Source organism: Modestobacter sp. SYSU DS0511 (assembly GCF_054050755.1).
In genome coordinates, this window is the sequence record NZ_JBJGZY010000031.1 from 1 (window position 1) to 46,478 (window position 46,478).

Here is a 46,478-nt window from a genome sequence, read left to right on the forward strand (position 1 = left end):
CCCCCCCCCCCCCCCCCCCCCCCCCCCCCCCGCCCCCCCCCCCCCCCCCCCCCCCCCCCCCCCCCCCCCCCCCCCCCCCCCCCCCCCCCCCCCCCCCCCCACGATCAGGTCACCTGATCCCGAGGCTCAGCGCACCGCGCCCCAGGGGAGGACGGCGTGCACGCCGACCACCTGGTTCACCACCTGGGTGACCCGCAGGTCGACCACCACGCTGGCCAGCGCGAGGGCGTCGGAGCGGCCGATGCCGTGCACCGCTGCCATGACGTCGAGCATCGCGTCCAGCGCCACCGCCATCGCCTCGTCCAGGTCGTCGGCGACGCCCATGGTCACCCAGCCCGCGGGGGTCCGCGCGACCGGCGTGGTGAGGGCCCGGCCGAACAGGTCCGGCAGCACGTCGAGGGTCAGGTCGATGCGCTCCAGCGGGCACTCGATCGCCGTCCCGGCGACCTCACCGTCGCCTTGCGCGGCGTGCCCGTCACCGACCGAGAGCAGCCCGCCGGGCACGGTCACCGGCAGGTACAGCGTGGAGCCGGCGACCAGCTCGCGGCAGTCCAGGTTCCCGCCGTGCCAGTACGGCGGGATCGTCGAGTGCTCGCCCGGCTCGGCCGGGGGCACGCCGACCACCCCGGGGAACGGCCGCAGCGCGACCGAGTGCCCGGCCTGGTTGCGCCCCACCCCGGCGGTGGCGTCGAGGGTCCACCGGTGGACGGCGGGGGCCGCGGTCACGCCGAGCCACTCGTTGAGCGCGGTGGACCGCAGCCCGACGTAGGTGGTGCCGAACGGCCCGGGGACGACGTCGTCGATGCGGATGCCGAGCACCTGCCCGGGTTCGGCGCCGCGCACGGCGACCGGACCGGTGAGCGCGTGCCCGGACGCCGGGTCGTGCGCGGGGTGCCGGGGGCGCGCGGCGAGGCCCGCCGTGACGTCCGGGCCGGTGGCCGGGCCGGCGTAGGGGCCGGTCGACCAGCCGGAGTCCAGGGTGCCCAGCCGCACGGAGGAACCCGGGTCGACGGTCAGCGCCGGGGCCCGGGCCGGATCCCAGGAGCCGTGCAGCGTGCGCTCGTCGGGCAGCAGGACGTGGTTCGGCGCCATGCCCCCATCCTGGCCGGGCACGCCTGCGCCCCCGTCCGCGGGAGCGGAACGGGGGCGCAGATCGGCCTGGCTGCAGGGTCCCGCGGCGCGCGGAGCGCGTCGTGGGGCCAGTCAGGGCCTCACTCGACCGGGACGGCGGCGGCGGCCTTCTTCAGGTTCGAGCCGGCGGTCACCTTGACGGTGTTGGCAGCGGCGATCTCGATGGACTCGCCGGTCTGCGGGTTGCGCCCGGTGCGCGCGGAGCGCTGCGCGCGCTCGACGGTCAGCAGGCCGGGGACGGCCACCTTGTCGCCGCGGGTGATGGCGTCGACGAGCTCCTCCTGGAGACCGTTGATCACGGAGTCGACGGTGCTGGCGGGGACGTCGGCGCGCTTGGCGATGGCGGAGACGAGTTCGGCCTTGTTCATGCGGGTTCCTCTCGGTGTCGTGATCGGCGGCCCGGCCCTCGGGCGGGCCGCCGTGGTCGTCGCGCCCGGTCGGACCGGGTGCGGCCCCCGGGCGTCCTGGCGGACGCCGGGGCCTCCACCGGGCTCGCCGTCGGTGTGACGGGTGCCCGGTGGGCGGATCTGGCCGACCCCGTCGTCGACCAGCAACGGGCGGCACGTTGCCATGCCGACCTGGGTGTTGGCGAGCGATGAGCCCGGATCCTCGGGCTTTTCTACCCGCAGGTCACTTTCGTCACGCAGTTGATCACGCCGAGTCCAGCGCGGCACCATCGGCTCTCCTGCAGGGGCCCGGTGCGAGCCTGCGAGCGACGGGGGGCAGGAGAGCCCTTCAACTAGCGTGGACGCCATGCCACAGCTCCCCGGGACCGACCTGACCGTCAGCGACCTCTGCCTGGGCGGCAATGTCTTCGGGTGGACCGCCGACGAGCCGACGTCCTTCGCCCTGCTCGACCGGTTCACCGACGCCGTCCCCAGCACCCAGTCGCCGTTCGTCGACACCGCGGAGATGTACGGCAACGGCGTCTCCGAGACCATCCTGGGCAACTGGATGGCCGAGCGCGGCATGCGCGACCGGATGGTGGTGGCCACCAAGGCCAGCCCGGGGGAGAAGGAGCACCCGCTGTCGGCGGGGGAGATCCGGGCGGCCTGCGACCGGTCGCTGCAGCACCTGCAGACCGACCGCATCGACCTCTACTACGCCCACTACGACGACGAGAGCACCCCGCTGGAAGAGACGCTGCGCGCCTTCGACGAGCTGGTGCAGGCCGGCAAGGTGCGGTACGTCGCGGCGTCGAACTACTCCGCGGCCCGGCTCACCGAGGCCCTGAAGACCTCCGACGAGCTCGGCGTCACCCGGTACGTGGCGCTCCAGCCGCACTACAACCTCATGGAGCGCGCGGTCTACGAGGACGAGCTGCAGGCCGTCGCCGCCGAGCACCGGCTCGGCGTCCTGCCCTACTTCGGGCTGGCCCGCGGGTTCCTCACCGGCAAGTACCGGGCGGGGGAGACCATCGACTCCCCGCGCGCCAAGGGCGCGGCGCAGTACGTGGGCGAGAAGGGCGACCGGGTGCTCGCCGCCCTCCAGCAGGTCGCCGACGCCTACGGCGTGACCAGCGCCGCGGTCGCGCTGCGCTGGCTCGCCGACCAGCCCACGGTGACCGCGCCGATCGCCAGCGGCCGCAGCGTCGAGCAGCTGGCCGACCTGCTCCCGATGCTGGACCTGGTGCTCACCGACGAGCAGCGGCAGCTGCTCACCGACGCCAGCGCCTGAAGAAGGACCCCGTCCTCCTCACCCCTCGCGAGCTCGGGGCGAGCCTCTGGACGGGGGGCCGTCGGCTGGGCGCGTGGCGTCAGCACCTGCCGTTGCTAGGTCGCGACGATGTGCGCGCGGACCTGGGCGACCAGCTCGGGCGGCACGCTGCCCAGGCCGTGGTCGGCGGTCGCGTGCGCGGCGACCTGGGAGAGGACGGCGTCCTCGTCCGGGGCGGTGAAGCGGGCGGTGCAGCCGGGGACGACGTCCCCGCAGGCGAAGGCCTTCACGGATCTCTCTCCTCGGGACTCGGTGGACCGGTCGTCGGGTGACGGCCGGGGGTCAGCGGCTGGCCGATGCGGAGGCCAGGTCCTCCATCCGCAGCAGGCCCAGCACGGTGCCGGTGCGGTCGGTGCAGACGACGGGGTCGAACCGGTGCACCGGCGGCCGGGTCAGCGCCCGCTGCAGCGTCTCGGCCACCCCGGCCGAGGGCAGCACGCGCAGCGAGACGGGGGCGCGGTAGGCGGCGCCGGTGCGCGGGTCGGCGAGCACCAGCTCCACCGGCACCTCGTCGGCGTCCAGCACCACGTAGGGCGGTGGGGCGTCGTCGTCGCCGGGGCCGTGCTGCCGGACCGGGCGCAACAGGCTCGCCACGCTCTCGCTGAGCTGGGCGCGGGCGATGCTGGCGCGCACCAGCTGCTCGGCCTCGGCGGACAGCGGGGCGAAGGAGGGCGCGGGCCGCCCGAGCAGCCAACCCTGGGCGAGCGGGACGCCGAGCCGGGCGAAGGCGGCCAGTTCGCCGGGGGTCTCGATGCCCTCGGCCAGCAGCCAGGCGTCGATCCGGTTGGTGAAGGCGCCGACCATCTCGGCCAGCGCGGCCTTCACCGGGTCGGTGTCGGCGCCGGAGACGAGGGCGCGGTCGAGCTTGACCAGCTGAGGGCGGACCTCCGCGATCTGCTGCAGCCCCGACCAGCCGGAGCCGGCGTCGTCGATGGCGATCAGCGCACCGCGCCCGCGCAGCGCCGCGGTCTGCCCGCGCAGCGCGGCCAGGTCCGGGGTGGGCAGGTGCTCGGTCAGCTCGATGACCACCCGCCGCAGCGTCGCGGGCTCGGCCAGCGCGGCCGCCACGGGGCCGCTGTCGAGCAGGTGGGGGCTGACGTTGACGGTGAGGAAGGTGTTCGGCGGCAGGTCCGGCAGGGCGGCCAGCGCCCGGCGGAGCGCGAGCGCCTCGAGCTGGGCCCCCAGCCCGCCCTCGGCCGCCGCGGCGAACCAGACGTCAGGAGAGGCGGTGCCGGGGAACCGGGCCAGCGCCTCGTAGCCGGCGACCGTCGCGGTGGCGAGGTCGACGATCGGCTGGAACACGATGCTCAGGTCGTCGGCTCCGGCCAGCAGCGGGCGGCAGTCCTCGTGCTGGGGGCGCAGGGTCGAGGTCACCTCTCCCAGATCGGCGCCGCCGCGCCGCTCCTTGAGCGCCCTGAGCAGCACGGTGCCGCCGTCGATCACCCGTTCCGCGCCGGTGACGTGCCAGCATGGTGCGCCGCGCACACGCGTCCGGGCCCGCCGGACGCCGCCGCGCAGGGGGACCAGGGGAGGCCGGCCGGCGTGTCCGAGCTGCGTCCGTCCCCCGATCCGCTGACCGATCCGCAGCGGGTCGAGGCCGCCCGCCGGCTCGCCGCCGAGCTGACCGGCACCGCCCCGTTCGATCGGCTGACGAGGATCGCCACCCGGCTGGTGGGCGTCCCGTCGGCGCAGGTGGTGCTGCTCACCGATGTCGCCGTCGCCCTGGGCGGCGCCGGCCGGCCGATCGCGGTGGGCGAGGCCACCCCGTTGACCGAGGTGCCCGGTGCGGTCGCCGTCCGCGCCGGCGCGGTGCTGGTCGTGCCCGACGCCGCCACCGACCCGCGCGTCGCCGACCTGCCCGCGGTCGCCGCCGGGACGCTCGGCGCCTGCCTGTCGGTGCCGCTGCAGCTGGCCTCCGGTCACCGGGTCGGCGCGCTCAGCCTGCTCTCGCCCACCCCGCGGGAGTGGACCGAGCGGGACGAGCTGGTCGCGCGGGAGGTCGCGGCGACCGTCGTCACCGAGCTGGAGCTGGTCGCCGCCTCGGCCGCCGCCCGCTCCTCGCTGACCCGGCTGGAGCTGGCGCTGGAGGCCGGCTCCGTCGGCATCTGGGAACGGGACCTCCGCACCGGCCGGGTGTTCTGGGACGAGCGCAACGCGGCGATCTTCGGCGTCCCCGGCCCGGTGGAGCTCGACTCCCACGAGGCCGTGCTGCCCAGGCTGCACCCCGACGACCGCGCCACGGTCGCCGACGCGATGCGGGCCGCGGTCACCGGCAGCGGGGAGTTCACGGCCGAGATGCGCGTGCTCCGCGCGGACGGCGCGGAGCGGTGGACGGTGGCCCGGGGCCGGGTGCTGCGGGATGCGCTGGGCGCGCCGCTGCGGCTGGTCGGCACCACGGTCGACGTCACCGACGCGCGGGAGGAGACGCAGCGCCGGCTGGCCGCCGTGCAGCGCGCGGCGGCGATCGCCGAGGTCGCCGTCGAGCTGGCCAACGTGGCCGGGATGACCGACCTGGCCGAGGTCGCGCTGCGTGGCTGCCGCGCCGTGCTGGGCGCCTCCGGCACCGCCCTGGCGGTCTTCGACCCGGCCAGCGGCGAGCTGCTGCTGCACCTCACCCGCGGGCTGATCGACGCCGTGGAGTCCGGGGCGGACGTCGAGCTGCCGCCCGGTGGCGTTCCGCTCGCCCTCGACGACGAGCTGCCCACCCAGTACGTGGCGCGGCACGGCGAGCCGGTGCTGCTGGCCGACCGGGCCGCGGCGGTGGCCCGCTTCCCGCGGATGGCGGAGATCGGTGACCTGGTCGGCGTGGGCGCGGTGGCCGCCCTGCCGCTGCGGGTGGAGGGCCGGCTGCAGGGCAGCTTCGTCGTGGTCTGGCCGGGCGGCCGGGCGTTCAGCGGCGACGACGTGGCGATGCTGGAGGCGCTGACCGCGCAGATCGGGCTGACCGTCTCGCGGTTGCACGCCGACGCCCAGCGGGACGCCGCGGTGGCCGCGCTGACCATGGCCAACACGCGGCTGCAGCTGCTGGCCGAGGTGGGGCGGGTACTCGCCGGCACCCTCGACATCGACCAGCAGCTGGACCGGCTGGCCGAGCTGGTGGTGCCGGCCCTGGGCGACTGGTGCTGGGTGGTGGTCACCGACGAGCAGGGCCGGATGCGCCGGGTGGCCTCGGCCCACTCCGACCGCGGGCGCCGCGAGGAGCTGGAGCGCTACGTGCGGGCCATGGTCACCGAGATGAGCGACGACGCGGCGGCGCGCGTGGTCGCCCGCACCGGCCGCCCCGTCGTGCTGTCCCAGCTGGACCAGGCCTACCTGGAGCGGGCGCTGCCGGACTCCGGTGCCCGCGCGTTGCTCGCCGCGCTGGCCCCGCGAGCCGGCGTCGTCGTACCGCTGGTGGCCCGCGGGGAGACCCTCGGCGCCCTCGGCATCTACACCGGTGCGGAACGGGAGGTGCGAACCGAGGCGGAGCTGGACACCGCGGTGGAGGTGGGCCGACGGGCAGGCGCAGCCCTGCAGCAGGCCCGGCTGTTCGGTCAGCAGCGGCAGCTGGCCGAGACGCTGCAGCGGAGCATGCTCACCGCCCCGCCCGCGCCGGACCACTGCGAGATCGTCGTCCGTTACGTCCCGGCCGCCGCGGGGGCCGAGATCGGCGGTGACTGGTACGACGCGTTCGTGCAGCCCGACGGGGCGACCGTGCTGGTCATCGGCGACGTGGTCGGCCACGACAGTCGGGCGGCGGCCGCGATGGGGCAGCTGCGCGGGCTGCTGCGCGGCATCGGCCACCACACCGGCGGCACCCCGGCGGAGCTGCTCAGCGGGCTGGACCGGGCGGCCGCGGGGCTCGACCTGGACACCATGGCGACCGCGGTGGTCGCGCGCCTGGAGCAGGACGACCCGGAGCTGCAGCGCGGGCAGACCCGGGTGCGCTGGTCGTCGGCAGGGCACCCGCCGCCGGTGCTGATCGGGGCCGACGGCTCGGTCACGCTGCTCGACGACCAGGACCCGGACCTGCTGCTGGGCGTCGACCCGGGCACCCCGCGCAGCGACCGGGGCGCCACGATCGGCCGCGGCGGCACGCTGCTGCTCTACACCGACGGCCTGGTCGAGCGCCGCGACCGCGACCTGGACGCCGGTCTCGCGGAGCTGCGCCGGGTGCTCACCGACCTCACCGACCTGCCGCTGGACGGGCTCTGCGACCAGTTGCTGGCGCGGATGTACCTGCCCGACACGGAGGACGACGTGGCGCTGCTCGCCGTCCGGGTGCACCCCCAGGACCGGCCCCGCCCACCGGAGGCAGGTCCGCAGCGGGTGCCACCGGGGATCGAGCCGGCACCGCCGGTCACCCCGCAGGCCGCCGGCGACTGACGGTCACCGCCGCTTTCGCCCCCGGCGTGGCCGGGGCAGCCGCCGGCCCAACCGGCTGCGCGCCCGTTGCGGCAGGTCGACGGCGACCGGCGCCTCCCAGCCGCGCCACACCGAGAGCACCCGCAGGGCGGCCACCAGGGTGATGACGATCGCGGCGACGGGCAGCGGCGGCAGGTCCAGCGGCCCGGCCAGGACGGTGAGCACGGCGGCCCCGAGCAGCGCGGCGACGGCGTTGTACGGGCCGGGTCCGACGATGTCCGCCCGCTGCGCCAGCAGCATGTCGCGGATGAGGGTGCCGCCGACCGCGGTGAGCGTGCCGATGAAGACCACCGAGGCGTTGGGCAGGTCGGCCAGCTGGGCCTTCTGCGCGCCGATGACGGTGAAGAAGCCCAGCGTGAGGGCGTCCAGCACCACCAGCAGCCGGGTGAGCCGGGACAGCCACCCGGAGAAGTAGAAGGTGACCGCGGCGGTGACCGCCACGGTGGGCAGGTAGGCCGGGTCGGTCAGCGCGACCGGCGGGTCGGAGGCGAGCAGGACGTCGCGGATCAGCCCGCCGCCGAGGCCGCCGCTGATCGCCAGCAGCAGCACACCGGAGACGGCGAACCCCTCCCGGGCGGCCAGCAGCCCACCGGTGAGCGCGCCGATGACGATCGCCGCGAGGTCGACCACCTGCGGGATGCGCAGCGTCTCGACCGTCGCCGCCAGGACCTCCACGGCCGCACATCATCCCTGGTGACGTGCTGGAGCGGCCCTGCTGCAGGGGCCCGGCGCGAGCCTGCGGGTGTCGGGGGGGCAGCAGGGTCCTTCTACTGGGCGGGGGTCAGCTCCAGGTCGGTGGCGGTCGCCGGTGCCTCCGGCTCGGTGCCGTGCGACCGCAGCGCGGCGTCATGGGCCGCCATCGTCTCCTGGCGCTCGGGCTCCTCGGCCAGGATCGCGCAGTTCAGCCACGCCTCGGGGATCGCGAAGGCGTCGACCAGGGTGCGCATGTGCGGGCGCAGCTCGGCGAGCAGCTCGTTGACCGCGCCGGTCAGCGCCTTGGCCCGCTGCGGGGTGATCCGGGAGTGCTCGAGGAGCCAGCCCTTGTCCGCCTCGATGGTGACGAGCGCGAACAGGTCGCACACCCGGGACAGCAGCGCCCGGGCCGCCGGGTCCGCCGTCCGTTCGATGCCGGCGACGAACGCCTCCAGCACGACCCGCTCCATGTGCGCCTCGGCGGCCTTGAGCGCGTGGTCCTGCACGTCGTTGAAGACGTCGAACTGCCGGCCGTCCCGGTGCGTGGCGGCGTTCTTGCGCAGCCGCTTGATCACGCCCTCCAGGACGTGCTTCTCCCGGTCCTCCAGCAGCTTCAGCTGCCAGCCGCGGTCGGTGAAGGGGACGTCGTCCTCCCGGCCGGGGACGGCGTCGACCAGCCGCTGGATCAGCGCGCGGGCCGCGGTGCGCTCCAGCACGGTCTCCCGCACCTGCTCGGCGACGAACGCCGCCTTGCCCCAGCCGTCCAGCGACCCGAAGGCGTCCCGGTAGCCGGTCAGCAGGCCCTTGGCGACCAGCTGCATCAGCACCGTGTTGTCGCCCTCGAAGGTGGTGAAGACGTCGGTGTCGGCCTTGAGCCCGGGCAGCCGGTTCTCCTGCAGGTAACCCGCGCCGCCGCAGGCCTCGCGGCACAGCTGGATGGTGCGGGTGGCGTGCCAGGTCTGCAGCGCCTTGAGCCCGGCGGCCCGGGACTCCAGCTCGCGCTGGGCCCCCTCGTCGACGGACCCGGCGCCCAGCACGTCGTGCATCGTGCAGAGCAGCTCCTCCTGCGCGAAGGAGAAGGCGTAGGTGCGGGCCAGGGCGGGGAGCAGCTTGCGCTGGTGCACCAGGTAGTCGTTGACCACCACCTCGCGCTCCTCGCCGGGGGCGGAGAACTGGCGGCGGACGTCGCCGTAGCGGACGGCGATCTCCAGGGCCACCTTGGTCGCCGACGACGCCGAGCCGCCGACGCTGACCCGCCCGCGCACCAGGGTGCCCAGCATGGTGAAGAAGCGCCGGGTCTCGTTCTCGATCGACGACGAGTAGGTGCCGTCGGGCGCCACCTGGCCGTACCGGTCCAGCAGCATCTCGCGCGGGACGGTGACGTGGTCGAAGGTGAGCCGGCCGTTGTCGACGCCGAGCAGGCCGGCCTTCGGGCCGTCGTCGCCGATGGTCACCCCGGGCATCGGCTTGCCCTCGGCGTCGCGGATCGGCACCAGCCAGGCGTGCACCCCGTGCCGCTGCCCCCCGGTGACCAGCTGCGCGAAGACGACCGCCATCCGGCCGTCCTTCGCGGCGTTGCCGATGTAGTCCTTGCGGGCGGCCTCGTGCGGGGTGTGCAGGTCGAAGGTCTGCGTCGCCGGGTCGTACGTGCAGGTGGTGCGCAGCTGCTGGACGTCGGAGCCGTGGCCGGTCTCGGTCATCGCGAAGCAGCCGGGCAGGTCGAAGCTCATGATCGCGGGCAGGAACTCGTCGTGGTGGCGCTGGGTGCCCAGCGCCTGCACGGCCCCGCCGAACAGGCCCCACTGCACGCCGGCCTTGACCATCAGCGAGAGGTCGGCCTGGGCGAGCATCTCGATGGAGACCACCGAGCCGCCGCTGTCGTCGGACCCGCCGTACTGCGTCGGGTAGCCCAGGGCGACCCGGCCGGTGGCCGCCAGGTCCGCGGCCAGCCGGGTCACCCGCTCGCGGGCCTCGGTCATCGTCTCGCCGTGCACCGTCGCGTAGCGGGCGGTGCCGAGCTGCTCGCGGGCGTCGCGGCGCACGTGCGCCCAGCGCCCGTCGAGGACCTCGGTCAGCCGGGCGGGGTCGACCGGCGTCAGCGGCGTCGGTGTGCTGGTCATGCTTCCTCCATCGGACGCGCGGGGGCGGTGGTTGAGGGCCCGGGGGTGGACGGCGTCGGCGTGACGACGCCGCGCAACCCGGTCCAGGCCAGGTCGGTCAGGTGGGCGGCGAGCTGGGTGCGCGGCATCGGCCGCTCGGCGCGCAGCCACCAGTCGGCGGCGGCGCGCACCAGCCCGATGACCCCGTGTCCCCAGGGCGCGGCGGCGGCGGTGTCCTGCCCGGCCCGGTCGAGCGCGGTGGCCACCAGCGCACCGACCTCGTCGCCGATCAGGTCGGAGAGGCTGCTGATCGGGTCCCTGCCGTCGGGGACCGGGCCGACGGGCTGGTCGACCAGGGCCGAGCCGACGACGAAGCGGTACACCGCCGGGTCGGCCTCGATGAACGCCAGGTAGGTCTCCACGGCGGCCGACACCATCTGCCGGGGGTGCTCGCTGCCGCCGATCGCCTCGCGCAGCTTGCGGGTCAGCTGCTCGGCGACCCGCGCGCAGACGGCGACGTGCAGTTCGCTGCGGTCGGCGAAGTGCCGGTAGACGACGGTCTTGCTGGTGCCGGCCTCGGCGGCGATCTCGTCCATCCCGACGCCGGGCCCGTGTCGGCCGACGGCGGCCAGCGTCGCCTCGACCAGCTGCTCGCGCCGCTCCCGCCGGTGGGCGTCCCAGCGGGAGTCCCGCCGGTCCCGCGGTGCGGGCGCCGTCTCGATGTTCACGGCACCGAAAGTACCTGATACCGTCGGTACCGAACATGGGCGCTCGCCCGTCTCCGCCAAAATGGCCATTTTGGCGAGGAACCCCCCTCGTCCCGGAGGTCCCCATGGCTGCCCAGACCCGGAAGGCCGCGATCGTCGGCGGCAACCGCATCCCGTTCGCCCGCGCCAACGGCGCCTACGCCCGCGCGAGCAACTCCGACATGCTCACCGCCACCCTCGACGGGCTGGTGGCCCGCTTCGGGCTGCAGGGCGAGCAGGTCGGTGAGGTGGTCGGCGGCGCCGTCCTCAAGCACTCCCGCGACTTCAACCTGACCCGCGAGGCGGTGCTCGGCTCGCGGCTGTCGGCCGCGACCCCCGCCTACGACGTGCAGCAGGCCTGCGGCACCGGCCTCGAGGCCGCGATCCTGGTCGCCAACAAGATCGCCCTCGGCCAGGTCGAGTCGGGCATCGCCGGCGGGGTCGACACCGCCTCCGACGCCCCGGTCGCGGTGAGCGAGGACCTGCGCCGCGTGCTGATGGAGCTCAACCGGGCGAAGACCGTGCAGCAGCGGCTCAAGGCGCTCGGCCGGCTGCGCCCGGGCCAGCTCGCGCCCGAGATCCCGCGCAACGCCGAGCCGCGCACCGGCCTGGCCATGGGCGACCACGCCGCGATCACCGCGCAGGAGTGGGAGATCGGCCGCGAGGAGCAGGACGAGCTCGCCGTCCGCTCGCACCGCGCGCTGGCCGCCGCCTGGGACGCCGGCTTCTTCGACGACCTGGTGACGCCGTACCTCGGGCTGGCGCGCGACAACAACCTGCGCCCGGACACCTCGGTGGAGAAGCTGGCGAAGCTGACCCCGGTCTTCGGCCGTGGCGACGACGCCACGATGACGGCCGGTAACTCCACCCCGCTCACCGACGGCGCCTCCGCGGTGCTGCTCGCCTCCGACGAGTGGGCCGCCGCGCACGGCCTGCCGGTGCTCGCCCACCTGGTCGACGCGCAGACCGCCGCCGTCGACTACGTGCACGGCGGCGAGGGGCTGCTGATGGCCCCGGCCTACGCGGTGCCGGCGCTGCTGGCACGCAACGGCCTCACCCTGCAGGACTTCGACTTCTACGAGGTGCACGAGGCGTTCGCCTCGACCGTGCTCGCCACCCTGAAGGCGTGGGAGAGCCCGGCGTTCTGCAAGGAGAAGCTGGGCCTGGACGCGCCGCTGGGCTCGATCGACCGGTCGAAGCTGAACGTGCACGGCTCGTCGCTGGCCGCCGGGCACCCGTTCGCCGCGACCGGCGGCCGGATCGTGGCGATGCTGGCGAAGATGCTGCACGAGGCCGGCCCGGGCAAGCGCGGGCTGATCTCCATCTGCGCGGCCGGCGGCCAGGGCGTCGTCGCCATCCTCGAGTCCTGACCTGACCCGCCCGCCGGGTCAACCCGGTCCACCTGACGGTGAGCCGTGCCACGGCGCGGCTCACCGTGAGGTCAGGCGGCTCGACCCGGGCGAGCGACCACACCTCCCCCGCACCACGGAAGGACCCCACGTGAGTGACTGGTACCGCGACTTCGCCAACTCCGGCGTCGGCACGACGATCACCAAGCAGCTGGGCCTGCCCCGGCCCGCGCAGCTGCGCCGCTACGAGCCCGGGCAGCCGCTGCTCCCCGGCCCCGCGCTGGTGGGCTCCGCCGGCGTGGGCCGGCTGCGCGACCAGGTGACCGCGCTGCTGCGCGACGCCGGGGTCACCGTCGTCTCCCCGGTGGTGGCCGACGGCGACGCCGACGGTGCGAAGCTGGGCGCGGTCGTGCTGGACGCCACCGGCCTGACCGGCCCGGGCGACCTCGCCGCCGCCCACGACCTGCTCGCCCCCGCGGTGAAGCGGCTGGGCGCCAGCGGTCGGGTGCTGGTGCTGGCCGACCCGCCGGCGACGGCGGAGGGCCCGGCGCAGGCCGCGGCCCGGCAGGCGCTGGAGGGGCTGGTCCGCTCGCTGGCCAAGGAGCTGCGCAACGGCGCCACCGCCAACCTGGTGCTCGTCCCGGCCGGCGCGGAGGCCTCGCTGGGCAGCCCGCTGCGGTTCTTCCTCTCCGGCCGTGCGGCCTACGTCGACGGCCAGGTGCTCACCCTCTCCGCCGCCGACGTCCCGGCCGAGACCGACCCCGAGCGCCCGCTGGCCGGCAAGGTGGCCGTGGTGACCGGGGCCGCCCGCGGCATCGGCGCGGCGATCGCGCGGGTGCTGTCCCGGGACGGCGCGCACGTGGTGGTCGTCGACGTCCCGGCCGCCGGTGAGCAGCTGGCGCAGGTGGCCAACGAGATCGGCGGGACGGCGGTCGCGCTGGACATCACCGCCGACGACGCCGGCCCCCGGCTGGCCCGCCAGCTCGTCGCCCGGCACGGCGGGGTCGACGTCGTCGTGCACAACGCCGGCATCACCCGGGACAAGCTGCTGGTGAACATGGACGCCGCCCGCTGGAACTCGGTGATGGCGGTGAACCTGCAGGCGCAGCTGGACATCACGCAGGCGCTGCTGGCCACCGAGGGCGCGCTGAAGCCGGGCGCCCGGGTGGTCAGCGTCAGCTCCCAGTCGGGGATCGCGGGCAACCGCGGGCAGACGAACTACGCGGCGAGCAAGGCCGGGATCATCGGCATGGTGCGTGCCTGGGCGCCGGAGTTCGCCGCCCGCGGCGCCACGATCAACGCCGTCGCGCCCGGCTTCATCGTCACCGAGATGACCGCGAAGATGCCGCTGGGCACCCGCGAGGTCGGGTCCCGGCTGAACTCGCTCCAGCAGGGCGGGCTGCCGGTCGACGTCGCCGAGACGATCGCCTTCCTCGCCCAGCCGGCCAGCGCCGGGGTCAACGGCCAGGTCGTGCGGGTCTGCGGCCAGTCGCTGCTGGGGGCGTGATGGTCGCCGTGACCGGGGCGCCGAACCTCCCCGCGCTCTTCGCCCGGGCCGCGGTCACCGCGCGCGGGCGGGGTGGCGCGCTGCCCGACACCCACCTCACGCGCGCCGCGGTGGCGGTCGACCCGGCCCAGCTGGCCGACTACGCCGCCGTCTGCCGGTTCCCGCTGGCCGACGCGCTGCCGGTGACGTTCCCGCACGTGCTGACCTTCCCGCTGCAGGTCGCGCTGATGGCCGACCGCAGCTTCCCGCTGGCGCTGCCCGGGCTGGTGCACGTGCGCAACCGGATCACCGTGAACCGGCCGATCGGGGTCGACGAGAAGCTGGACCTGGAGGTCTGGGCCGACCGGTTCGCCACCCACCGGAGCGGGGCGACCGTCGACCTGGTGGCCTCGGTGCGCAGCCGCGGCGACGAGGTCTGGCGCGGGCGGTCGACCTACCTGGCCCGCGGGGCGACCGCCCCGGACGGCGCACCGGAGTCCGACGTCGAGGTGCCGGTGGGCGACGTCGAGCGGGTGGCCGCCCGCTGGCGGGTGCCCGACGACGCCGGACGCCGGTACGCGAAGGTCTCCGGCGACGTGAACCCGATCCACCTCTCCGGGCTGACGGCGAAGGCGTTCGGCTTCAAGCGGGCGATCGCGCACGGCATGTGGGTCAAGGCCCGGGCGCTGGCGGCGCTGTCGGGCCGGCTGCCCGACGCGGTCAGCGTGGACGTCGGCTTCCGCAAGCCGCTGTTCCTGCCGTCCACGGTCACCCTCGCCACGGCCCAGGTCGACGGTGGCTGGGACCTCGCGGTCCGCAACGAGAAGAGCGGCGTCGAGCACGTCGTCGGGGTGGTCCGCCCGGCCTGACCACCCCGGACGAGTGTGATCTGCCTTCCACTTACCGGGAGACGGCTACGAAGAGTGGGGTGACTTTCCGTTGTCCATGACGGACGGTTGCTCCAGACAGAGCTGTCGCTGAGGGCAGCCCCGCGGGGCTGCCGGTGAGAGGGAGAGATGAGCACGAACACACTGGCCCAGGACCACGCCGAGCAGGTCGCCCTGCCCCAGGGCAAGCACTACATCGACGGTCAGTGGCAGGACGGCACCGGCACCGAGCGCCGCGACGTCGTCGACCCGTCGACCGGTCGCGTCGTCACGACCGTCCCCGAGGGCACGGTCGAGGACGTCGACCGGGCCGTCGCCGCCGCCCGCCGGGCCTTCGACAGCGGCCCGTGGCGCACGATGAGCCCGCGCGAGCGGGGCGCGATCCTGCAGCGCGCGGCCCAGCTGATCCTGGAGAACGGCGAGGAGCTGGCCCGGCTGGAGAGCCTGGACACCGGCAAGCCGATCACCTTCGCCCGGCAGATCGACACCAACACCACCGCCGAGCACTTCTCCTACTTCGCCGGCCTGGCCGGCGCGATCGAGGGCGCGACCCGCGGCATCCGCGGCCCGGGTCTGGCCTACACGCGGCGTGAGCCGCTGGGCGTGGTCGCCGCGATCACCCCGTTCAACTTCCCGATGATCCTGTCGACGTCGAAGATCGCCCCCGCGCTGGCGGCCGGCAACACCGTCGTCCACAAGCCGGCGGAGGACACCCCGCTGACCGCGCTGCGGATCGCCGAGCTGCTCACCGAGGCCGGGCTGCCGGCCGGGGTGCTCAACGTGGTGACCGGGCACGGCGCCGTCGCCGGCGACCGGCTCAGCCGGCACCCGGACGTCGACCGGATCGCCTTCACCGGCTCCACCAAGGTCGGCAGCATGATCGCCGCCACCGCGGCCGCCAACGTCACCCCGGTGACCATGGAGCTGGGCGGCAAGTCGGCCAACATCGTCTTCGACGACGCCGACCTCGACGAGGCGATCCAGGCCGCGGTCTCCGCGTTCGTCTTCAACACCGGCCAGTTCTGCATGGGCGGCACCCGGCTGCTGGTGCAGCGCGGCGTCTACGAGCAGGTGCTCGCCGGCGTCGTCGGCGGCGCCACCCACGTGCCGGTCGGCGACCCGCTGGACGAGGGCACGATCGTCGGCCCGATGGCCGGCGAGCGGCACCTGGAGAACGTCGAGCGGTACGTCGCCCTGGCCAACGGCGAGGGCGGCAGCGGCCGGGTCGTCGCCGGCGGGCAGCGGATCGAGAAGGACGGCGGCTTCTACATGGCGCCGACCGTCGTCGCCGACGTCGCCCAGGACTCCCGCCTGGTGCAGGAGGAGATCTTCGGCCCGGTGCTCACCGTGCAGGTGTTCGACACCGAGGAGGAGGCGGTCGCGCTGGCCAACGGCACGCCCTACGGGCTGGCCGCCGGGCTGCACACCAAGGACGTCGCCCGCGCCCACCGCGTCGCCGCGCAGCTGGAGGCCGGCCTGATCTGGGTGAACACCTACGGCATCCTCGACGTCGCGCTGCCCTTCGGCGGTTACAAGGCGTCGGGCTACGGCCGGGAGAACGGCCCCGAGGCGCTCGACGAGTACCTGCAGACCAAGTCGGTCTACGTGGCCCTCTGACGCACGGCTCCACCACAGCGGCCGTCGTCCCGGGCTCCCGCGGCGGCGGCCGCTGCCGTGCGCGGCCTCAGGGCAGTGCGGTCAGCACGGCGTCCAGCAGCCGCTCGGGACCGAACCGGACGACGTCGTCGGCCACCAGCCCGGTCTCCGCGGCGGCCCGCTCGACCGCTGCCCGCGCCGCGGCGTCGTCCAGTCCGGCGGTGTTGAGCGCGACCGCGGCGACCCGGGCCGGGCGCACCCAGCCGGCGGCCTGCTCGTAGCCCCGGACGATGTCGGCGAGCGGCGGTAGCGCGGTACGCGGGTAGTCGGCGATCGCCGAGCGCCCGGCCCGGTGGCAGAGCACCAGAGCGTCGGCCGACGAGCCGTGCAGCAGCCCGAGGGTCACCCCGGAGTAGGCCGGGTGGTAGATCGACCCCTGGCCCTCCAGCCACAGCAGGTCGCCCCGGGTGGCGCCCTCGCGCACCAGCCGGTCGGCGGCCCCGGCGACGTAGTCGGAGACCACCGAGTCGACCGCGGTGCCCCAGCCGGAGATCGCCACCCCGGTCTGCCCGGTGGCGACGAACACCGACGACAGCCCCCGGGCGCGGGCGGCGCGGTCCAGTTCGAGGACGACGCTCATCTTGCCGATGGCGCAGTCCGAGCCGACGGTGTGCACGACCCGGGCGGCGACCGGTTCGCCGCGGGGGACGTCGAGGTCGGCCGGGGCCGCCCGCAGGTCGCGGATCACGGCGCCGTGCTCGGCCGCCAGCCGGGCCAGCTCCGGATCGGCGCGGAGGTCGGTGTGCAGTCCGGCTTCCACGTCCAGGCCCAGCCGCAGGGCATCGGCGAGGACCCGGTGCCAGGCCGGGGTCAGCCGCCCGCCCAGCGGGGCGACGCCGAGGAGGACGGTCGTGGCGCCCAGGGCGGCGGCCGCCGCCACGTCGGGGACCACCGGCGCCGGCGAGGCGCAGAAGGGGACCACGTCCACGGCTCGTCGCCCGGCGTGGACCTCGTCGACGACGCACACCACCTCGCGCGGGCCGTACCGCAGCACACCGTGCGCGGTCTTGGCGTAGGGCTCCGCCAGCTGACCGGCGGTGAGGACGGCGAGCCGCTCGGTCATGCCGCCGCCGGGGTCAGGCCCAGCCCGGGGGCGTCGGGCAGCACCAGCCGTCCGTCGGCCAGCCCCAGCCCGGTGAACGGCTGGTCGGAGACGAGCAGGTGGCCGTCCAGGTCTACCAGGTCGGCCAGCGGCCCGAGCTGGGCGGCCTGGGCGATCCCGAGCTGTGACTCGATCATGCAGCCCAGCATGACGCGCAGCCCCAGGGCCGCGGCGGCGTGCACCATCCGGTGCGCCTCGCGGATGCCACCGCACTTGGCCAGCTTCACCACGACGCCGTCCGCGTACCCGGCGGCGGCCGGCACGGACGCCAGGTCGGTGCAGCCCTCGTCGAGGAAGACCGGCAGCCGGTCGGGCAGTTCCCGGTACCGGGTGAAGGAGTCCAGGTCGGCCGCGGGGAAGGGCTGCTCGATCATCTCCACCCCGAGCTCCCGCAGCCGGGGCAGCAGCTCGCGGACGCCGTCGAGCGTCCACCCCTCGTTGCCGTCCACGCGCAGCCGGGCGGGGGAGACCGCCCGGATCGCCGCCAGCCGGCCCAGGTCGTCCGGCCCACCCACCTTGACCTTGTAGACCTCGAACCCCGGTGCGCGGCGGACCCGGGCGACGGTCTCCTCGACGGTGGAGATGCCGATGGTGAAACTGGTCGCCGGCTGCCGGCCGTCCAGCCCGAGCAGCCGCCAGACCGGGAGCCCGTACCGCCGCCCCACCCAGTCGTGCGCGGCGCCGTCCAGCGCCATCTTCGCGCCCTGCGGCCCGGGCCACTCCCGCAGTCGCCGGGCGATGCCCTCCAGGTCGCGGAGGTCGGCGCCGAGCAGCTCCGCGCCGTCCGCCTCCACCGCCGCGGCCATGCCGGCCACCGACTCACCCGCGTAGCCCACCGGTGCGCCCTCGCCGTGCGCGGTCACGCCGTCGGCCTCGATGCGGACGACGAGCACCTCCTCGGTGTCCACCGACGAGCGGGCGATGGTGAACGTGTCGCGCAGGTGCAGCGTCTGCGGCCGGCAGCTCACGGCCACGGTGTCGTGGGCCATCGGGCTCCCTCCAGCCGGCCGGGGTGAGCCCTCACCCTGGCCGGGGCGGGCCGCAGTTGGCAAACGCGCCATCGGGTGCGGGCGTGGCCCGCCCGGGGCATGATCACGAAGCGGCAACGATCACCCATCCCGCCCTGCAACCACCCGGGGGGCGGGGTGAGGGTCGAGAGTGCATCTCTGTCGTCGACCCCGGAGGCAAGCCCGTGCGCGCCCCACGACTCCTGTTCCTCGCCACCGCCGGTGCGCTCGCGCTGAGCGCCTGCTCCGGCGGCGAGAGCGTCGACACCGGCAACGGCGGCGGCGGTGCCAGCGGCGACGACGTGCTCGTCGCCGCGGTGAGCGCCCAGCCCGACCAGTTCGACCCGCACGTGACCAGCGCCTACCCGAGCTTCCAGGTGCTGGAGAACGTCTACGACACCCTCGTGGTCCCCAACCCCGAGGACCTCACGATGGAGCCCAGTCTCGCCACCGAGTGGGAGACCAGTGACGACGGCCTGACCTGGACGTTCACCCTGCGCGACGGGGTCACCTTCCACGACGGCAGCGAGTTCGACTCCGCCGACGTCGTCTACTCCTACAACCGGATCATCGACGAGGAGCTGAACAACGCCTACCGGTTCGCCAACGTCGAGTCGGTGACCGCCGACGGCGCGGACACGGTCGTGATCGAGGTCAGCCAGCCGACGCCCAACCTGCCGGCGCTGATCGGGGGCTTCAAGGGGATGGCGATCCTCCCCGAGGGCGCCGCCGAGGAGTACGACCTGACCACCGAGGCGGTGGGCACCGGGCCGTTCACGCTGGAGAGCTCCGACGCCAGCAGCACCCGGCTGGCCGCCTACGAGGACCACTGGGGCGGCGCGCCGAGCGTCGGGGGCGTCGAGTTCCGCTACATCACCGAGCCCGCCGCGGCGCTGACCGCGCTGCAGAACGGCGAGGTGCAGTGGACCGACAACGTCCCGCCGCAGCAGATCGAGTCGCTGCAGGGCAACGACCAGGTCGAGCTGGCCACCACCCCCAGCGTCGACTACTGGTACATGTCGATGAACTACGCCCGGGAGCCGTTCGGCAACCCGGCGGTGCGCCAGGCGATCGCCACCGCCGTCGACCGCGACGCGGTCACCGAGGCGGCCCGGTTCGGGGCCGCCCAGCCGAACCAGACGGCGATCCCCGAGGACAGCTTCTTCCACTCCGACTACGCGCCCTACGACGCCGACCCGGCGGCCGCCCAGCAGCTGATCGAGGAGGCCGGCGTGCAGACGCCGATCACGATGGGGCTGATGGTCACCGACGAGTTCCCGGAGACGGTGACCGCCGCCCAGGTGATCGCCAGCCAGCTGCAGCCCATCGGCATCGAGGTCGACGTGCAGACCGTCGACTTCGCCACCTGGCTGGACCGCCAGTCGCAGGGTGACTTCGACGCCTTCATGCTCGGCTGGCTGGGCAACATCGACCCGTTCGACTACTACCACGCCCAGCACATCACCGACGGCTCGAGCAACTACCAGGGGTACAGCAACCCGGAGGTCGACCAGCTGCTGACCGAGGCGGCCAGCGAGACCGACCAGGACGCCCGCAAGGACCTCTACGACCAGGCGGCGCAGCTGATCGTCGACGACGCGTCCTACGTCTACCTCTACAACCCCGACGTCGTGCAGGCCTGGGCGCCGGGGCTGTCCGGCTACACGATCCGCCCGGACAAGGCGATCAACTTCGAGGAAGTGCAGCTGCCCTGACCGGATACCTGCTCCGGCGCACCGGGCAGTCGCTGGTCGTGCTGGTCGGGGTGAGCATCATCGTGTTCGCCCTGGTCCACCTCGTCCCCGGCGACCCGGTGCGCCTGGCGCTGGGCACCCGGTTCTCCCAGGAGAGCTACGACGCGCTGCAGGCGCGGTCCGGCCTGGACCAGCCGCTGGTGCAGCAGTACTTCAGCTGGGCGGGCCGGGCGCTCACCGGCGACCTGGGGGTCAGCTTCCGCAGCGGTGAACCGGTGACGGCGCAGATCCTCGAGCGGCTGCCGGCGACGCTGACCCTGGCGTTCGCCGCGATCGTCGTCGCCCTGCTGATCGCCGTCCCGCTGGGCACCATCTCCGCGCTGCGTCCCCGGTCGCTGGTCGACCGGGCGGCCACGGTGCTCAGCCAGATCGGCATCTCGGTGCCCGACTTCTGGATGGGCATCGTGCTGATCCTGGTCTTCGCCGGGACGCTGGGCTGGCTGCCCTCGGGCGGCTACGTGCCGCTGACCGAGGACCCCTGGGGCTGGTTCCAGCGGCTGATCATGCCCGCGGTCGTCACCGGGGTGGTCTCCGGCTCGGTGATCACCAGGTTCGTGCGCTCCAGCGTGCTGGAGGCCCTGGGGCAGGACCACGTGCGGACGGCGCAGGCCAAGGGGCTGCCGGCCCGGCAGGTGCTCAGCTGGCACGTGCTGCGCAACGCGCTGCTGCCGCTGGTCACCGTCACCGGGGTGCAGCTGGCCTACCTGCTGTCCGGGGTGGTCGTGGTGGAGATCGTCTTCTCCTGGCCGGGACTGGGGCAGCTGGCCCTGCAGGCGGTGCAGGCCCGCGACTACCCGGTGCTGCAGGGCGCCGTGCTGCTGTTCGCGCTGGTGTTCCTGCTGGTCAACCTGGTGGTCGACCTGCTGTACAGCCGGCTGGACCCGAGGATCGCGCGCCGATGACCACCCCTGCCGACCCGGGCCCGAGCCCGGCCGCCGAGCCGCCCGACGGCGGGCCCTACGGCTCGGCCGCCGTCGGGACGCCGACCGCCGGGACGAGGACCGACCAGCCGACGGCCCAGCCGACCGCACCGCTGCGGCCGGCGCGACCGCGCTGGCGGGAGACGCTCGGCCTGCTGCTGCGCAACCCGACCGCGGCGATCGCGGCGGGCTGGATCCTGCTGATGATCGTCGTCGCCCTCTTCGACGACCAGCTGGCCCCGCAGGGCGCCAACGAGATCTCCGTGGCCGACCGGCTGCAGTCGCCGAGCGCGGAGCACCCGTTCGGCACCGACGACCTGGGCCGCGACGTCCTCTCCCGGGTGATCCTGGGGGCGGCGGTCTCGCTGCGGGTGGGGCTGGTCGCGGTCAGCATCTCGCTGGTCGTCGGCACCCTCATCGGGCTGCTCGCCGGCTTCTACGGCAAGTGGGTCGACGACGCCCTGATGCGGTTCATGGACATGCTCTTCGCCTTCCCGGCGGTACTGCTGGCGATCTCGATCGTCGCCATCCTCGGGCCGGGCCTGACGAACACGACCATCGCCATCGGCATCGTCTACATCCCGATCTTCGCGCGGGTCACCCGCTCCAGCGTGCTCAGCGTGCGGGAGGAGGTCTACGTCCGGGCGTCCCGGTCGGTGGGTTCCTCGGACGTGCGGCTGCTGTTCCGGCACGTGCTGCCCAACGCCGCTCCGCCGATCATCGTGCAGACCTCGGTCAGCCTGGCGTTCGCGGTGCTGTCGGAGGCGGCGCTGTCCTTCCTCGGGCTGGGCACCCAGCCGCCCGACCCGTCGTGGGGGCTGATGCTGTCGGAGGGCCGCGGCTACATCGAGCTCGCCTGGTGGATCGCGGTCTTCCCGGGGCTGGCCATCTTCCTGCTGGTGCTGTCGTTCAACCTGCTCGGCGACGGGCTGCGCGACGTGCTGGACCCGCGGCAGCGGACGGCGATGAGCGGAGGGCGGCAGTGAGCGAGGAGCGGAGCGCTCCGCGGGAGCGAGCAGGTGACGCAGTGAGCCAGTCGTCGGGTGGCGGACAGCCGGTGCTGGAGGTCGAGGACCTGCGGGTGCGGCTGCGCACCCCGCGCGGACCGGCCGACGTGGTCAACGGGCTCAGCTACACCGTCGGCCGCGGCGAGACGGTCGCTGTGGTGGGGGAGTCCGGCAGCGGCAAGAGCGTCTCGGTGCTCGCGCTGATGGGGCTGCTGCCCGACGGGGTCGCCACCGTCAGCGGGGCGGCCCGGCTGGACGGTGAGGACCTGCTGACCATGCCCCCGGACCGGCTGCGCCAGGTGCGCGGGCCGGGGATCGGGATGGTCTTCCAGGACCCGATGACCTCGCTGAACCCGGTGCTCACCGTCGGGCGCCAGCTCGTCGAGGGCATCCGCGCGCACGACGAGGTCGGGAAGGCCGCCGCCCGCACGCGCGCGGCCGAGCTGCTGGCGGAGGTGGGGCTGCCCGACCCGGCGAAGGCGCTGGACCGCTACCCGCACGAGCTCTCCGGCGGCATGCGGCAGCGGGTGATGATCGCGATCGCGCTGAGCAGCTCCCCGGCGCTGCTGATCGCCGACGAGGCCACCACCGCCCTCGACGTCACGGTGCAGGCGCAGATCATCGAGCTGATCGAGCGGCTGCAGCGCGAGCACGGCACCGGCGTCGTCTGGATCACCCACGACCTGGGCGTGGTCGCCGGCATCGCCGACCGGGTGCTGGTCATGTACGGCGGGCGTTGCGTGGAGGACGGCACGGTCGACGACGTGCTCGAGCACCCGGCGCACCCCTACACCCGGGGCCTGCTGGGTGCGCTGCCCGACCTGGCGGAGCCGCGCGCCGACGGCTCGGTGCCCGACCTGGCCACGGTGCCCGGCACCCCGCCGGCGCCCACCGACCTGCCGGACGGCTGCGTGTTCTGGCCGCGCTGCCCGGTGCGCGCCGACCCGCGGTGCGAGACCGAGCAGCCGCCGCTCGCCGTCGTCCCGTCCCGCCGAGATGGCCATTCTGGCGGGACCGGGGCCCGCCAAGATGGCCATTTCGGCGGAGACGGAGGCCTGCTGCACCGGGCGGCGACCTGGTGCCGGGAGGAGGCATCGTGAGCGACGACGACGTGCTGGTCTCCGCCCGCGGCCTGGAGGTGCACTTCCCGATCCGCTCCGGCGTGCTGCGCCGGACCACCGGCGCGGTCCGCGCCGTCGACGGCGTCGACCTGGAGATCCGCCGCGGGGAGACGCTGGGCCTGGTGGGCGAGTCCGGCTGCGGGAAGTCGACGCTGGGCAACGCGCTGCTGCGGCTGGTCGAGCCGACCGGGGGCACGGTCACCTTCGACGGCACCGACGTCACCTCGCTGAGCGCCCGGGACCTGCGCCGGATGCGACGGCGGGCCGGGATGGTGTTCCAGGACCCGTTCGCCTCGCTCGACCCGCGGCGCACCGTGGCGCAGACGGTCGCCGAGCCGCTGGAGGTGCACGGCCTGCACCCCGGACGCCGGGAGCGCGCGGCCCGGGTGGGGGAGCTGCTGGAGCTGGTCGGGCTGGACCCGGCGGTGGCCGGGCGGTACCCGCACGAGTTCTCCGGCGGTCAGCGGCAGCGGGTCGGCATCGCCCGGGCCCTGGCCGGGGAGCCGGACTTCCTGGTCTGCGACGAGGCGATCGCCTCCCTCGACGTGAGCGTGCAGGCCCAGGTGCTCAACCTGCTGCGGGGGCTGCAGCGGCGGCTGGGGCTGACCCTGCTGTTCATCTCCCACGACCTGTCGGCCGTGCGGCACGTCTCGGACCGGATCGCGGTCATGTACCTGGGCCGGATCGTGGAGGTCGGGCCGGCCGCGGCGGTGGGCAGCGAGCCGCAGATGCCCTACACGCAGGCGCTGCTGTCCGCCGTCCCCGTGCCGCACCCGTCGGTGGAGCGCAGCCGGGAGCGGATCGTGCTCCGCGGCGACGTCCCGTCACCGGCGGCGGTGCCCAGCGGCTGCCGGTTCCGCACCCGCTGCCCGTACGTCTTCGAGCCCTGCGACGACGTCGACCCGGCGCTGCAGCCGGCCGGCGTGCCCGGCCAGCTCGCCGCCTGCCACCTGCACGGCGTGGCCGGGACGCCGGTGGCCGAGGAGGCCGGCGCGGCGCCGGCCTGAGGGCTCACATGCGCCGGCGGGCCCGGAGCCGCAGCGGCCGGCCGTCGGGGTCGATGACGACCCGGTAGACCGGTGCGGCGAGCAGCCGCTTCCACCACGGCGGATCGGCGACGACGTGCGGGCGCAGCCGGCCGGGGGGACGCGGCCCGCGCCGTCCCCCCGCGTGCCAGGCGTCCAGGGCGGCCGCGCCGCGCCGCAGCACCGCGGCGGCCTCGTCCGGGTCGACCAGGTCGCCGTCGTCGCCGTCGGCCCGCTCCAGGTGCTCGCGCATCAGCCGCAGCCGCAGGTCCCGGGCGAAGCGGCGCGCGCCGTCGCCGCGCCCACCCGGGTCGGCCGGCTCCCGGGCGTCGCGCTCGGCGTCGACGACGGCGGCGGTGAGCTCCGAGTCGTGCGTCCAGGAGCGGCGGTTGAAGTTGTCGCTGCCGACGGTCGCCCACACGTCGTCGACGATGCAGACCTTGGCGTGCACGTAGACCGGGACCCCGCGCCGGTTCTCCACGTCGACCACCTGCACCCGGTCGCCGCCGGCCGCCCGCACCATCTCCAGCGCCCGGCGGTGCCCGTAGGTGATCGGCAGGACGCTGAGCGGGCTGTCCTTGTCCGGGTGCCGCGGCACGACGACCACGAGCTGTAGCCGGGGCTTGGCGCGGAGCGCCGCGGCGAACACCCGGGCGACGTCGGTGGACCAGAGGTACTGGTCCTCCACGTAGACCAGGCGCTCGGCCCGGGCCAGCACCTTCGCGTAACCGCGGGCCGCGCTGCGCTCGCCGTCCGGGGCGAACGGGTACCCGGGGCGGCGGTTGGGGTAGGTGCGCAGCAGCTGGACCGCGCACGTGCCCTCGGCCGGCGGTGCCGGCCGGGCCTCCGGCAGGGACGAGGGCTCGCGGTCCTGGCCGCGGAGCAGGTCGGGCAGCACGTGCCACGGCATCCGGGACAGCTCGGCGGGGTCCTGCCAGCGCTCCCGGAACACCGCCTCGACCTCCCGGACGACGGGCCCGCGGAGCTCGACCTGGACGTCGTGCCAGGCCGGGGTGTCGCCGTAGGCCGCGGCGAACGGCCGGGTCTGCGGGTCGCCGTCGTGCGCGGCGCCGTCCCGGCGGCTGTGCGCCACGTCGAGCCCGCCGACGAACGCGACGTCGTCGGCCGGGCGGTCGCGGTGCCGGACCACGACGAACTTCTGGTGGTGGCTGCCGAGCGGCCGGACCCGCTGGTCCAGCAGCACCTCCCCGCCGGTCTCGTTGACGTCCCGGGACAGGTCGCGGTTCTGCTCGGCGGAGAACTCCAGGGTGTCCAGGTGCGACCGCCAGATCAGCCCCTTCACCACGGCGCCGCGGCGGACCGCGTCGGACAGGGCCTCCCCCACCGTCGGGCCGTCGTCGGTGAGCAGCTCGTCGGTGTCCCCGCGCCAGCCGGTCAGGTACACGTGGTCGCCGCGGCCGGCGCCCGCCAGCGCCTCGGCGAGGGCAGCGAGGTAGGTGCGGCCGTCGACCAGCGGCCGCACGACGTTTCCCTCCGTCCACGGCTGCAGGCGGGTCGAGTCGTTGCCCCGCTCGGCGGCGGTGAGGAACCAGTCCGCCAGCCCGGCCGGGGCCGCGGGCGGCAGGTCCGGCGCGGCGTCCAGGCGGGCGGAGTCCCGGTGGATCCCCGGGTCGCGCCGGCCCCGCCGCCGGGCGATCCGGGCCAGTCGGCCCCGCAGACCGTTCTCCAGCCGGTGGGCTAGGCCGATCAGCCGGCTGGGCGCCTCGTCGCCGAGACCGCCGCAGTCCGGCGCGGCGTCCTCACGGCGGGTCTGGCCGGCCATCCAAGCGGCTCCGTCCGTGGTCGGTGGATCCCGGGCGTCCGGCGCAGGCCTGCGCGGATCGGGGCGGGCGAGCTCCAGTCCTACCGTGGAACCCGGCGGTCCGCTCGGGCGTGGTGCGGGGCGGTGCCGCCGACCAGGGGTGAGGACGCCGGGCCGTGGGCATGGAGGCGATGGGCTGTCGGAGCCCCCAGGAGGAGGGAACACCGTGACGTCGCGCTGCTGCCGTGCGCTGTGCCACGACGTACCAGGGCGCGGCAGCCGGTGATCGAGTGGTTGCTGCTCCTCGCGGCGGTCCTGCTGGTGGCCGCGAACGCGCTCTTCGTCGCCGCCGAGTTCTCGCTGATCGCAGCCGACCGGGCCACCCTGGAACGGGAGGCGGCGGCCGGCGACGGCCGGGCGGCCGGCGTGGTGAAGGCGATGCAGTCGCTGTCCACCCAGCTCTCCGGCGCCCAGCTGGGGATCACCGTGACCAGCCTGGTCGTCGGGTTCATCGCCGAGCCGTCCCTGGCCACCCTGCTGCGCGGCCCGCTGGGCCTGACCGGGCTCGCCGACGGGGCGGTGACCGCGATCTCGGTCGGGCTGGCGCTCGCGGTCGCGACCGGTGCGCAGATGGTCTTCGGCGAGCTGGTCCCGAAGAACTGGGCGATCGCCGAGCCGACCCGGGTCGGGAAGTTCGTGGCCGGGCCCCAGCGCGCGTTCACCGCGGCCGCCCGCCCGCTGATCTCCTTCCTCAACGGGTCGGCCAACCGCCTGCTGCGCTCGATGGGCATCACCCCCACCGAGGAGCTCGCCTCGGCCCGGGCACCCCAGGAGCTGGCGTCGCTGGTCAGCCGGTCGAGCCAGGCCGGCACGCTGGACGCCGGCACGGCCGAGCTCATCGCCCGGTCGATCCAGTTCGGTGACCGGACGGCGGCCGACGCGATGACGCCGCGGCCGCGGGTCCGCTTCCTCCGCGCCGACCAGCCGGTCGCCGACCTGCTCGCGCTGGCCGCGGAGTCCGGCCACGCCCGGTTCCCGGTCGAGGGGGAGAACGTCGACGACGTCGTCGGGGTGGTGCACTTCAAGCACGCCATGGGGGTGCCGCCGGCGCAGCGGGCCACCCGCACGGTCGGCGAGGTCATGGTGCCGGTCCGGGCCGTGCCGGAGACGGTGGAGCTCGACCCGCTGCTGGAGACCCTGCGGGAGCCCGGTCTGCAGCTGGCGGTGGTGGTCGACGAGTACGGCGGCACCGCGGGCATCGTGACCCTGGAGGACCTCATCGAGGAGATCGTCGGTGAGATCGACGACGAGCAGGACGCGCCCGTGCACCGGCAGCGCCAGGCGCCGGACGGGTCGTGGGTGCTCTCCGGGCTGCTCCGGCCCGATGAGGCCGGCGACGCGGCCGGGCTGGAGCTGCCCGAGGGCGAGGGGTCGGAGACTCTCGGTGGGCTGCTGACCGAGCGGCTGGGGAAGCTGCCCGAGGTCGGCGACCGCGTCCTCCTGCCGGCCCGGGACGTCACCCGCCCTGACGCCGACGGCGTCCCGGTGCCGACCGAGGTGGAGGTGACGGTGACCCGGTTGGACGGCCACCGCGTCGACCGGGTCCGGCTGCGGCGCACCGGGGGCGCGACCGCGGTCTCGGCGCAGCAGACCGCAGAGGGGGTCGACCGATGAGCGACACCGTGGCCGTCCTGGTGGCGCTGGCGCTGCTCGCCGGCAACGCGTTCTTCGTCGGGGCGGAGTTCGCGCTGGTCTCCGCCCGGCGGACCCAGATCGAGCCGCGCGCGGCCGAGGGGGTGCGCGGCGCCCGGACGACGCTGAAGGCGATCGAGCACGTCTCGTTGATGATGGCCGGCGCGCAGCTGGGCATCACGGTCTGCTCGCTGGGCCTGGGCGCCGTGGGCGAGCCCGCCGTCGCCCACCTGCTGGAGGGGCCGTTTGCCGCGGCCGGCGTGCCCGAGGCGCTGGTGCACCCGATCGCGTTCGCCCTCGCGCTGGCCGTGGTCGTCTTCCTGCACATGGTGCTGGGCGAGATGGTGCCCAAGAACATCTCGCTCGCCGGGCCGGAGCGGGCGGCCCTGCTGCTCGGCCCGCTGCTCTACTGGGTCGTCCGCGCGCTGCACCCGCTGATCTGGCTGCTCAACCAGGTGGCCAACCTCGTGCTCCGGCTGCTGAAGGTGACCCCGCAGGACGAGGTCACGTCCACCTTCACCCGGGACCAGGTGACCGGCCTGATCGGGGAGTCGCACCGGGAGGGGCTGCTCGACGAGCGCGAGCACCAGCTCCTCACCGGCGCCCTCCGCTTCGACGAGCAGCGCACCACGGACGTCGCCATCCCGACGGCGGACCTGGTCACCGTTCCCCGGGGGATCACCGTCGGGGAGCTGGAGAGGCTCTGCGCGACCACCGGCTACTCCCGTTTCCCCGTGGTCGGTGAAGACGGGGAGCTGGCCGGCTACGTGCACCTCAAGGACTTCCTCGCCGCCTCGGCCGCCGAGCGTGACGCCCCGGTCGATCCGGCCCGCATCCGGCGGCTGGCGATCGCCACGACCGGCCAGGGGCTGCGGGAGGTGTTGGCGACGATGCAGCGCGAGGGGGCGCACCTGGCGGTGGTCCGCGACGGCGAGGGCCGGACGGCCGGGGTCGTCGCGCTGGAGGACGTGCTGGAGGAGCTCGTCGGCGAGGTGCGCGATGCGGCCCAGACCGTGGCCGCCGGCCGCCGGTAGGAGATCGGACCGCCTCCTCCGCTCACCGGGGTGGGCGGAGGAGGCGGGGGGCGTCAGCCCCGGCCGGAGCGGGTCGGCCGCCGGCCCTGGCGCGAGCCCGAGCGGGAGCCGGGACGGCGCCCGTCGCGGGACCGGCCGCCGTCGTGCCCGCGGCCGGCGGGCCGGGAGCTGCACGGCCGGCAGGTGCTGAACCACGGGGCGATCGCCGTGCCGCACTCCGCGCACTTCCCGGACCGGCCGATGGAGATGGCGTCGGGCAGCAGCTCGCTGATGCTCTCCGCGCACTCCTCCTCGACCCAGGCGGCGTCCTCGCTGCTGAGCCCGGCGACGCCGGGGAACTGGCGGAGCAACGTCTGCGCGTCACGGGCGGCGGCAGCGGCCTGCTCGTAGTCCTCCACCGACCCGCCGCGCGGCACGTCGGGCAGCACCGTCTCGGCGGCCACCGGCAGCCCGACGGCCTGCCGCAGCGCGGCACGGGCCAGGGTGAGCCAGCGGATCCGCCGCGGCGGGTTGTAGTCGATGGCCAGGTTGACCAACCGCCAGACCGTCTCCAGGTCGCCGGCGGCGCCCAGCGGGCCGCGCAGCAGCGGCAGCAGGGCGTGCACCCGCAGGATCAGCGGGGTGACGTCGTCGGCGGTCATGCCGGTGTCGCGGGTGGCGCGGCGGGCCCAGGCCATCCAGCGGGTGAGCGCCTCCGGCAGGTCGACGGCCTCGAAGGCGCCGAGGTCGGCGAGCTCCGGCCGCAGCCGGGGCGCCCGCTTGGGCAGGTCGCTCATCTCGTCGCCGCGGGCCACGGTCGCGCCCTTCGCGACCAGCGCCGGCACCGGCTTGAGCCCGGCCACCCCGGTGAGGACGCCGACGCTGCCGTGCCCGGTGAGGCCGTAGCGGCCGGCGCGGCCGGCGATCTGCGCGGCCTCCCAGCTGCGCAGCGGGCGCACCTCGACGCCGTCGAACTTGCTGGTCTCGGCGAACAGCACCGTCGTCGCCGGGACGTTGATGCCGTGGCCGATGACGTCGGTGGTCACCAGCACGTCGAACTCGCCGTCGGTGAACTTCTCGATCACCTCGCGGCGGGTGGCCGGGGGCAGCGCGCCGTAGAGGACGCCGACCTTGCCCGGCCGGTGCTGGTCGAGCTCGGCGGCGACGGCGTAGACCGTCTTCCGGGAGAAGGCGACCACCAGCGTCTGCGGGCGCACGGTTGCGGGCTTGACCGGGGCGTGCAGCACGTCGAGCCGGGACAGCCGCTTGTGGTTGACGACCTCGATCGAGGCGGCGTCGGCGACCAGCGGCTTGAGCAGCAGGTAGGCCTCGGCGGCGGAGATCAGGTGCATCTCGCGGAACTCGCCGGTCAGCAGCAACCGGGCCCAGTGGTGGCCGCGGTCGGGGTCGGCGACCCAGTGCGACTCGTCGAGCACCAGCAGCTCGCCGCGCATCGGGGCCTTCTCCACGGTGCAGCAGACGATCGGCGCGAAGGGGTCGATCTCCTCCTCACCGGTGGAGAGTCCGACGATGCCCGCGGGCAGCTGGGCAGAGAGCTTGGCGTAGGCCTCGTGCGCGAGCTGGCGCAGCGGGGCGGCGTAGACGCCGGAGCCGGTGGCGGCCAGCGCCTGCAGCGACTCGTACGTCTTGCCGGAGTTGGTGGGGCCCAGGTGGAACACGACCGACTCGGGCCGCACCGTGCGGGTGGGCAGCTCGGGGGCGGCGCCGTCCACCCAGATCTGCTGGGCGGTCTTCTCGTCGCGGGCGGCCTTGCGGTCGGCCTCGCGGGCGGCGGCCTCGCGGCCGGAGGTGCGCTCACGACGGCGGGCAGGGGACTGCTCGCGGCGGGCGGGGGACTGCTCTGGGGCGGTCACAGACAGGGGGAGTCCTTCGATGGGGGACAGAGCCGGGGAGGTCGCCGCGCTGTCGCGGACCTGCTCGGTACAACAACGCACGCCTCCGACACATGCCCGGCACTGGGCCGGGCCCTCCCTCCCCGGCCCGAGCGCCCGCCGTGGGGGGCGGGACGGCTGGGTCGGGACGGTGGCGGGCACCGTGTACCCGGCCGGGTCGAGGTGGAGGCGATCACCGACATCCTAGGCGGTGATCGTGGGCGCTGTGGGGTCACCGGGGCGCTGAGCACCCGATCGGCGGTGCCCCGGCGAGGGGTCGTGGCGGTCGCGGCGGGCGAGGACCGGCTCGCTCGCCCGGCGTCGGTCGGCCGTGGCACCGGGGACGCTAGCCTCGGGTGCGCCAGGAGGGCTCGCCTAGTGGCCGATGGCGGCGGTCTTGAAAACCGCTAGGAGTTCACGCTCCTCGTGGGTTCGAATCCCACGCCCTCCGCTCGCCCGTCCGCGCCCGGCACCGGCCGCGCGGTGCACGGGGCTCCCCGGGTCCGGAGGTGAACGGGACCTGTTCGTATCGACGACGGCCTGCTTCCATGTCGTCACGCGCCGTTCACACGGATGAGTGACAGTCCTCGGCGTCGTACCGATCCGTCCCACCCGGGAGGCCATCCGTGCCGTTCGCCCACTCGATGACAGCGCGCAGGGTCGCCGCCGTCACCGCCGTCGCCGTGGGGGGTGCTCTGCTCGGTGCGTCCCCCGCACTGGCGCTCGAGCCGCCCGCCGGCAGCCCGTTCATCAGCGAGTTCCACTACGACAACAGCGGGGCGGACGCCAACGAGCGCGTCGAGGTCACCGCCGAGCCGGGCACCGACCTCACCGGCTGGACGCTCGTCGGCGTCAACGGAAAGGGTGGTGCCCCCTACGCGACGAAGACGCTGTCCGGCGTCGTCGGCGAGTCCGGCACGGTGGTCGTCGACTTCGCCGGCCTGCAGAACGGCAACCCGGACGGCATCGCGCTGGTGGACGCCGCCGGCACGGTCGTGCAGTTCCTCTCCTACGGTGGCGCCTTCACCGGCACCATCGACGGTGAGCCGGTCGACTCCACCGACGTCGGGGTGACCGAGGGCAGCGCCAGCCCGGCCGACGGCTCGATCCAGCTGATCGACGGCGCCTGGGTGGTCACCGACACCAACACCTTCGGCGCCGCCAACGCGGTCGTCGAGCCCGAGCCGGAGCCCGAGCCCGAGCCGGTCGACTGCGCCACCGACGGCCTGACCGCCATCACCGACGTGCAGGGCACCGGCGACGAGAGCCCGCTGGTGGGCGAGACGGTCACCGTCGCCGGCGTCGTGACGACCAGCCCCGACGGGTTCGGCAGCCTCTTCGTGCAGGACCCGGCCGCGACGCCGGGCGACGCCTCGACCGCGGTCAACGTCTTCCGCGCCACCGACGGCCTCGAGATCGGCGACGCCGTCCAGGTCACCGGCGTGGTCGCGGAGTACCAGGGCCTCACCCAGGTCGAGGCGAGCGCGGTCGCGCTCTGCAGCGAGGACGCCGCCCTGCCCGCCCCGGTCAGCATCGACTGGGCGCAGACCGACGCCGCCGCCCGCGAGTCGCTCGAGGGCATGCTCATCCAGCCGACCGGTGACTACACGGTCACCGAGGTCTACAACCTGAACCGCTTCGGCGAGGTCATGCTGGCCACCGGCACCGAGCCGCTGCGCCAGGCCACCGACGTCGTCGAGCCGGGCGCGGAGGCCATCGCGTACGAGGAGGCCAACGCCGAGCGGGTGCTCCTGCTCGACGACGGCCGCAGCACCAACCTCGCCAACGCCGGCCTCGAGCCGAGCTACGGCTCCCTCGAGGACGCCATCCGGGTCGGTGACCGGCTCACCTCCTTCGGCGACGTGCCCTACGTCCTGGACTACCGGTACGACGCCTGGCGCGCCCAGCCGGCCACCGTCGTCACCGCGGAGACCAGCGGGAAGGCCGTCTTCGACGACAGCAACCCGCGCACCGACGCCCCCGAGGAGGTCGGTGGCGACGTCCAGGTCGCCTCGTTCAACGTCCTCAACTACTTCACCACCTTCGGCGGCGAGGCGCGTGGCGCCGAGAACGCCGCGGAACTGGCGGAGCAGCAGGCCAAGATCGTCGCGGCGATCAACTCGCTGGGCGCCGAGGTGGTCTCCCTGGAGGAGATCGAGAACTCGGTGAAGTTCGGGGAGGACCGCGACGAGGCGCTGGCCGCCCTCACCGCCGCGCTGAACGCCGCGGCCGGCGAGGAGCGCTGGGCGTTCGTGCCCTCGCCGGCGGTGCTGCCGCCGGTCGAGGACCAGGACGTCATCCGCAACGCCTTCATCTACCAGCCCGCCGCCGTGGAGCTGGTGGGCGAGTCGGTGGTCGACACCGACGAGGAGTGGGTGGGCCGGGCCCGCCAGCCGCTCGCGCAGACCTTCCGCGCGGCCGGCGAGGAGTTCACGGTCGTCGTGAACCACTTCAAGTCCAAGGGCTCGGTGCCCTCGCTGGCCCGCCCGGGTGACGAGGACACCGGCGACGGCCAGGGCAACGCCAACGCCACCCGCGTCGCCGAGGCCGAGCGGCTGGTCGCCTTCGTCGAGTCGCTGGAGAGCGCGGCCGACGACGTCCTGCTCATCGGCGACTTCAACAGCTACACGATGGAGGACCCGCTCGACGTCCTCACCGAGGCCGACTACACCAACCTCGCCGCGGAGTTCGCCCCCGGGGAGAGCAGCTACGTCTACTCGGGCCGGGTCGGTTCTCTCGACCACGCGTTCGGCTCGCCGGCGCTGGTCGGGGACGTCACCGGCGTCGACGTCTGGAACATCAACTCGGTCGAGTCCTACGGCTACCAGTACGACGGCTACCCCGGCTGGTACGACGACGACCCGTTCCGGTCGTCCGACCACGACCCGATCGTCGTCGGCCTGGACCTGGGTGAGCCGGGCACCGGTGGCGGTGGCGACGGCGAGGACGACGGCACGGTCGACCTGCAGCTGCTCGGCATCAACGACTTCCACGGCCGGCTGGACGACGCGGTGGCCCTGGCGGGCACCGTCGAGGAGCAGCGGGCCCGGGACGACGTCGACGCCACCCTGCTGCTGTCGGCCGGGGACAACATCGGCGCCTCGCCGTTCGTCTCCGCCAGCCAGCAGGACGCCCCCACGCTCGAGGTGCTCAACGAGATGGGGCTGCAGGCCTCGGCCGTCGGCAACCACGAGTTCGACCGCGGCTTCGCCGACCTGACCGAGCGCGTCGGGGTCGACGGCGAGAGCGGCCTGGCCGACTTCGCCTACCTGGGCGCCAACGTCTACGGCGCCGACGGCGAGCCGGCGCTGCCGGAGTACGCGCTGCTGGAGGCCGAGGGCGTCACGGTCGGCGTCATCGGCGTCGTCACCGAGGAGACGAGCTCGCTGGTCTCCCCGGCCGGCATCGAGGGCATCACGTTCGGTGACCCGGTCGAGGCCACGAACCGGGTGGTCGACGAGCTCACCGACGGGGTCGGGGACGAGGCGGACGTGATCGTCCTGCTCGCCCACGAGGGCGCACCGGCCGGTGAGGCGACCAGCACGCTGGAGGCCGAGCTCGCCGCCGACACCGCGTTCGCCGCCCTCGTCAACGGCGCGGACGCCGACGTGGACGCGATCTTCACCGGGCACACGCACCAGACCTACGCCTGGCAGGCGCCGGTCCTCGGCACCGAGGAGACCCGTCCGGTGATCCAGACCGGCTCCTACGCCGCGGACCTCGGCCGCATCGTGCTCTCCTACGACGAGGCGACCGGTGAGGTCACCTCCTCGACGGTGGAGAACCTGACGCTCACCGAGGTGCCGGCCGACGAGCTGGTCGCCGCCTACCCGCGCCTCGCCGAGGTCGCCGAGACCGTCGCGGCCGCTCAGGCGGTGGCCGAGGAGATCGGCAGCCAGGTCGTCGGCTCGATCACCGCCGACATCACCCGGGCCTTCACCACCGGTCCGGAGGGCCAGCAGGTCGAGGACCGCGGGTCGTACTCGGCCCTCGGCGGCCTGGTGGCGGACAGCTACGTCTCCGGCGCCGCGGACAGCGCGATCGAGCCGGCCGACCTCGGCCTGGTCAACCCCGGTGGCCTGCGGGCCGACCTGCTGTACGGGGAGGACGGCGTGATCACCCTCGCCGAGGCCAACGAGGTGACCCCGTTCGCCAACGACCTGGTGGTCGTCAGCCTCACCGGCGCCCAGCTGGTGGAGGTGCTGGAGCAGCAGTGGCAGCCCGAGGGCAGCTCGCGGCCGTTCCTGGCCCTGGGCACCTCCGAGGAGCTGACCTGGTCCTACGACCCGGAGGCGCCCGCCGGTGAGCGGATCATCGTCGACAGCATCCGGATCTCGGGGGAGCCGATCGACCTGGACGCCACCTACCGGGTGGCGACCAACAGCTTCCTGGCCTCCGGCGGTGACAACTTCACCACCTTCGCCGAGGGGACCACGGAGCAGACCGGTCTGATCGACTTCGACGCCTTCCGCAGCTACCTGGAGGAGAACTCGCCGCTCAGCCCGGAGAGCTTCACCGACCGGGTGACCGTCGGGGAGGCCGAGGAGCCGCAGGCGCCGGCGACCGTCACGGTCTCGCCGACCACCTTCGCCCACGGTGACAAGGTCACCTTCTCGGTGACCGGCTTCGGTCCGGAGGAGCGGGTCGTGGTCACCGTCGGGGGGAAGCGGCTGGGCAACGTGCGCACCGACGCCGAGGGCGCCGCGTCGGCGCGGGTCACGGTGCCGAGGTCGGTGGGCGTGGGCGCCGTCGAGGTCACCGCGACCGGTGCGACCTCGGGGACGACCGCGAGCGTCGAGGTGCAGGTCACCGAGAAGCCGAAGCCGGGCAACGGCGGCGGCAACGGCGGCGGCGTCGGCGGCGGCTTCGTGGGCCAGCTCCTGGGCTGGCTGTGGCAGCTGCTGCGCGGCTGGCTGGGCTGACCGGCCGGGGCGCACCGCCCGACCGAGGTGACGCGCCGACCCGGTGCGCCACCGGGTGAGCACGACGACGGGCCCCCGACTGCGGTCGGGGGCCCGTCCTCGTCGCCGTCCCGGGCAGGCGCTGCTCCCACCCGGTCGGGTGATCGTCCTCAGGCGTCACCCGTTCCTGCCGATCTCGATCCCGTGGCCCTTCCTCCCTCCCTCCGCGCCCGGGATGCGGTCGCGGCCGCCCGGGCGTCGGTCGTGGTGCTCGCGGCGAGCGCCGTCGTCGTCGCCGGCGCCGCCGTGCTCGACCCGGTCAACCGCACCGTCCCGGGGCAGATCGCCTGCTGGACCGCGGTGGCCCTGCTGCTGTGCGGCGTGCTGGCCTGCCGGCTGGTGCCCGCCGGCCGGCTGGACGCGCACGGTGGGCTGCTGGCGATCCCGCTGGTGGGGGCGGTGCTGGTCAACGCGACCAACCTCGCCACCGGGGACACCTCCGCGGCGGCCCAGGTGTTCCTGGTCATGCCCACCCTGCTCGGCGCCGCGAAGTTCCGGGCGGTCGCCGCCTCGCTGGTCACCACGGCGGCCGTGGCCGGCAACGCGGTGGTGACGCTGCTGCTCGCCGACCCGGTCCGTGCGGTCACCGACTCGCTGTTCACCGGCACGGCGCTGATCACGCTCACCGTCGTCCTGGTCAGCGCGGAGCGACGGCGTGAGGAGCTCGTCCGGGTGCTGCAGCAGCAGGCCACCATCGACGCGCTGACCGGGCTCGTCACCCGGCGGGCCCTCGACGACGCCGTGGCCGGCGCGGTGGGCACCCCGCCCGGGACGGCCCTGGTGCTCGTGGACATCGACCGCTTCAAGGCGGTCAACGACGTGCACGGTCACCCGGTCGGTGACGCCGCCCTCGCACACGTCGCCGCCGTGCTGGCCGGCGCCGTCCGCCGGTCGGACGCCGTGCTGGGCCGGATGGGCGGTGACGAGCTGGCCCTGCTGATGCGCGGCTGCTCCGCGACGGCGGCGGTGGGCCGGGCGCGGCAGGTGCTGGAGGCGGTGCGCGCCACCCCGTTGGAGCTCCCCGACGGGTCGCTGCTGGCGCTGTCGGTGAGCCTCGGGGTCGCGCACGTCGACGCGGACGGCGACGCGAGCGGGCTCTACGCCGCCGCTGACGAAGCGCTCTACCGGGCCAAGCGGGGCGGGCGCGACCAGCTCGCCGTCGCCGGGGCCTGACCACCGGCCTCCCGGCCCGAGTTCTACAGTCTCGTCCGTGCCCGCGCCGACGAGCCGCCGGACGCAGCGCACCGATCGCCGTGCGCGCTCCCGGGGGGCCGGCGGCGACCTGCCCTCCCGCTGGCGCCGCTGGCGTCGCTGGCCGCACCTGCGGCACCCCGCGCAGGTGGTCGTCGCCGCGTTCGCGCTGGCGGTGTCGATCGGCACCCTGCTGCTCTGGCTGCCGATCGCCAGCGTGCCCGAGGGCAGCCCGTCGCTGCTCCAGGCGCTGTTCACCGCCACCTCCGCGGTCTGCGTGACCGGGCTGACGGTCGTCGACACCCCCGTCTACTGGACCGGGTTCGGCGAGGCGGTGATCCTCGGGCTGATCCAGGTGGGCGGCTTCGGGATCATGACCCTGGCCTCCGTGCTGGGCCTCGTGCTCGCCCGCCGGCTCGGTCTCCGCGCACGACTGAACGCCGCGGCGGAGACCAAGAGCATCGACGTCGGCGACATCCGCCGGGTGGTCGTCGGGGTCGCCACGATCAGCCTGCGGTTCGAGGCGGTGGTCGCCGTCCTGCTCACCGCACGGTTCGCCCTCGGCTACAACCAGGGCCTGCCCGAGGCGCTGTGGAACGGCGTCTTCCACGCGGTCTCCGCGTTCAACAACGCCGGCTTCGCGCTGTTCTCCGACAACCTCATCCCGTTCGCCACCGACCCGTGGATCTGCCTGCCGATCAACGCCGCCGTCATCGCCGGCGGGCTCGGCTTCCCGGTGCTCATGCAGCTGCGCCGTGACCTGCGGGTGCCGCGGAAGTGGGTGATGAACACCCGGCTGGTGCTGCTGGGCACCGGGGTGCTGCTCGTCGTCGGCACCGTCTTCCTCACCGCGCTGGAGTGGCGCAACCCGGCGACGCTCGGCCCGCTGTCGGTGCCCGGCAAGCTGCTGGCCGGGTTCACCACCGCCGTCATGCCGCGCACCGCCGGCTTCAACGTGCTCGACGTGGGCGCCATGGAGCCCGCCAGCTGGCTGGCCACCGACGTGCTGATGTTCATCGGCGGCGGGCCCGCCGGCACGGCCGGCGGGATCAAGGTGACCACGTTCTTCGTGCTGGTCTTCATCGTGCTCACCGAGATCCGCGGTGAGGGTGCGGTGAACGTGCTGGGCAAGCGGCTGCCGCGCTCGGTGCAGCGGCAGGCGATCACCGTGGTGCTGCTGTCGGTCATGGCCGTGGGGCTCCCGGTGCTGGCGCTGCTGGTCGCCACCCCCTTCACCCTCGACCGGGTGCTGTTCGAGGTGGTCTCGGCGTTCTCCACCGTGGGACTGTCCACCGGCATCACCGCCGACCTCCCGGCGTTCGGGCAGGTGCTGCTGGTGGCGCTGATGTTCATCGGCCGGCTCGGCCCGATCACCCTGGCCTCGGCGCTGGCCCTGCGGCAGCGCACCCAGGCCTACGAACTACCGAAGGAGCGACCCGTCATTGGCTGACTGGCTGCACTCCCGCCGCTCCGGCGGCCGGCGGGCCCCGTCGAACGCCGTCGTCGTCATCGGCCTCGGGCGGTTCGGCTCGGCGCTGGCGCTCGAGCTGATGGCCGCCGGCACCGAGGTGCTGGGCATCGACGCCGACCCGGACATCGTGCAGGAGCTCAACGGCCGGCTCACCCAGGTGGTGCGGGCCGACTCCACCAAGGAGGAGGCGCTGCGGCAGCTGTCGGTGCCCGACTTCGACCTGGCCGTGGTGGGCATCGGCACCGACGTCGAGGCGAGCATCCTCACCACCTCGCTGCTGCTCAGCTTCGGCATCGAGGGCCTGTGGGCCAAGGCGCTCAGCGAGCCGCACGGCCGGATCCTCCGCCAGCTGGGCGTCCCGCACGTGATCTACCCCGAGCACGACATGGGCCGGCGGGTGGCGCACCTGGTCCGCGGGATGGTGCTGGACTACATCCAGTTCGAGGACGACTTCGCCATGGTCAAGACCCGGCCGCCGGCGGACACCATCGGCAGGCGGCTGGGCGACACCGGCGTGCGGACCCGGCACCAGGTGACGGTCGTGGCGGTCAAGCGCCCCGGCGAGGGGTTCACCTACGCGACCGCGGATACCGTGCTGGAACCCGACGACGTGATCATCGTGGCCGGCCGGACCAAGCTCGCCGAGAAGTTCAGCCAGCTGGCCTGAGGCCTCACCACTTCGGGGCGGCCCGGGGCCGGTCGGGCACAGTGGACCGCCCCCGGTGTCGTTGACCAGGTGTGCGACTGCCGACGGCGATGAGGGCCCGCGACCCGCGGGCCGCCGCGCGCACGGCGCTGCCCATCATCGCCGTGGTCGCCGTCGTCGTGGCCGTCTTCACCACCTTCGGACCCAACTCGGTCAGCGTCACCACCCGCGCCGCGTCCTGGAGCACGGTCGCGCTGCTGGTCGCCGTCGGCGCGGTGCTGCTCCTGGTCCCGGCCGAGCGGCTGGACCGGCACGGCGCCTTCGCCTGGCTCGGTCTGCTCGGCGTGGTGCTGGTCTGCGCGATGAACGTGGTCACCAACGACCCCTCGGCCGCGGCGCAGGCCTTCCTGTGCTTCCCGGTGCTCTGGGTCGCCGCGCACCTGCGCCGGGCCGCCGTGGCGCTGGTCACCACCGCCGCGGTGCTGCTGGACGCCGCCGTCCTGCTGGTGCTGCTGCCGCTGGAACCGGCGCTGACCGACCTGGTCTTCTTCGGCAGCGTGCTGGTGGTGATCTCGCTGATGCTCGTGCGCGCCGGCGACGTCCAGGAGCGCTTGGTCGCCGCGCTGCACCGGCAGGCGAGCGTCGACTCGCTCACCGGCCTGGTGAACCGCCGGGTGCTCGACGAGGCGCTGGCCGGCGCCCTCACCGCCCCGCTGCACCCGCAGGGCACCGCGCTGGTGCTGGTCGACGTCGACTCGTTCAAGGCGATCAACGACCAGCACGGCCACCCGGTCGGCGACGACGCCCTCGTGCACGTGGCCGGGGTGCTGCGCAGCGTGGTCCGCGCCGGGGACGCCGTGCTCAGCCGGATGGGCGGGGACGAGCTGGCGGTGCTGCTGCCCGGCTGCCCGCCCGACGTCGCCACCCGCCGGGCCACCGAGGTGCTCGACGCCGTCCGCGCCTCCCCGGTGCGGCTGCCCGACGGCTCGCTGCTGGCGCTGTCGGTGAGCCTGGGGGTCGCGCACGCGCCGGTGCACGCCACCGGGCTGGAGGAGCTCTACGCGGCCGCCGACGCCGCGTTGTACGCCGCCAAGCGCGGTGGCCGCGGGCGGGTCGCCCTCGCCGGGGCCGCCTGACCGGTCACCGCAGCCGGCGGGCGGTGGCGGCCAGCGTGCGGGCGGTGAGCCGGCCGTCGGCCAGCCCGAGCGCCACGACGTCGTCGAACACCTGCCCGTCCGCGGCGGCGGCGCGGACGACGCCGTCCATCAGCCGGGACCAGCGGGACAGCTGCGATGCCGCCCGGACCGAGCGCAGGTGCCCGCCCAGCCGCCGGGCCAGCATCGCCCGGTGCACCGTCCCGGCCCGGGCGCCGTGCGCCGCGGCGAGACCGGCGAGCGCACCGGAGAGCACCGCGTAGAAGATCCCCTCGCCGGTCAGCGGGTTGACCAGCGAGCGCGCGTCGCCGGCCAGCAGCACCCGGCCGTCGGGCGTGCGCGGGTGCCCGGTGGACAGCGGCAGCCGGTGGGCGCGCAGCTGCTCGGGCGCGACCCCCGGCAGCAGCCGGTGCAGCCCGGCGACCAGCCCGGCCCGGGTGACCCCGCCCGAGACGAGCTCGCCGTACCCGACGTTGGCCCGGCCGTCGCCGATCGGGAACGACCAGGCGTAGGCCGGCCAGCGCTGGTCGGTCGTGGTCACCACCTGCACGCCGGACTGACCGGGCGGCTCGGGCGCGTACCCGCGGATCGCCACGGCCAGCCGGTCGCCCCGGTTCGCCGGCACGCCCAGCGCCCGCCGGACGACGGACTCCGCCCCGTCGGCGCCGACCACCACGGAGGCACGGAAGCGGCCGTCGACGTCCACGGAGTCGCCCCGGTCGGTCACCGAGCGCACGGTGTGCCGGACGAACCGCACCCCGCCGTCCAGCACCTGGGCCAGCAGCCGGCCGTCGAGCACCGCCCGCGGCACCACCACGGACGGACGGCGGGTCGCCCGCTCCACGACGTCGCCCCCGGGCCCGGTCAGCCGCAGCCGGGGCACCCCGGGGAAGCCGTCGGTCAGCGCCGCGACGTCCAGCCCGAGGGCGGCGAGGACGTCCAGCGCCTCCGGGGCGACGCCGTCACCGCACACCTTGTCCCGGGGGAAGTCCGCCCGGTCGACCACGAGCACGTCGGCGTCCGGCGCCACCCGGCGGGCTGCCGCGGCGCACGCGGCGCCGGCCGGCCCGCCCCCGACGACGAGGACGTCGACCTGCTCCACGGGCGGCATGCCGGGCCTCGTCAGGCGCTGGGGGTGGGGGTCCACTTGCGGGCCGGGTGCTCGTAGCCCGCGACGAACGCCAGCAGCCCGTCCGCGTCGTGCACCACCCCGAGCGCAGCGAGCCGGTGGGCCGCCAGGTAGCCGTCGTCGACCATCCGCTGCAGCTGGGCCAGCTGGGGCTGCCAGAACCCGTCGACGTCGAGCAGCGCCGTCGGCTTGGCGTGCAGCCCGAGCATCCCCCAGGTCCAGGCCTCGAAGAGCTCCTCGAGGGTCCCGGCCGCGCCGGGCAGCGCCACGAAGGCGTCGGCGAGGTCGGCCATGGTGGCCTTGCGCTCGTGCATGGTCCGCACGACCTCCAGCCGGGGCAGGCCGGGGTGGGCCAGCTCGTCGTCGACCAGGTGCTGCGGGATCACCCCGACCACCTCGCCGCCGGCGGCCAGCGCGGCGTCGGCGACGACGCCCATCAGCCCGACGTGCCCGCCGCCGTAGACGATGCCCACCCCCGCCTCGGCGAGGTCGGTGGCGAAGGCGGCGGCGGCCCGCTGGTGGCTCTGCGGGCCGGGCTGGGAGCCGGTGAAGACGGCGATGCGCACGCCGACCACGGTAGGGGGGCGCGCTCGCTGGTGCTCTGCTCACCCCTGGTGAGCAGAGCACCAGTGCGCGAGCCGGGCGATCAGCCGGACGCTGTCGGGTCGACCACAGCAGGCGTGGCCGTGCGTCCGGAGGTGTTCACCCGTTGTGGCACTCCGTGTCACCCGTTCGTGGCGAGCGCACCGCAGAGTCCCCGCCGACGGATGCGGCACCGACCATGCGGGAGCACTTGATGAGCCACGGTCACGACCACGGACACGGTCACCACCACCACCACGACCACGACCACCACCACGGCGAGGTCGCCGGGGTCGAGGGCACCTGGGCCGACCCGGAGGCCGACGACCCGTTGTCGGTCTCGCGCCGGGCCTTCCTGGCCACCGCGGCCGCCGTCGCGGGTGCCGCTGCCGCCGTCGGTGGCGGGGTCGCCGGCGTCGGCCAGGGCGTCGCGCGCGCCGCCGACGGCGGCACGACGACGAACCCGTGGAAGAGCGGGATGCGTTACCTCGCCGGCGACCACCACATCCACACCCAGTACTCGCCCGACGCGCAGTACGACGTGCTGACCCAGGTCATCAAGGGCCGGCAGTACGGCCTGGACTGGATGGTCATCACCGACCACGGTGGCGTCGCGCACCAGAAGCTCTCGATCGACAAGATCACCCCGGAGATCGAGCGGGTCCGCCGCCAGTACGCGGGCACGATGATCTACCAGGGCCTGGAGTGGAACATCCCGAACGCCGAGCACGCGACCGTGATGCTCCCGCCCGGCGACGCGACCGTCGACGTCCTCAAGGCCTTCGAGGCCGGCTACGACGGCAGCGTGCTCTCGGCGAACGGCGTCCGCGGCGACATGGAGCCCTACGCCATCGAGGCGCTCAAGTACCTGGAGAACCAGGTGCGCAACCGGCGCGTGGAGATGGCGCTGATGTTCGCCAACCACCCCAGCCGCAAGGGCATCGACAGCCCGCACGAGATGCGCAACTGGCGGGACGCGGCCCCGCAGGTCGCCGTCGGCATGGAGGGCGCGCCGGGCCACCAGGCCGCCGGCATCCCGGAGTCGCAGGGCGGCCCCGGCAGCGCCCGCGGCTACTACGACGGCTCGCCCGGGTCGGCGAGCTTCCCCGGCTACCCGCTGGAGTCCTACCGCACCTGGGGCGGCTTCGACTGGATGACCGCCACGGTCGGCGGCATGTGGGACTCGCTGCTGGCCGAGGGCAAGCCCTGGTGGGTCACCGCCACCTCCGACTCGCACCGGGTCTTCCGCGACACCCGCATCCAGGGCCCGCTGGACTTCAACGCCCACGGCACCAAGGGCGACCCGGTCGACACCGGCCGGCCCATCACCCAGTACGGGGACTTCTGGCCCGGCCAGTACAGCAGCACCCTGGTGGCGGCGGACTCCCGCTCGTACCTGGGCGTCATGCAGGCGCTGCAGGCCGGCAAGATCGTCGCCGTGCACGGCCGGATCATCGAGGGCCTGGACGTGCGGGTCCGCTCCGCCCAGCACGGTGACGCGCAGGGCGCCACCCTCGGTGGCCGCACCTGGGTGCGCCGCGGCGGCGACGTGACCGTCACCATCACCGTCAAGGTGGCCGGTGGCGCGAACGCCAACGGCGACGTGCCGAAGCTGGCGAAGGTCGACCTGATCAGCGGCCCGGTCACCGGTCCGGTCAGCGACCGGGACGTCTTCACCGCGCCGGAGACCAGCGTGGTGAAGACCTTCGAGGTGGGGCGCGGCCGGGCGCAGTGGACCTTCGAGCACACGTTCAAGAACGTGGACCGCTCGTTCTACGTCCGCCTGCGCGGCAGCGACGGCAAGCAGATGGACTCCGCCGGCAACCCGCTCATCGACGTCGTCGGTGACGCGAACCCGTGGGAGGACCTCTGGTTCTACGCCAACCCGGTCTTCGTCGACGCCGTCTGATGAGCGGCCTCTGGTGGGGCGGCGCGTCCGTGGAGCGTGACCCCGCGGACGCCCACCTGCTGGCGGCCGTCGACCGGGCCCTCGTCGGGTCCGGGGCCGCGGCGGAGCTGGTCTGCACCCATGTGGACCGCTCCGCCGCGGACCCGCGGACGGGCGTGTCGATCCGGCTCTCCGGCCCGCCGGCCGACCCGGCGGCGACGCAGGCCGCGCTCGCCCGCGAGCTGGGCGGGCCGGTCCTCGCCGAGCCCACCGCCTCACCGGCCCCGGACGGCGACGACGACGCCGCCCCGGCCCGGACGGCGCTGGCCGAGGCGCCGTCCGCGGTGGCCGGGCGGGCGATCCGATTCCCGGGCGCCGACGGCGTCCGCGGGCGGGTGCCGGTGGCCGAGCTGGTGGCCGGGACCGCCGTCGATGCGGTCATGGCGGTGGGCGCGACGGTCGGACCGGACGACGTCGTCGACGCCGGCCCGAACGGCTTCCTGCGGCCGCAGCTGACCGGCGGCCGGATGACGTTGCTGGTCGAGCGGGCTGCCGGCGGGGTGTTCACGCCGTTCGAGAGGGAGAACCCGCACATCTGCTGCGAGGGCGGCGACCACTGACCCCTGCCCGCAGTAATGGCCATTTTCGCCTCCCTCCCAGGGGCGAAAATGGCCATTACTACGCTGGGGGTCAGACGACGGGGGTGGCGAAGCCGATCTCCATCGTGGCGATGCACGCGGGGAAGGTCTCGAACACCCGGGCCCGCTCGGGGGAGGCGTTGTACTCGGCCTCGACCCGGCGGAACTCGGCCTCGTCGCCGTGGTGGGCCACCGCCCAGGTGAACGTCTCGTGCTCGTGGTCGGCGAGGGCGAACAGCAGCCGGAAGCCGTACTGCTCCCGCACCGGGGTCAGGGTCGGGAACCAGGCCAGGAAGTCGGCCATCCGGCCGGGCTCGAGCTGGTAGCGGCGCAGCTGCACGGTCTCCATGCCGCCCATCCTGCGCCGGACCCGGCCCGGGCCCGGCGCAGGGGCCGTCAGAACGCCGCCGTCAGGGCACCGTCGTCAGGGCACCGCCGTCAGGACGAGGGCGGGCCGTAGAACTGCAGGTCGTTGCCCTCGGAGTCCTTGAACGGCGCGATCCGGCCCCACGGGTGGTCGCTGATCCCACCGGTGAACTGCACGCCCTTGTCGCGCAGCGCGGCCACCTCCCCGTCCAGGTCGCCGTCGGGCTGGAAGGTGATCACCGCGCCCCCGTCGGTGGGCTGGGCGTTCTCCCGCGCGTTGAGGCCGATCATCAGGCCGCCGGCGTTGAACTCGCTCCAGTCCTCGGTCGTCTTGGTCTCGCTCAGCCCGAGGGTGTCCCGGTAGAACGCCCGGGCTCGGTCCATGTCGCTCACCGGCACCCAGACGCTCGCCACTCCGCTGACCATGACTCTCCTCTGCTCGATCTGTCGTGCCCCGCGAGTGCCCCGGCGGACCAGGCGGCAACCGCCACGTCGGCGCGGCAGACTGGCGGGCCGGACCACGACGACGAGAGGACGGCGGTGCGCTCACCGACCGACGGCTGGACCACCTGTGCGCTCGGGCACCGGCACTGGGGGCTGGCCGGAGCCGCCGGTCTGCTGGTGCACCGCGACGGCGCCGACGGCGTCGAGGTGCTGCTGCAGCTGCGCGTCGGCTGGTCGCACCACGGCGGCACCTGGGGCACACCCGGCGGCGCGCTGCACCCGGCCGAGTCCGCCGCCGACGGCGCGCTGCGGGAGGCGGGGGAGGAGCTGGGCCTGCGCCGGACGGACCTGGTGCTCGGCGCGGAGTCGGTCGACGACCACGGCGGTTGGCGCTACACCACGGTGCTCGCCTCGCCGGCCGGGCCGCTCGACGCCGAGCACCTCGTGCTCAGCGACGAGAGCGCCGGCGTCGGCTGGTTCCGGGTCGCCGCGCTGCCCGGCGTGCTGCTGCACCCGGGTCTGGCCGCCTCGCTGCCGGTGCTCGTGCCGCTGCTGGGCTGAGTCGCCCGGCCGGTCAGCGCGGGGCGATCGTCGCGGTGACCAGCCGGTGGTCGCCGAAGGCCAGCTGACGCACCTGCGGGTCGCCGGCCCGCGCGCCGGCGTCGCCGAGCAGGTGGTCGAACTGCACGCGGGGTGCCGGCGCCGGGTAGGTCGGCTCGGCCACCAGCCGCCGTCCGCCCCAGACCCGGGCCGGCAGCGGCCCGATCAGGTTCAGGTCACCCGCCAGCACCACCGGGCCGGGCAGGGTGGCCGCCCAGCGGCGCAGCCGCAGCAACTGGCGCACCGCGGTGTGCGGGGCGAAGGAGAGGTGGGTGCCGATCACCGTGCACCCGTCGAGCTCGGCGGCGATCGCCAGCCGCGGCTCGTCCGGGAACCACCACAGCCGGTTCCGGCCGGTCCGGGGGTCCGGGGCCTGCAGCGGCAGCCGCGCGCGGCCGGCGCCCAGCGCGTGCACCGACCAGCGCCGCACCGGCAGCCGGCTGAACAGCGCGATGCCGTACTGGGGGCCGTGGTGGGGGCCGTGGTGCGGGCCGTGGTGCGGGCCCTCGGCGGCGTGCTCCGGCCCCCGCAGGCCGACCGCGGCCGGGGACCAGCTGCGGAACGGGTCCGGCGTGCCGGCGACCGCGGCGGCGAACCGCCAGTCGGTCGCGCCCAGGGCGGTGGCGACCTCGGCGGGCTGGTCGGTGTGCTGCGAGCGGGGCTGGTCCACGTCGACCTCCTGCACGGCGAGCACGTCGACGTCGACTGGGCCCAGTGCCTCGCGCAGTGCCGCCGGGGCCAGCGAGCGGCCCCGGGCGTCGCGGCCGGAGGCCAGGTTGAGCGTCCCGACCCGTAGCTGCACCCGGCCATCAGACCAGTCCGGGGGGGGGGGGGGGGGGGGGGGGGGGGGGGGGGGGGGGGGGGGGGGGGGGGGGGGGGGGGGGGGGGGGGGGGGGGGGGGGGGGGGGGGGGGGGGGGGGGGGGGGGGGGGGGGGGGGGGGGGGGG

The 46,478-nt window shown here is 74.8% G+C and carries 37 protein-coding genes and 1 tRNA gene; 22 read left to right on the top strand and 16 right to left on the bottom strand.

The genetic code is table 11. The features are described from left to right. Positions 1–126: 126 nt before the first annotated feature. Positions 127–1,092 carry an acetamidase/formamidase family protein gene (locus ACI783_RS14925; protein ID WP_457141170.1) on the bottom strand — a complete coding sequence of 322 codons (966 nt, stop codon included), beginning with the start codon at positions 1,090–1,092 and terminating at the stop codon, positions 127–129. A gap of 119 nt (positions 1,093–1,211) precedes the next feature. Further along, on the bottom strand, positions 1,212–1,499 hold the full coding sequence (locus tag ACI783_RS14930; protein WP_457079380.1) for an HU family DNA-binding protein: 288 nt from the start codon (positions 1,497–1,499) through the stop codon (positions 1,212–1,214). 385 nt (positions 1,500–1,884) lie between these two features. Between ACI783_RS14930 and ACI783_RS14935 the strand changes: the two genes are divergently transcribed. Continuing rightward, positions 1,885–2,808 (top strand): aldo/keto reductase, encoded by a 924-nt coding sequence (locus tag ACI783_RS14935; RefSeq protein ID WP_457141171.1) that lies wholly within the window; start codon positions 1,885–1,887, stop codon positions 2,806–2,808. 95 nt (positions 2,809–2,903) lie between these two features. Here the strand turns inward: ACI783_RS14935 and ACI783_RS14940 are convergent, their stop codons facing one another. Together ACI783_RS14940 and ACI783_RS14945 are read right to left on the bottom strand one after the other, a co-directional pair. Further along, on the bottom strand, positions 2,904–3,077 hold the full coding sequence (locus ACI783_RS14940) for a DUF1059 domain-containing protein (protein ID WP_457141172.1): 174 nt from the start codon (positions 3,075–3,077) through the stop codon (positions 2,904–2,906). Positions 3,078–3,129: 52 nt separating this feature from the next. Next, positions 3,130–4,332, bottom strand: a complete 1,203-nt coding sequence (locus ACI783_RS14945; protein ID WP_457141173.1) for an EAL domain-containing protein — start codon at positions 4,330–4,332, stop codon at positions 3,130–3,132. Between the two features lie 57 nt (positions 4,333–4,389). Here ACI783_RS14945 and ACI783_RS14950 point away from each other — a divergent pair, with 57 nt between their 5' ends. Continuing rightward, entirely contained in the window at positions 4,390–7,212 is a 2,823-nt protein-coding gene (locus tag ACI783_RS14950) for a SpoIIE family protein phosphatase (RefSeq protein WP_457141174.1), read from the top strand. Between the two features lie 3 nt (positions 7,213–7,215). Here the strand turns inward: ACI783_RS14950 and ACI783_RS14955 are convergent, their stop codons facing one another. The 3 genes from ACI783_RS14955 to ACI783_RS14965 all read right to left on the bottom strand — a co-directional run bounded on the left by ACI783_RS14955 (position 7,216) and on the right by ACI783_RS14965 (position 10,771). Continuing rightward, a complete protein-coding gene (locus ACI783_RS14955; RefSeq protein ID WP_457141175.1) occupies positions 7,216–7,926 on the bottom strand; it encodes a trimeric intracellular cation channel family protein in 711 nt (236 codons plus the stop codon). Positions 7,927–8,018: 92 nt separating this feature from the next. Further along, entirely contained in the window at positions 8,019–10,064 is a 2,046-nt protein-coding gene (locus ACI783_RS14960) for an acyl-CoA dehydrogenase family protein (protein ID WP_457141176.1), read from the bottom strand. Next, complete coding sequence (locus tag ACI783_RS14965) at positions 10,061–10,771, bottom strand: TetR family transcriptional regulator (protein WP_457141177.1); 711 nt, start codon at positions 10,769–10,771, stop codon at positions 10,061–10,063. The genes ACI783_RS14960 and ACI783_RS14965 overlap by 4 nt, the downstream gene beginning before the upstream one ends. A 104-nt stretch (positions 10,772–10,875) precedes the next feature. On the opposite strand from ACI783_RS14965, the gene ACI783_RS14970 reads away from it, so the two are divergent. From ACI783_RS14970 to ACI783_RS14985, 4 genes are all read left to right on the top strand, one after another. Next, positions 10,876–12,159, top strand: a complete 1,284-nt coding sequence (locus ACI783_RS14970; RefSeq protein WP_457141178.1) for an acetyl-CoA C-acetyltransferase — start codon at positions 10,876–10,878, stop codon at positions 12,157–12,159. Between the two features lie 130 nt (positions 12,160–12,289). After that, positions 12,290–13,645: a 3-oxoacyl-ACP reductase gene (locus ACI783_RS14975; protein WP_457141179.1), complete on the top strand. Its 1,356-nt coding sequence runs from the start codon at positions 12,290–12,292 to the stop codon at positions 13,643–13,645. Then, a complete protein-coding gene (locus tag ACI783_RS14980; RefSeq protein WP_457141202.1) occupies positions 13,645–14,493 on the top strand; it encodes a MaoC family dehydratase in 849 nt (282 codons plus the stop codon). Before ACI783_RS14975 ends, ACI783_RS14980 begins: the two co-directional genes overlap by 1 nt. Before the next feature lie 147 nt (positions 14,494–14,640). Continuing rightward, on the top strand, positions 14,641–16,128 hold the full coding sequence (locus tag ACI783_RS14985; protein ID WP_457141180.1) for an aldehyde dehydrogenase family protein: 1,488 nt from the start codon (positions 14,641–14,643) through the stop codon (positions 16,126–16,128). Positions 16,129–16,195: 67 nt separating this feature from the next. On the opposite strand, the gene ACI783_RS14990 is transcribed toward ACI783_RS14985, so the two are convergent. Together ACI783_RS14990 and ACI783_RS14995 are read right to left on the bottom strand one after the other, a co-directional pair. Further along, on the bottom strand, positions 16,196–17,230 hold the full coding sequence (locus ACI783_RS14990) for a DUF1611 domain-containing protein (RefSeq protein WP_457141181.1): 1,035 nt from the start codon (positions 17,228–17,230) through the stop codon (positions 16,196–16,198). Next, entirely contained in the window at positions 17,227–18,258 is a 1,032-nt protein-coding gene (locus ACI783_RS14995) for a dipeptide epimerase (RefSeq protein WP_457141182.1), read from the bottom strand. Before ACI783_RS14995 ends, ACI783_RS14990 begins: the two co-directional genes overlap by 4 nt. Positions 18,259–18,461: 203 nt before the next feature. On the opposite strand from ACI783_RS14995, the gene ACI783_RS15000 reads away from it, so the two are divergent. The 5 genes from ACI783_RS15000 to ACI783_RS15020 are packed head-to-tail and all read left to right on the top strand — an operon-like array spanning position 18,462 to position 24,085. Further along, on the top strand, positions 18,462–19,991 hold the full coding sequence (locus ACI783_RS15000) for an ABC transporter substrate-binding protein (protein WP_457141183.1): 1,530 nt from the start codon (positions 18,462–18,464) through the stop codon (positions 19,989–19,991). 8 nt (positions 19,992–19,999) lie between these two features. Continuing rightward, entirely contained in the window at positions 20,000–20,932 is a 933-nt protein-coding gene (locus tag ACI783_RS15005; RefSeq protein WP_457141203.1) for an ABC transporter permease, read from the top strand. Next, entirely contained in the window at positions 20,929–21,936 is a 1,008-nt protein-coding gene (locus ACI783_RS15010; RefSeq protein WP_457141184.1) for an ABC transporter permease, read from the top strand. The genes ACI783_RS15005 and ACI783_RS15010 overlap by 4 nt, the downstream gene beginning before the upstream one ends. A gap of 41 nt (positions 21,937–21,977) precedes the next feature. Next, complete coding sequence (locus tag ACI783_RS15015; protein WP_457141185.1) at positions 21,978–23,057, top strand: ABC transporter ATP-binding protein; 1,080 nt, start codon at positions 21,978–21,980, stop codon at positions 23,055–23,057. After that, entirely contained in the window at positions 23,054–24,085 is a 1,032-nt protein-coding gene (locus tag ACI783_RS15020) for an ABC transporter ATP-binding protein (protein ID WP_457079412.1), read from the top strand. Before ACI783_RS15015 ends, ACI783_RS15020 begins: the two co-directional genes overlap by 4 nt. Positions 24,086–24,089: 4 nt before the next feature. On the opposite strand, the gene ACI783_RS15025 is transcribed toward ACI783_RS15020, so the two are convergent. Beyond that, positions 24,090–25,886 (bottom strand): phospholipase D family protein, encoded by a 1,797-nt coding sequence (locus tag ACI783_RS15025; protein ID WP_457141186.1) that lies wholly within the window; start codon positions 25,884–25,886, stop codon positions 24,090–24,092. 261 nt (positions 25,887–26,147) lie between these two features. Here ACI783_RS15025 and ACI783_RS15030 point away from each other — a divergent pair, with 261 nt between their 5' ends. Together ACI783_RS15030 and ACI783_RS15035 are read left to right on the top strand one after the other, a co-directional pair. Beyond that, the gene (locus ACI783_RS15030) at positions 26,148–27,539 is read left to right on the top strand and encodes a hemolysin family protein (RefSeq protein ID WP_457141187.1); all 1,392 of its coding nucleotides are present in this window, start codon (positions 26,148–26,150) and stop codon (positions 27,537–27,539) included. Then, the gene (locus ACI783_RS15035) at positions 27,536–28,591 is read left to right on the top strand and encodes a hemolysin family protein (RefSeq protein WP_457141188.1); all 1,056 of its coding nucleotides are present in this window, start codon (positions 27,536–27,538) and stop codon (positions 28,589–28,591) included. Before ACI783_RS15030 ends, ACI783_RS15035 begins: the two co-directional genes overlap by 4 nt. A gap of 53 nt (positions 28,592–28,644) precedes the next feature. Here the strand turns inward: ACI783_RS15035 and ACI783_RS15040 are convergent, their stop codons facing one another. Next, a complete protein-coding gene (locus ACI783_RS15040; protein ID WP_457141189.1) occupies positions 28,645–30,444 on the bottom strand; it encodes a helicase-related protein in 1,800 nt (599 codons plus the stop codon). A 382-nt stretch (positions 30,445–30,826) separates the two neighbouring features. On the opposite strand from ACI783_RS15040, the gene ACI783_RS15045 reads away from it, so the two are divergent. The 6 genes from ACI783_RS15045 to ACI783_RS15070 all read left to right on the top strand — a co-directional run bounded on the left by ACI783_RS15045 (position 30,827) and on the right by ACI783_RS15070 (position 39,867). Beyond that, a tRNA-Ser gene (locus ACI783_RS15045) sits at positions 30,827–30,913 on the top strand. 193 nt (positions 30,914–31,106) lie between these two features. Then, positions 31,107–35,384, top strand: a complete 4,278-nt coding sequence (locus ACI783_RS15050) for an ExeM/NucH family extracellular endonuclease (RefSeq protein ID WP_457141190.1) — start codon at positions 31,107–31,109, stop codon at positions 35,382–35,384. Positions 35,385–35,567: 183 nt separating this feature from the next. Then, positions 35,568–36,596 (top strand): GGDEF domain-containing protein, encoded by a 1,029-nt coding sequence (locus tag ACI783_RS15055; protein WP_457141191.1) that lies wholly within the window; start codon positions 35,568–35,570, stop codon positions 36,594–36,596. 37 nt (positions 36,597–36,633) lie between these two features. Beyond that, a complete protein-coding gene (locus tag ACI783_RS15060) occupies positions 36,634–38,064 on the top strand; it encodes a TrkH family potassium uptake protein (protein ID WP_457141192.1) in 1,431 nt (476 codons plus the stop codon). Next, entirely contained in the window at positions 38,057–38,752 is a 696-nt protein-coding gene (locus ACI783_RS15065) for a potassium channel family protein (protein ID WP_457079436.1), read from the top strand. The genes ACI783_RS15060 and ACI783_RS15065 overlap by 8 nt, the downstream gene beginning before the upstream one ends. Before the next feature lie 89 nt (positions 38,753–38,841). Continuing rightward, positions 38,842–39,867, top strand: coding sequence for a GGDEF domain-containing protein (locus ACI783_RS15070; RefSeq protein WP_457141193.1), 1,026 nt, complete (start codon positions 38,842–38,844; stop codon positions 39,865–39,867). 4 nt (positions 39,868–39,871) lie between these two features. On the opposite strand, the gene ACI783_RS15075 is transcribed toward ACI783_RS15070, so the two are convergent. Further along, the gene (locus ACI783_RS15075; RefSeq protein ID WP_457141194.1) at positions 39,872–40,996 is read right to left on the bottom strand and encodes an NAD(P)/FAD-dependent oxidoreductase; all 1,125 of its coding nucleotides are present in this window, start codon (positions 40,994–40,996) and stop codon (positions 39,872–39,874) included. Between the two features lie 11 nt (positions 40,997–41,007). After that, complete coding sequence (locus ACI783_RS15080) at positions 41,008–41,580, bottom strand: LOG family protein (protein WP_457141195.1); 573 nt, start codon at positions 41,578–41,580, stop codon at positions 41,008–41,010. Positions 41,581–41,810: 230 nt separating this feature from the next. On the opposite strand from ACI783_RS15080, the gene ACI783_RS15085 reads away from it, so the two are divergent. After that, positions 41,811–43,505 (top strand): hypothetical protein, encoded by a 1,695-nt coding sequence (locus tag ACI783_RS15085; protein ID WP_457141196.1) that lies wholly within the window; start codon positions 41,811–41,813, stop codon positions 43,503–43,505. Then, on the top strand, positions 43,505–44,104 hold the full coding sequence (locus tag ACI783_RS15090) for a hypothetical protein (RefSeq protein WP_457141197.1): 600 nt from the start codon (positions 43,505–43,507) through the stop codon (positions 44,102–44,104). Before ACI783_RS15085 ends, ACI783_RS15090 begins: the two co-directional genes overlap by 1 nt. Before the next feature lie 70 nt (positions 44,105–44,174). Here the strand turns inward: ACI783_RS15090 and ACI783_RS15095 are convergent, their stop codons facing one another. Together ACI783_RS15095 and ACI783_RS15100 are read right to left on the bottom strand one after the other, a co-directional pair. After that, positions 44,175–44,471, bottom strand: a complete 297-nt coding sequence (locus ACI783_RS15095; RefSeq protein ID WP_457141198.1) for a hypothetical protein — start codon at positions 44,469–44,471, stop codon at positions 44,175–44,177. A gap of 89 nt (positions 44,472–44,560) precedes the next feature. After that, positions 44,561–44,914 (bottom strand): VOC family protein, encoded by a 354-nt coding sequence (locus ACI783_RS15100; protein ID WP_457141199.1) that lies wholly within the window; start codon positions 44,912–44,914, stop codon positions 44,561–44,563. Between the two features lie 114 nt (positions 44,915–45,028). Here ACI783_RS15100 and ACI783_RS15105 point away from each other — a divergent pair, with 114 nt between their 5' ends. After that, the gene (locus ACI783_RS15105; RefSeq protein WP_457141200.1) at positions 45,029–45,493 is read left to right on the top strand and encodes an NUDIX domain-containing protein; all 465 of its coding nucleotides are present in this window, start codon (positions 45,029–45,031) and stop codon (positions 45,491–45,493) included. 13 nt (positions 45,494–45,506) lie between these two features. Here the strand turns inward: ACI783_RS15105 and ACI783_RS15110 are convergent, their stop codons facing one another. Then, positions 45,507–46,334 (bottom strand): endonuclease/exonuclease/phosphatase family protein, encoded by an 828-nt coding sequence (locus ACI783_RS15110; protein ID WP_457141201.1) that lies wholly within the window; start codon positions 46,332–46,334, stop codon positions 45,507–45,509. Between the last annotated feature and the right edge of the window lie 144 nt (positions 46,335–46,478).

Coding starts and splice junctions, on each gene's coding strand:
- ACI783_RS14925 (WP_457141170.1), bottom strand. CDS start 1,092: ATGGCGCCGAACCACGTCCTGCTGCCCGACGAGCGCACGCTGCACGGC.
- ACI783_RS14930 (WP_457079380.1), bottom strand. CDS start 1,499: ATGAACAAGGCCGAACTCGTCTCCGCCATCGCCAAGCGCGCCGACGTC.
- ACI783_RS14935 (WP_457141171.1), top strand. CDS start 1,885: ATGCCACAGCTCCCCGGGACCGACCTGACCGTCAGCGACCTCTGCCTG.
- ACI783_RS14960 (WP_457141176.1), bottom strand. CDS start 10,064: ATGACCAGCACACCGACGCCGCTGACGCCGGTCGACCCCGCCCGGCTG.
- ACI783_RS14970 (WP_457141178.1), top strand. CDS start 10,876: ATGGCTGCCCAGACCCGGAAGGCCGCGATCGTCGGCGGCAACCGCATC.
- ACI783_RS14980 (WP_457141202.1), top strand. CDS start 13,645: ATGGTCGCCGTGACCGGGGCGCCGAACCTCCCCGCGCTCTTCGCCCGG.
- ACI783_RS14985 (WP_457141180.1), top strand. CDS start 14,641: ATGAGCACGAACACACTGGCCCAGGACCACGCCGAGCAGGTCGCCCTG.
- ACI783_RS14990 (WP_457141181.1), bottom strand. CDS start 17,230: ATGACCGAGCGGCTCGCCGTCCTCACCGCCGGTCAGCTGGCGGAGCCC.
- ACI783_RS14995 (WP_457141182.1), bottom strand. CDS start 18,258: ATGGCCCACGACACCGTGGCCGTGAGCTGCCGGCCGCAGACGCTGCAC.
- ACI783_RS15010 (WP_457141184.1), top strand. CDS start 20,929: ATGACCACCCCTGCCGACCCGGGCCCGAGCCCGGCCGCCGAGCCGCCC.
- ACI783_RS15025 (WP_457141186.1), bottom strand. CDS start 25,886: ATGGCCGGCCAGACCCGCCGTGAGGACGCCGCGCCGGACTGCGGCGGT.
- ACI783_RS15035 (WP_457141188.1), top strand. CDS start 27,536: ATGAGCGACACCGTGGCCGTCCTGGTGGCGCTGGCGCTGCTCGCCGGC.
- ACI783_RS15050 (WP_457141190.1), top strand. CDS start 31,107: ATGACAGCGCGCAGGGTCGCCGCCGTCACCGCCGTCGCCGTGGGGGGT.
- ACI783_RS15070 (WP_457141193.1), top strand. CDS start 38,842: ATGAGGGCCCGCGACCCGCGGGCCGCCGCGCGCACGGCGCTGCCCATC.
- ACI783_RS15075 (WP_457141194.1), bottom strand. CDS start 40,996: ATGCCGCCCGTGGAGCAGGTCGACGTCCTCGTCGTCGGGGGCGGGCCG.
- ACI783_RS15085 (WP_457141196.1), top strand. CDS start 41,811: ATGAGCCACGGTCACGACCACGGACACGGTCACCACCACCACCACGAC.
- ACI783_RS15090 (WP_457141197.1), top strand. CDS start 43,505: ATGAGCGGCCTCTGGTGGGGCGGCGCGTCCGTGGAGCGTGACCCCGCG.
- ACI783_RS15095 (WP_457141198.1), bottom strand. CDS start 44,471: ATGGAGACCGTGCAGCTGCGCCGCTACCAGCTCGAGCCCGGCCGGATG.
- ACI783_RS15100 (WP_457141199.1), bottom strand. CDS start 44,914: ATGGTCAGCGGAGTGGCGAGCGTCTGGGTGCCGGTGAGCGACATGGAC.